General features: G+C 73.7%; 58 protein-coding genes and 4 tRNA genes (1 of these 62 cut by a window edge). 39 read left to right on the forward strand and 23 right to left on the reverse strand.

Annotated features, from left to right (window positions below; all coding sequences use genetic code 11):
• Positions 1–30: 30 nt before the first annotated feature.
• Positions 31–486, forward strand: coding sequence for a 6,7-dimethyl-8-ribityllumazine synthase (gene ribH / locus ASF82_RS15875; RefSeq protein WP_255354155.1), 456 nt, complete (start codon positions 31–33; stop codon positions 484–486).
• Between the two features lie 73 nt (positions 487–559).
• On the opposite strand, the gene ASF82_RS02370 is transcribed toward ribH, so the two are convergent.
• The 9 genes from ASF82_RS02370 to upp form a co-directional block, all read right to left on the reverse strand.
• Positions 560–1,360, reverse strand: coding sequence for a dienelactone hydrolase family protein (locus ASF82_RS02370; RefSeq protein WP_056052906.1), 801 nt, complete (start codon positions 1,358–1,360; stop codon positions 560–562).
• 19 nt (positions 1,361–1,379) lie between these two features.
• On the reverse strand, positions 1,380–1,937 hold the full coding sequence (locus ASF82_RS02375; RefSeq protein WP_056052909.1) for a TetR family transcriptional regulator: 558 nt from the start codon (positions 1,935–1,937) through the stop codon (positions 1,380–1,382).
• 138 nt (positions 1,938–2,075) lie between these two features.
• Positions 2,076–2,519 carry a GNAT family N-acetyltransferase gene (locus ASF82_RS02380; RefSeq protein WP_056055634.1) on the reverse strand — a complete coding sequence of 148 codons (444 nt, stop codon included), beginning with the start codon at positions 2,517–2,519 and terminating at the stop codon, positions 2,076–2,078.
• A gap of 70 nt (positions 2,520–2,589) precedes the next feature.
• Complete coding sequence (locus ASF82_RS02385) at positions 2,590–3,375, reverse strand: NAD(P)-dependent oxidoreductase (protein WP_056052912.1); 786 nt, start codon at positions 3,373–3,375, stop codon at positions 2,590–2,592.
• A 4-nt stretch (positions 3,376–3,379) separates the two neighbouring features.
• Positions 3,380–4,795 (reverse strand): serine hydrolase, encoded by a 1,416-nt coding sequence (locus tag ASF82_RS02390; RefSeq protein WP_056052915.1) that lies wholly within the window; start codon positions 4,793–4,795, stop codon positions 3,380–3,382.
• 52 nt (positions 4,796–4,847) lie between these two features.
• Entirely contained in the window at positions 4,848–6,227 is a 1,380-nt protein-coding gene (locus tag ASF82_RS02395; RefSeq protein ID WP_056052917.1) for a deoxyribodipyrimidine photo-lyase, read from the reverse strand.
• Positions 6,224–6,724, reverse strand: coding sequence for a MarR family winged helix-turn-helix transcriptional regulator (locus ASF82_RS02400; RefSeq protein WP_082514248.1), 501 nt, complete (start codon positions 6,722–6,724; stop codon positions 6,224–6,226). Before ASF82_RS02400 ends, ASF82_RS02395 begins: the two co-directional genes overlap by 4 nt.
• 324 nt (positions 6,725–7,048) lie before the next feature.
• Positions 7,049–7,846, reverse strand: coding sequence for a winged helix-turn-helix domain-containing protein (locus ASF82_RS02405; RefSeq protein ID WP_082514249.1), 798 nt, complete (start codon positions 7,844–7,846; stop codon positions 7,049–7,051).
• A 521-nt stretch (positions 7,847–8,367) separates the two neighbouring features.
• The gene (gene upp, locus ASF82_RS02410; RefSeq protein ID WP_056052921.1) at positions 8,368–9,000 is read right to left on the reverse strand and encodes a uracil phosphoribosyltransferase; all 633 of its coding nucleotides are present in this window, start codon (positions 8,998–9,000) and stop codon (positions 8,368–8,370) included.
• Between the two features lie 89 nt (positions 9,001–9,089).
• Here upp and ASF82_RS02415 point away from each other — a divergent pair, with 89 nt between their 5' ends.
• Positions 9,090–9,578 (forward strand): nucleoside deaminase, encoded by a 489-nt coding sequence (locus tag ASF82_RS02415; RefSeq protein ID WP_056055640.1) that lies wholly within the window; start codon positions 9,090–9,092, stop codon positions 9,576–9,578.
• Here the strand turns inward: ASF82_RS02415 and ASF82_RS02420 are convergent.
• Entirely contained in the window at positions 9,575–10,537 is a 963-nt protein-coding gene (locus tag ASF82_RS02420; RefSeq protein ID WP_056052924.1) for a cation diffusion facilitator family transporter, read from the reverse strand. The two genes, ASF82_RS02415 and ASF82_RS02420, sit on opposite strands and share 4 nt — an antisense overlap.
• A 47-nt stretch (positions 10,538–10,584) precedes the next feature.
• On the opposite strand from ASF82_RS02420, the gene proC reads away from it, so the two are divergent.
• Positions 10,585–11,436, forward strand: a complete 852-nt coding sequence (gene proC, locus ASF82_RS02425; RefSeq protein WP_056052926.1) for a pyrroline-5-carboxylate reductase — start codon at positions 10,585–10,587, stop codon at positions 11,434–11,436.
• 78 nt (positions 11,437–11,514) lie between these two features.
• On the opposite strand, the gene ASF82_RS02430 is transcribed toward proC, so the two are convergent.
• Both ASF82_RS02430 and ASF82_RS02435 read right to left on the reverse strand, forming a co-directional pair.
• Positions 11,515–12,186, reverse strand: coding sequence for a TrkA family potassium uptake protein (locus ASF82_RS02430; RefSeq protein WP_056052929.1), 672 nt, complete (start codon positions 12,184–12,186; stop codon positions 11,515–11,517).
• Positions 12,179–13,627 carry a TrkH family potassium uptake protein gene (locus tag ASF82_RS02435; protein WP_369814244.1) on the reverse strand — a complete coding sequence of 483 codons (1,449 nt, stop codon included), beginning with the start codon at positions 13,625–13,627 and terminating at the stop codon, positions 12,179–12,181. Before ASF82_RS02435 ends, ASF82_RS02430 begins: the two co-directional genes overlap by 8 nt.
• Before the next feature lie 43 nt (positions 13,628–13,670).
• Here ASF82_RS02435 and ASF82_RS02440 point away from each other — a divergent pair, with 43 nt between their 5' ends.
• The 4 genes from ASF82_RS02440 (at position 13,671) to ASF82_RS02450 (ending at position 15,312) form a co-directional block, all read left to right on the forward strand.
• Positions 13,671–14,192 carry a helix-turn-helix transcriptional regulator gene (locus ASF82_RS02440; RefSeq protein WP_056052936.1) on the forward strand — a complete coding sequence of 174 codons (522 nt, stop codon included), beginning with the start codon at positions 13,671–13,673 and terminating at the stop codon, positions 14,190–14,192.
• 92 nt (positions 14,193–14,284) lie between these two features.
• On the forward strand, positions 14,285–14,479 hold the full coding sequence (locus tag ASF82_RS02445; protein ID WP_082514421.1) for a helix-turn-helix domain-containing protein: 195 nt from the start codon (positions 14,285–14,287) through the stop codon (positions 14,477–14,479).
• Between the two features lie 108 nt (positions 14,480–14,587).
• Positions 14,588–14,686 carry a 30S ribosomal protein bS22 gene (locus tag ASF82_RS15095; protein WP_003792170.1) on the forward strand — a complete coding sequence of 33 codons (99 nt, stop codon included), beginning with the start codon at positions 14,588–14,590 and terminating at the stop codon, positions 14,684–14,686.
• 359 nt (positions 14,687–15,045) lie between these two features.
• Positions 15,046–15,312: a glutaredoxin family protein gene (locus ASF82_RS02450; RefSeq protein WP_056052939.1), complete on the forward strand. Its 267-nt coding sequence runs from the start codon at positions 15,046–15,048 to the stop codon at positions 15,310–15,312.
• A gap of 146 nt (positions 15,313–15,458) precedes the next feature.
• On the opposite strand, the gene aspS is transcribed toward ASF82_RS02450, so the two are convergent.
• Positions 15,459–16,793 (reverse strand): aspartate--tRNA(Asn) ligase, encoded by a 1,335-nt coding sequence (gene aspS, locus ASF82_RS02455; protein ID WP_056055646.1) that lies wholly within the window; start codon positions 16,791–16,793, stop codon positions 15,459–15,461.
• A gap of 108 nt (positions 16,794–16,901) precedes the next feature.
• Here aspS and ASF82_RS02460 point away from each other — a divergent pair, with 108 nt between their 5' ends.
• The 5 genes from ASF82_RS02460 to ccsB are packed head-to-tail and all read left to right on the forward strand — an operon-like array spanning position 16,902 to position 21,826.
• On the forward strand, positions 16,902–17,549 hold the full coding sequence (locus ASF82_RS02460) for a histidine phosphatase family protein (RefSeq protein ID WP_056052943.1): 648 nt from the start codon (positions 16,902–16,904) through the stop codon (positions 17,547–17,549).
• Positions 17,546–18,208 carry a TlpA disulfide reductase family protein gene (locus tag ASF82_RS02465; RefSeq protein ID WP_056052946.1) on the forward strand — a complete coding sequence of 221 codons (663 nt, stop codon included), beginning with the start codon at positions 17,546–17,548 and terminating at the stop codon, positions 18,206–18,208. Before ASF82_RS02460 ends, ASF82_RS02465 begins: the two co-directional genes overlap by 4 nt.
• Positions 18,209–18,973, forward strand: coding sequence for a cytochrome c biogenesis CcdA family protein (locus ASF82_RS02470; RefSeq protein ID WP_056052949.1), 765 nt, complete (start codon positions 18,209–18,211; stop codon positions 18,971–18,973).
• The gene (locus ASF82_RS02475; protein ID WP_082514250.1) at positions 18,957–20,810 is read left to right on the forward strand and encodes a cytochrome c biogenesis protein ResB; all 1,854 of its coding nucleotides are present in this window, start codon (positions 18,957–18,959) and stop codon (positions 20,808–20,810) included. Before ASF82_RS02470 ends, ASF82_RS02475 begins: the two co-directional genes overlap by 17 nt.
• Positions 20,807–21,826: a c-type cytochrome biogenesis protein CcsB gene (gene ccsB, locus ASF82_RS02480; RefSeq protein ID WP_369814245.1), complete on the forward strand. Its 1,020-nt coding sequence runs from the start codon at positions 20,807–20,809 to the stop codon at positions 21,824–21,826. The genes ASF82_RS02475 and ccsB overlap by 4 nt, the downstream gene beginning before the upstream one ends.
• A gap of 38 nt (positions 21,827–21,864) precedes the next feature.
• Here the strand turns inward: ccsB and ASF82_RS02485 are convergent, their stop codons facing one another.
• Complete coding sequence (locus ASF82_RS02485) at positions 21,865–22,878, reverse strand: o-succinylbenzoate synthase (RefSeq protein ID WP_056052951.1); 1,014 nt, start codon at positions 22,876–22,878, stop codon at positions 21,865–21,867.
• 42 nt (positions 22,879–22,920) lie between these two features.
• On the opposite strand from ASF82_RS02485, the gene ASF82_RS02490 reads away from it, so the two are divergent.
• From ASF82_RS02490 to ASF82_RS02505, 4 genes are all read left to right on the forward strand, one after another.
• Positions 22,921–23,331, forward strand: a complete 411-nt coding sequence (locus ASF82_RS02490) for a hypothetical protein (RefSeq protein ID WP_056052955.1) — start codon at positions 22,921–22,923, stop codon at positions 23,329–23,331.
• 115 nt (positions 23,332–23,446) lie between these two features.
• The gene (locus ASF82_RS02495; RefSeq protein ID WP_056052957.1) at positions 23,447–24,355 is read left to right on the forward strand and encodes a 1,4-dihydroxy-2-naphthoyl-CoA synthase; all 909 of its coding nucleotides are present in this window, start codon (positions 23,447–23,449) and stop codon (positions 24,353–24,355) included.
• 28 nt (positions 24,356–24,383) lie between these two features.
• Positions 24,384–25,523 (forward strand): AMP-binding protein, encoded by a 1,140-nt coding sequence (locus ASF82_RS02500; RefSeq protein ID WP_056052960.1) that lies wholly within the window; start codon positions 24,384–24,386, stop codon positions 25,521–25,523.
• Between the two features lie 31 nt (positions 25,524–25,554).
• Entirely contained in the window at positions 25,555–26,499 is a 945-nt protein-coding gene (locus ASF82_RS02505; protein WP_056052963.1) for a 1,4-dihydroxy-2-naphthoate polyprenyltransferase, read from the forward strand.
• Here the strand turns inward: ASF82_RS02505 and ASF82_RS02510 are convergent.
• Entirely contained in the window at positions 26,496–26,855 is a 360-nt protein-coding gene (locus ASF82_RS02510) for a DUF4229 domain-containing protein (RefSeq protein WP_056052965.1), read from the reverse strand. The two genes, ASF82_RS02505 and ASF82_RS02510, sit on opposite strands and share 4 nt — an antisense overlap.
• A 107-nt stretch (positions 26,856–26,962) precedes the next feature.
• On the opposite strand from ASF82_RS02510, the gene ASF82_RS02515 reads away from it, so the two are divergent.
• The 3 genes from ASF82_RS02515 (at position 26,963) to ASF82_RS02525 (ending at position 30,111) form a co-directional block, all read left to right on the forward strand.
• Positions 26,963–27,322, forward strand: a complete 360-nt coding sequence (locus ASF82_RS02515; protein WP_056055651.1) for a PLD nuclease N-terminal domain-containing protein — start codon at positions 26,963–26,965, stop codon at positions 27,320–27,322.
• Positions 27,323–27,494: 172 nt separating this feature from the next.
• Positions 27,495–29,168, forward strand: a complete 1,674-nt coding sequence (menD, locus tag ASF82_RS02520) for a 2-succinyl-5-enolpyruvyl-6-hydroxy-3-cyclohexene-1-carboxylic-acid synthase (protein ID WP_056055654.1) — start codon at positions 27,495–27,497, stop codon at positions 29,166–29,168.
• A gap of 91 nt (positions 29,169–29,259) precedes the next feature.
• The gene (locus ASF82_RS02525; RefSeq protein WP_056052968.1) at positions 29,260–30,111 is read left to right on the forward strand and encodes a PPK2 family polyphosphate kinase; all 852 of its coding nucleotides are present in this window, start codon (positions 29,260–29,262) and stop codon (positions 30,109–30,111) included.
• A gap of 33 nt (positions 30,112–30,144) precedes the next feature.
• Here ASF82_RS02525 and ASF82_RS02530 read toward each other — a convergent pair whose 3' ends face one another.
• Positions 30,145–31,527, reverse strand: a complete 1,383-nt coding sequence (locus ASF82_RS02530; RefSeq protein WP_056052972.1) for an MFS transporter — start codon at positions 31,525–31,527, stop codon at positions 30,145–30,147.
• Positions 31,528–31,607: 80 nt separating this feature from the next.
• A complete protein-coding gene (locus tag ASF82_RS02535; RefSeq protein WP_056052975.1) occupies positions 31,608–32,840 on the reverse strand; it encodes an isochorismate synthase MenF in 1,233 nt (410 codons plus the stop codon).
• 52 nt (positions 32,841–32,892) lie between these two features.
• Between ASF82_RS02535 and ubiE the strand changes: the two genes are divergently transcribed.
• The 5 genes from ubiE (at position 32,893) to cls (ending at position 38,374) form a co-directional block, all read left to right on the forward strand.
• Positions 32,893–33,627 carry a bifunctional demethylmenaquinone methyltransferase/2-methoxy-6-polyprenyl-1,4-benzoquinol methylase UbiE gene (gene ubiE, locus ASF82_RS02540; protein ID WP_056052980.1) on the forward strand — a complete coding sequence of 245 codons (735 nt, stop codon included), beginning with the start codon at positions 32,893–32,895 and terminating at the stop codon, positions 33,625–33,627.
• 43 nt (positions 33,628–33,670) lie between these two features.
• Positions 33,671–34,756, forward strand: coding sequence for a polyprenyl synthetase family protein (locus ASF82_RS02545; protein ID WP_056052981.1), 1,086 nt, complete (start codon positions 33,671–33,673; stop codon positions 34,754–34,756).
• 119 nt (positions 34,757–34,875) lie between these two features.
• Positions 34,876–36,252 (forward strand): FAD-dependent oxidoreductase, encoded by a 1,377-nt coding sequence (locus tag ASF82_RS02550; protein WP_056052984.1) that lies wholly within the window; start codon positions 34,876–34,878, stop codon positions 36,250–36,252.
• A 160-nt stretch (positions 36,253–36,412) separates the two neighbouring features.
• On the forward strand, positions 36,413–36,901 hold the full coding sequence (locus ASF82_RS02555; RefSeq protein ID WP_056052987.1) for a YajQ family cyclic di-GMP-binding protein: 489 nt from the start codon (positions 36,413–36,415) through the stop codon (positions 36,899–36,901).
• A gap of 6 nt (positions 36,902–36,907) precedes the next feature.
• Complete coding sequence (cls, locus tag ASF82_RS02560) at positions 36,908–38,374, forward strand: cardiolipin synthase (protein WP_235491142.1); 1,467 nt, start codon at positions 36,908–36,910, stop codon at positions 38,372–38,374.
• Between the two features lie 288 nt (positions 38,375–38,662).
• Here the strand turns inward: cls and ASF82_RS15450 are convergent, their stop codons facing one another.
• Complete coding sequence (locus tag ASF82_RS15450) at positions 38,663–39,556, reverse strand: type IV toxin-antitoxin system AbiEi family antitoxin domain-containing protein (RefSeq protein WP_156369895.1); 894 nt, start codon at positions 39,554–39,556, stop codon at positions 38,663–38,665.
• Between the two features lie 322 nt (positions 39,557–39,878).
• Between ASF82_RS15450 and ASF82_RS02575 the strand changes: the two genes are divergently transcribed.
• The 3 genes from ASF82_RS02575 to ASF82_RS02585 all read left to right on the forward strand — a co-directional run bounded on the left by ASF82_RS02575 (position 39,879) and on the right by ASF82_RS02585 (position 42,353).
• Positions 39,879–39,960, forward strand: a tRNA-Tyr gene (locus ASF82_RS02575).
• A gap of 116 nt (positions 39,961–40,076) precedes the next feature.
• Positions 40,077–40,928 carry an inositol monophosphatase family protein gene (locus ASF82_RS02580; RefSeq protein WP_056052993.1) on the forward strand — a complete coding sequence of 284 codons (852 nt, stop codon included), beginning with the start codon at positions 40,077–40,079 and terminating at the stop codon, positions 40,926–40,928.
• Positions 40,929–41,150: 222 nt separating this feature from the next.
• Complete coding sequence (locus ASF82_RS02585; RefSeq protein WP_056052996.1) at positions 41,151–42,353, forward strand: M23 family metallopeptidase; 1,203 nt, start codon at positions 41,151–41,153, stop codon at positions 42,351–42,353.
• A gap of 64 nt (positions 42,354–42,417) precedes the next feature.
• On the opposite strand, the gene ASF82_RS02590 is transcribed toward ASF82_RS02585, so the two are convergent.
• Positions 42,418–44,175: a glycoside hydrolase family 13 protein gene (locus ASF82_RS02590; protein WP_082514251.1), complete on the reverse strand. Its 1,758-nt coding sequence runs from the start codon at positions 44,173–44,175 to the stop codon at positions 42,418–42,420.
• A gap of 110 nt (positions 44,176–44,285) precedes the next feature.
• On the opposite strand from ASF82_RS02590, the gene ASF82_RS02595 reads away from it, so the two are divergent.
• Complete coding sequence (locus ASF82_RS02595) at positions 44,286–45,218, forward strand: aldo/keto reductase (RefSeq protein ID WP_056052999.1); 933 nt, start codon at positions 44,286–44,288, stop codon at positions 45,216–45,218.
• Here the strand turns inward: ASF82_RS02595 and ASF82_RS02600 are convergent.
• The gene (locus ASF82_RS02600; protein WP_056053002.1) at positions 45,215–45,814 is read right to left on the reverse strand and encodes a 2'-5' RNA ligase family protein; all 600 of its coding nucleotides are present in this window, start codon (positions 45,812–45,814) and stop codon (positions 45,215–45,217) included. The genes ASF82_RS02595 and ASF82_RS02600 overlap by 4 nt on opposite strands.
• Positions 45,815–45,939: 125 nt before the next feature.
• Between ASF82_RS02600 and ASF82_RS02605 the strand changes: the two genes are divergently transcribed.
• The 5 genes from ASF82_RS02605 to ASF82_RS02625 all read left to right on the forward strand — a co-directional run bounded on the left by ASF82_RS02605 (position 45,940) and on the right by ASF82_RS02625 (position 49,454).
• A tRNA-Thr gene (locus tag ASF82_RS02605) sits at positions 45,940–46,014 on the forward strand.
• A gap of 31 nt (positions 46,015–46,045) precedes the next feature.
• Positions 46,046–46,119 (forward strand) — tRNA-Met (locus ASF82_RS02610).
• A 166-nt stretch (positions 46,120–46,285) separates the two neighbouring features.
• A complete protein-coding gene (locus tag ASF82_RS15455; RefSeq protein ID WP_056053004.1) occupies positions 46,286–47,539 on the forward strand; it encodes a type III polyketide synthase in 1,254 nt (417 codons plus the stop codon).
• Positions 47,536–48,297 (forward strand): methyltransferase domain-containing protein, encoded by a 762-nt coding sequence (locus ASF82_RS15460; protein WP_235491143.1) that lies wholly within the window; start codon positions 47,536–47,538, stop codon positions 48,295–48,297. The genes ASF82_RS15455 and ASF82_RS15460 overlap by 4 nt, the downstream gene beginning before the upstream one ends.
• Positions 48,294–49,454 carry an NAD(P)/FAD-dependent oxidoreductase gene (locus ASF82_RS02625; RefSeq protein WP_056053006.1) on the forward strand — a complete coding sequence of 387 codons (1,161 nt, stop codon included), beginning with the start codon at positions 48,294–48,296 and terminating at the stop codon, positions 49,452–49,454. Before ASF82_RS15460 ends, ASF82_RS02625 begins: the two co-directional genes overlap by 4 nt.
• A 102-nt stretch (positions 49,455–49,556) precedes the next feature.
• Here the strand turns inward: ASF82_RS02625 and ASF82_RS02630 are convergent, their stop codons facing one another.
• Positions 49,557–50,402, reverse strand: coding sequence for a UbiA family prenyltransferase (locus tag ASF82_RS02630; RefSeq protein ID WP_056053008.1), 846 nt, complete (start codon positions 50,400–50,402; stop codon positions 49,557–49,559).
• 113 nt (positions 50,403–50,515) lie between these two features.
• Positions 50,516–50,725, reverse strand: a complete 210-nt coding sequence (locus ASF82_RS16000; protein WP_056055668.1) for a DUF3072 domain-containing protein — start codon at positions 50,723–50,725, stop codon at positions 50,516–50,518.
• A 255-nt stretch (positions 50,726–50,980) separates the two neighbouring features.
• Between ASF82_RS16000 and ASF82_RS02640 the strand changes: the two genes are divergently transcribed.
• From ASF82_RS02640 to ASF82_RS02650, 3 genes are read left to right on the forward strand one after another with little or no spacing between them, the layout of a single operon-like run.
• On the forward strand, positions 50,981–51,430 hold the full coding sequence (locus tag ASF82_RS02640) for a MaoC family dehydratase N-terminal domain-containing protein (RefSeq protein ID WP_056053010.1): 450 nt from the start codon (positions 50,981–50,983) through the stop codon (positions 51,428–51,430).
• Positions 51,427–51,858, forward strand: a complete 432-nt coding sequence (locus ASF82_RS02645) for a MaoC/PaaZ C-terminal domain-containing protein (protein WP_056053015.1) — start codon at positions 51,427–51,429, stop codon at positions 51,856–51,858. The genes ASF82_RS02640 and ASF82_RS02645 overlap by 4 nt, the downstream gene beginning before the upstream one ends.
• Positions 51,855–52,946: a UDP-N-acetylmuramate dehydrogenase gene (locus tag ASF82_RS02650; RefSeq protein ID WP_255354136.1), complete on the forward strand. Its 1,092-nt coding sequence runs from the start codon at positions 51,855–51,857 to the stop codon at positions 52,944–52,946. The genes ASF82_RS02645 and ASF82_RS02650 overlap by 4 nt, the downstream gene beginning before the upstream one ends.
• A gap of 61 nt (positions 52,947–53,007) precedes the next feature.
• Here the strand turns inward: ASF82_RS02650 and ASF82_RS02655 are convergent, their stop codons facing one another.
• Positions 53,008–54,210, reverse strand: coding sequence for a pyridoxal phosphate-dependent aminotransferase (locus ASF82_RS02655; protein ID WP_056053018.1), 1,203 nt, complete (start codon positions 54,208–54,210; stop codon positions 53,008–53,010).
• A gap of 156 nt (positions 54,211–54,366) precedes the next feature.
• Between ASF82_RS02655 and ASF82_RS02660 the strand changes: the two genes are divergently transcribed.
• The 3 genes from ASF82_RS02660 to nusG form a co-directional block, all read left to right on the forward strand.
• A tRNA-Trp gene (locus tag ASF82_RS02660) sits at positions 54,367–54,439 on the forward strand.
• 136 nt (positions 54,440–54,575) lie between these two features.
• A complete protein-coding gene (gene secE, locus ASF82_RS02665) occupies positions 54,576–54,857 on the forward strand; it encodes a preprotein translocase subunit SecE (RefSeq protein WP_056053021.1) in 282 nt (93 codons plus the stop codon).
• Between the two features lie 86 nt (positions 54,858–54,943).
• A protein-coding gene (gene nusG, locus ASF82_RS02670) for a transcription termination/antitermination protein NusG (protein ID WP_056053024.1) crosses the window boundary here: on the forward strand, positions 54,944–55,024 show its start. It continues 1,008 nt past the right edge of the window; 81 of the gene's 1,089 nt are visible here — the first part of the coding sequence; the start codon lies at positions 54,944–54,946; its stop codon lies off the right edge, out of view.

A 55,024-nucleotide genomic window follows, 5' to 3' on the forward strand; every position in this document is an offset into this window, starting at 1 on the left:
ACCGAGCAGGAGCCCGTCGACGGCCGCGGCCTGCGCGTCACCGTCGTCGCCGGCACCTGGCACACCGCGATCAGCGACGGCCTGCTCGCCGGCGCGCTCGCCACGATCGCCGAGCTCGGCGCCGAGGCGACCGTCGTCCGCGTGCCCGGCAGCTTCGAGCTGCCCGTCGTGGCGAAGGCCGCCCTCGAGGCCGGTGCCGACGCCGTGGTGGCGCTCGGCGTGATCATCCGCGGCGGCACCCCGCACTTCGAGTACGTCTCCGACGCCGCGACGTCGGGCCTGCTCCGCGTGACGCTCGACACCGGCAAGCCGGTCGGCTTCGGCGTGCTCACCCTCGACGACGAGCAGCAGGGCCTCGACCGGGCCGGGCTGCCCGGCTCGAAGGAGGACAAGGGGCGGGAGGCCGCCCACGCGGCCGTCTCGACCGCCGTCCAGCTGCGCGACCTCGCGCGCCGCGCCTCCTCGGGGCGTGTCGTCGGGTTCTGACCCCTCCGGCGTCCTGACTACCGAGACGACGACGGCCGGCCCCCGAGGGGGCCGGCCGTCGTCACGGAGGGGGCTAGTGCTCGCCGAGGACCTCGTCGAGGAAGCCGCGCATCTGCAGCCACGAGCGGCGGTTCGCCGTCTCCTGGAACTGCGCACCGTGCTCGGGGCTGTCCGTGCCCGGCACCGCGAAGGCGTGCATCGCCCCGCTGTAGCTGACGACCTGCCAGTCGCGGACCTCGGCGTCTCGCAGCTCGTCCTCGAAGCCGACGACCGCGTCGTCCGGCACGACCGGGTCGGCCGCGCCCGTCAGCACGAGCAGGGGAGCCTTGACGGCTCCCTTCTCGGCGGGCGCCCCGGTGCCGAGGCCGCCGTGGAACGACACGACCCCCGCCACGTCGGCGCCCGAGCGGGCGAGCTCGAGGGCCCCGGAGCCGCCGAAGCAGTAGCCCATCACGGCGATGCGCTCGGGGTCTACGCCGGGCTCGGAGCGGAGGCGCTCCAGATTGGCGGTGAGGCGGGCGCGGAACGCTGCGACGTCGCCGTACCAGGCGCCGGCCTCGGCCGCCGCCTCGCCGGGGCCGGGGCGGACGCCCTGGCCGTAGACGTCGCCGGCCAGCGCCACGTAGCCGAGGCGCGCCAGCATCTGGGCGCGCACCTTGACGTGGTCGACGACGCCGAACCAGTCGTGCAGCACGAGCACCGCGGGTCGGAGGGCGCCGTCGGCGTCGCCGGGCGTGGCGAGGAAGCCCTCGAGGGGCGTGCCGTCGTGGTCGTAGACCACGTCGCCCGCCTCGACGGTGCCGGTGTCGGGCACGCTGTCGAGCAGGTCGCGGAGGTCGGGGGAGAGGTCGGGGGCAGGGGTCGTCGTGGTCACCCCGTGACGGTACTCCCGCTCAGCCGACGAGTCGCCGGACCGCCTGCTCGACGACGTCGCACCGCCGCTGGTGCGGGCCCTGGTGCAGGTTCGTCGCGGTCGGCGTGACGAACCAGGCCAGCACGCTGCCGAACACCATCGTCAGCAGCTCGTCGGCGTCCCAGTCGGAGGGGATGTCGCCCGAGGCCTGCGCCGCCCGGACCGCCTCGCGGCGCCGGTCGAGCTGCTCGTGGTCGACGACCCCGGGGCTCGGCAGCGTGACGCCCTCGATCTGGCCCCAGAGCAGCAGGCGTGCGTCGTCGGCGTGCGTCGCCAGGTGGTCGTAGAGCCTGCTCGCCCACTGCGGCAGGTCGTGCGCGTCGAACGGGACGGCCTCCAGCCAGCGGTCGATGCTCTCGCCCAGGGCGGCGTCGAACAGGTCGCGCTTCGTCGAGAAGTGGGCGTAGAGCCGCTCCTTGCTCGCCTCGGCCTCGCGGGCGATGGAGTCGACGCGGGCACCGGCGAGGCCGCGGGCGGCGAACTCGGCGTGCGCCGCCTCGAGGATGCGGTCCCGCGGGGGGGTGGCTCGACGTGGCATGGCCCGAGCTTAGGGCGCGGGCGGACCGGACGGAACGGTCCGGGCGGCCCCCGTCCAGGTCCGGCCAGGACGGGGGACAGGGGCCGGGCGTGGGCGGGGCGTGGGCGGCGGGCGGGGCGGCCCAGCGGGAGGCGCTGGTCAGGCGGCCGGGACGACCCGCGACATCGGCACGTGCGGGATGCCGTCCTCCAGGAAGGGCTCGCCGTCCACGACGAAGCCGAAGCGCGCGTACCAGCCCTCGAGGTGCGCCTGGGCGTCGAGCCGCACGAGGCGGCCGGCGCAGTCGGCGAGGGCCCGCTCCATCAGCTGGGCGGCGAGCCCGCGGCCGCGGGCCGACGCGGCGGTCGCGACGCGGCCGATCCGCCGGTCGTCGCCGTCGCAGAGCAGCCGCACCGTGGCCAGCACCTCGCCGTCCTCCTCGATCCACAGCATGCGCGCGTCGGGCTCGACGTCGCGCCCGTCGAGCTCGGGGTACGGGCACTCCTGTTCGACCACGAAGACGTCGACCCGCAGCTTCAGCAGCCCGTAGAGCGCGAGGGGGTCGATGTCGCGGACGGCGGAGTCGCGGTGCAGGAGGGTCACGGAGCCACGGTAGCGTCCGGTCGCCCCGAGCACGTCACCCGCGCCCGCCCCGGCGCCGCGTCGGCGCCGCTCACATGGGCTCCCCGAGCGGGTGGTCGACGAAGCTGCCGCCGATCGGCGTCGAGCCCCCCACCGGCGGCTCGTCGACCTCGTCGGCGTACGCCTCGGCGTCGTCGACCGGGTGGTAGCCGACGGCCTCGCCGGCCGCGAGGGAGACCGGTCGACGCGTGTTGCGCGAGACGCCCCAGACGACGTGGTGGCCGGTGGCCGTGGTGGTCAGGGCGGCCTCGACGAGGCGGGCCGCGTCGCCGGCCGACAGCCAGGTGCCGAGGCTCCGGGCGTCGAAGGGCCGCTCGACCGCCGTCATGATCCGGGCCGAGACGACGAGCTGGCCCGCGCGGTCGGCGTAGAGGCTGCCCATGGCCTCGAGCACGACCTTGCTCAGGCCGTAGAACGTGTCGGGCCGCGCGGCCGGCACCGCGTGCTCGGCCGCGGAGTCCCAGGGCAGGTAGCCCGCGGCGTGCACCGAGCTCGCGGCGAGGACGCGCCGCACGCCGGCCCGCACGGCGGCCTCGTGCACCGCGTGTGCCCCCTCGACGTTGACGTCGCGGATGTCCTCCCACGACCGCTCGTCGGCGTGCGCGGCGAGGTGCACGACGAGGTCGGCGCCGCGGAGCGCCTCCGTCAGGGCCTCGAGGTCGGTCACCCCGACGACCGCGGCGGACTCGGTCGGCGCGAGCGGGCCGGCCGGGGCGACCAGGTCGAGCAGGCGCACCTCGTGTCCCGCGGCGGCGAGGTGCGGCCGGATCATGGCCGCGACCTTGCCGGCGCCCCCGGTGACGGCGATGACCGACACGGCGTCAGCGCCCGGTGTCGGCGCGCACCGACAGGGTCTGCACGCGGGGAGGGTCCTCCGGGGTCAGCCGGACCTCGAGCCGCAGGGCCCCGCGTCGCCCGGGCAGCCACCACACGCGGTGCGACGGGGTCGCCGACTCGGCGGCGGGCACCTCGCCCGCGCCCTCGTCGTCGTGGTCGAGCAGTCCGCCGACCGCCTCGAGCTCGCGGGCCCACAGGGCTCGGCGGCGCACGAGCGGCACGTCGAGCTCGACGTTCTCGCTGAGGAGGCCCGCCGGCACCTCGCGCCCGCGCACGACGGCCTCGACCAGGGGCATCGCGGCGAGGGTCTCGGGCCACGGAGCGACGACGACCCGCGCCTCCGCCGTGTCGGCCATCATGCCGTCGAGGGCCCGGCTGACGGGCACGGCGACCTGGGCGTAGGTGGCGTTCTCGAGGCCCACGGCGCCGAGGCCGGTCGCGGTCTGCCAGCGCATGTGGGCGGAGAAGCCGGGGTAGCCGCCGGAGTGCGACACGACGGTGCCGACGTCGGGGTACTCCTCGACGAAGAGGCCTAAGCCGTAGCCCGAGGGGTGCGCACCCCGGCCGGGCACGAGCCGGTGGAGCTGCTGCATCTCGCGGCGGGAGGCGCGGCTCACCACCCCGTCGACGTCGCCGCGGCCCTCGGGGTCGAACGCCGACGACAGCCACCGGGCCCAGCGGGCGAGGTCGGTCGTGGTGCTGAACAGCCCCCCGATGGGCGAGAACGCGCCGGGGCCCGAGAAGGGCAGGGGCTCCCACCCGTCGTCGACCGGCCGGTGCCCGACGGCGACGCCGCCGGTGGCGGGCACGTCGGCCTCGAAGCCGGTCGACGGCAGCCCGAGGGGGCCGAGGAGCGTCTGCTCGACGACCTCGCGGTAGGGCCGGCCGGCCGCGCTCGCGACGACGCGCCCGAGCAGGGCCCAGCCCAGGTTCGAGTACGCGAAGGTCGTGCCGGGCACGGTGTCGAAGCGCAGACCGCGCCGCAGCAGGGCGTCGAGCTCGTCGTCGGTGATCGACTCCTGGCGGTCGCCCCAGGGGTCGTCGGTCGGCAGGCCGCCCGACATCGTCATCAGCATCCGCACCGTCGGCACGGGCGAGTCGCTGGTGGGCAGCGCGACGTCGGCGAAGGCGGGCACGAAGTCGGTGACGGGCGCGTCGAGCACGAGCTGCCCCGCGTCGCGGAGCGCCAGCAGCGCCGCAGCGGTGAAGCTCTTCGTGCAGGAGGCGATCCGGTAGGCGGTGTGCGGCCCCGGCAGGGCGCCCGCGACCTCGCCGCGGGCGCCGTGGTGCGTGACGCCGTCGTGGTCGAAGGTGGCGAACACGACGCTGGGCGCTCGACGTTCGGCCTGGCGCGCGTCGAAGACGGCGTCGATGCCGGAGGGGCGGGCGGAGTCGGTCATGGTGCCTCTCGGTGCTCGGTGCTCGGTGCTCGGTGCTCGGGCGGTGCGGCGGTCAGGGCGACGCGGGGGAGGCGCGGCGCATCGTCTCGTAGGCGTCGAGGGCGCGGCGCCGCGACTCCTTCAGGTCGACCATCGGCTCGGGGTAGTCGTCGGTGTCGATCTCGGGCACCCATGCCCGGACGTAGTTGCGCTCCTTGTCGAACTTCTCGCCCTGCAGCACGGGGTTGAAGACCCGGAAGTAGGGGGCGGCATCGGCGCCGGAGCCCGCCGTCCACTGCCAGTTGGCGGGGTTGTTCGCCTCGTCGGCGTCGACGAGGGTGTCCCAGAACCACTGCTCGCCGACCCGCCAGTCGACCAGGAGGTTCTTGATCAGGAAGCTCGCCGTCACCATCCGCACCCGGTTGTGCATCCACCCGGTGGTCCAGAGCTGGCGCATGCCGGCGTCGACGAGCGGCACGCCCGTGCGGCCCTGACGCCAGGCGTCGATCTCGGACTCGGGGACGTCGGCCCACGGGAAGGCCTCGAACTCGGGGCGGTAGCTGACCGTCGCCAGGTCGGGCGACGAGAAGAGGATGGTGTGGTTGAACTCGCGCCAGACCACCTCGCGGAGGAACGACTGCGCCCGCTCCCGCGAGGCGGGCGGGAGGTCGCCCCGCATGCGGTGCCAGATCTGGAACGGGCTGACCTCGCCGAAGCGCAGCCGGGGCGACATGCGGCTCGTCGCCTCCTGGGCGGGGAAGTCGCGCTCGCCGTAGTCGGCCAGGTGGCCGGTGGCGAACTCCTCGAGGGCGTCCAGCGCGGCGGCCTCGCCCGGGGTCCAGGTCTCGCGCAGCCCGGCGGCCCAGTCGGGCTGCGTCGGCAGCAGCTGCCACGAGTCGAGGTCGTCGCTGGCCGGGGCGGTCTCGGGAGGGCGCAGGGAGTCGGGAGCCTCGAGCGGGTGCCGGGGCTCGGGCCGGTCGAGGCAGGCCCGCCAGAACGGCGTGAAGACCTTGAACGGCTGGCCCTGGCCGGTCTGCACCGTCCACGGCTCGAAGAGGAGGTTCGCGGCGAAGCTCTCGGCCACGAGGCCCTCGTCGCGGAGCGCGGTCTTCAGGGCCGCGTCGGTGTCGCGGGGCACCTTGCCGTAGCGGCGGTTCCAGTAGACGGCGCCGGCGCCGACCTCGGCCACGACGGCCGGGAGCACCTCGGCGGCGGGGCCGCGGCGGAGCGTCAGGCCGGCCCCGAGCTCGCGGAGCGCGCCGTCGAGCGCCACCAGGCTGTGGTGGAGCCACCAGCGCGCGGCCCCGCCGAGAGGGCGGATGCCCGGGGTCTCGTCGTCGAGCACGACGAGCACGACCACGGGCTCGCCGCGGTCGACCGCGGCGACGAGGGCGGGGTTGTCGGCGACGCGGAGGTCGTCGCGCAGCCAGACGACGGAGGGGGACGAGGTCACGAGGCGGCACCGACCTCGGCGTCGGCCCTGGTCGTCGCGCCCGGGTCGCCGGGGCTGCCCGTCGTCTGGCCCAGGCGGAGGCGCGTGCAGAGGTCGGTCAGCGCGACGAGCTCGTCGTGGTCGAGGCTGCCGCCCACGCGGCGCCTGATGGCGGCCGCGTGGTCGACGGCGGTGCGTCGGTAGAGGTCGTAGCCGTGGTCGGTGAGGGCGACGATGATGCCGCGCCCGTCGCCGGGGTCGGTCTGCTTCTCGACGATGCCCTTGCTCGCCAGGCGGTCGACGAGGCGGCTGATGCTCGGCTGGGTGAGCAGCAGGTGCCGGGTGAGGTCGCGGATGCGGGCCCGCCGCGCAGGCTGGCTCGACAGGTTGAACAGCACGTCGTACTCGTTGAACGAGATGTCGTCGGTGGGGAAGGCGGCGTTCAGCTCGCGCATGATGCTCACCTGTGCTCGGAACAGGGCCTCCCAGGCCCCGACGGCCACGGCTGTCTCGCTCATGTCGCCACCTCGTCTCGTGTCGACGTCGAGTCTACGAAGAACGGCCGACAGGGGGACGCCGTGCGGCGGTCACGAGACAGGCGAGCCGGCCCACGCGCCGGCGAGCGAGCGTCGGGGGCGAGTCGGGCCCGGACGTGACAGAGGGCCGGTCGCGAGGCGACCGGCCCTCTTCCCTTGCACCAAGAGTGTCCTGCAATCACATTCCGTGTCGGCTGCCACAGCAAACAACCTCAACGCGGTCAATCTATAACGGTGCGGTAACGGAGGTCTAGTTACCGAACCGTTATCTTGCTGGGAACTTCCCCTGAGGGGGACCCCCGGCCCTCAGAAGACGTCGGGCGACGGGGTCGACGCGTGGCGGATCGACACGTCAGCGTGGCGGTCGAAGCGGTATCCGACCCCGCGCACGGTGCGCACGATGTCCTCGAAGGCCCCGAGCTTCGACCGCAGCCGACGCACGTGCACGTCGATCGTGCGCTCGTTGGGGGCCTCGCCGTCGTCGTCCGACCAGAGGCCGGAGATCAGCTCGGCGCGCTCGATCGTGCGGCCCTCGCGCAGCACGAGGTACTGCAGCAGCTCGAACTCCTTGTAGGTCAGGGGGGCGGTCTCGCCGTCGAGCAGGAGGCGCTTCCGCGAGATGTCGACGACGACGCCCCCGCGGGCGCCGGGCTCCTCGTCCTCCACGGTCGGCCGGCGGGCCGCCAGGGCGGAGGGGTCGTGCAGGGCGAGCCGGACGACGTCGACGTCGCGGCCGCCGGCGCCGGTCGGGGCGAGCGCCACGGCGGCGTGGGTCTCGGCGCCGGGGGCGATCCGTGCGACGAGGGCCTTGATCTGCGCGACGATCTCGCCGAGGTCGGTGTCGGCCTCCGCGGCCTTGAGCTCGTCGATGCCGACGTAGAGGGCGAAGCCGCGGGCCTCGGTGCCCTCGGGCACCGTGCGGGGCCGGGGGGCGGCGGGCCGGGCGGGGGCGCTCGCCTCGGGAGCCGGAGCGATGACCGGGGCGGCGCTCAGGGGGCGGCCGCTCGGCGCGACGCCGACGGGGGCGGCGCCGACGGGGCTGGTGACGACGGGGCTGGTGGCGACGGCGGGGGCGGTGACGGGGCGGTCGAGGATGAGGGACATGGGTACGCGGGGTCCTTGCGTGAGGTGAGTCGCGCCCCCGGGCGTCGTCGGCCGGGGGAGTGCTCGGTGTGTGTCGGTGCCCGGGGCCTCGATGACGAGGCCTCTGCCGGGGGGCAGCGGTGCCGGGGCGGACGGCCCGTCGAGCGGGAGCTCAGGGCCGAGGGGATGCGCGTCGGAGGTGGTGACGCGTGTGCATCCGGGAGTCGCGGTTCAGCAGCAGGGTCGTGCGGCGAACTCGGCAGCGCGCTCGGCGCGGCACGGCGACTCGGCGAGGTGCGACCTGATCAGGCACACATTCGACACAGGACGACGGCGCTCGGCATCATCATGCCGGTGCTCCCGGAGGCCTCGGGGGAGGTCGGGATGAACACGCTGTCAGTCATGGGGTCGATCTTCTGTCACTCGTGCACGGCCTGTCAAGGCAGCACGACGAAGCGCCCGATCCGTGCGCCACGTCGGGTGACGTGGCCGGATCGGGCGCTGCGGGGAGGGAGCGGGGGAGGCGCCGGTGCGGCGCGGGGTCAGGCCAGGCCGTAGAGGCGGTCGCCCGCGTCGCCCAGCCCGGGCACGATGTAGCCGTTCTCGTCGAGCTTCTCGTCGACGGCGCCGAGCACGATGCTGACGTCGCGGCCCTGCATCGCGGCCTCGACGGCGGCGAGGCCCTCGGGGGCCGCGATCAGGCAGACCGCCGTCACGTCGACGGCGCCGCGCTCGAGCAGGTAGTCGATGGCGGCGATCAGCGAGCCGCCGGTCGCCAGCATCGGGTCGAGCACGAAGCACTGGCGGTTCGACAGGTCGTCGGGCAGGCGCTCGGCGTACGTCGTCGGCTGCAGGGTCTCCTCGTCGCGGACCATGCCGAGGAACCCGACCTCGGCGGTCGGCACCAGCGTCGTCATGCCCTCGAGCATGCCGAGGCCGGCGCGGAGGATGGGGACGACGAGCGGCCGCGGCTGGCTGATGGCCAGCCCGGTGGTCGGGCCGACGGGGGTCTGGATCTCGATCGGGGTGGTGCGGACCCCGCGGGTGGCCTCGTAGGCCAGCAGCGTCACGAGCTCTTCGGTGAGGGCCCGGAAGGTCGGTGACGGCGTGCTCGCGTCGCGGAGCACGGTCAGCTTGTGGGTGATCAGGGGATGGTCCGCTACGTGCACTCGCATAGGCTCCACGGTAGCGGAGTCGTCCGCCCCCGACGCCCGTCGACCCGAGGAGCCCCGTGACCGCCGTGCCCCCCGAGCTCGCCCGGTGGATGGGGGCCGCGCTCGCCGAGGCGGAGGGCTGCGCCGTCTCCGGCGACGTGCCCGTCGGGGCCGTGGTGCTCGACGCCGACGGCGTCGTGATCGCGACCGGGCGCAACGAGCGCGAGCTCTCGCAGGACCCGACGGCCCACGCCGAGGTCCTGGCGCTCCGGGCCGCCGCCCGCCACACGGGTGACTGGCACCTCACGGGCACGACCCTCGTCGTCACCCTCGAGCCGTGCCCCATGTGCGCGGGCGCCATCCTCGCGGCGCGGGTGCCGCGGGTGGTCTTCGGGGCCTGGGACGAGAAGGCGGGAGGCGCGGGCAGCGTCTACGACATCCTCCGCGACCGCCGGCTGCCGCACCGCGCCGAGGTCGTGGCGGGCGTCCGCGAGCCCGAGTGCCGGGCCCAGCTGGACGACTTCTTCGCCGCCCGCCGTGCCGACGACGGCACCGGCACCGGCACGACGGCCGCAGCCGGGGCCGGGGTCGACGGCTAGTCGGCCGCGCGGATCACGATCGCGTCGGTCGCCGGCGCCACGTGGCCCGGCTCCACCCACACGTCGGGCTCGACGTAGATCACGCGGGCGATCGGCACGGCCTCCCGCACGCGCGACTCGACCGTGTTGATCGCGGCGGCGACGTCGCTGAGCAGCGTGCGGCCGGGCATGGCCACCTTCGCGGCGACGAGCAGCTCCTCCGGGCCGAGGTACAGGGTCTTCATGTGGATGATCGACTCGACCTCCGGGCCGTCGGTCACGGCGGCGCGGATGGCGGCGACGTCGGCGGCCGAGGCGCCCTCGCCGACCAGCAGGCTCTTCGTCTCGATGCCGAGCACGACCGCCACCGCGACGAGCAGCACGCCGATGAGGAGCGTCCCGATCGCGTCGAAGACCCCGTCGCCCGTGATCCAGGTCAGCACGACGCCGACCATGGCGAAGGTGAGGCCCAGGAGGGCCGCGGCGTCCTCCAGCAGCACGACCGGCAGCTCGGGGGCCTTGGCGCGGCGGATGAACGAGACCCAGCTCTGGCTGCCCTTCGACGGCCGTGCCTCGCGGATCGCGGTGCGGAGCGAGAAGCCCTCGAGGCCCAGCGAGATCGCGAGCACGAGCACGGGCAGCCAGGGCACCTCGAGCGGGTGCGGCTCGCGGAGCTTCTCGACGCCCTCGTAGAGCGAGAAGACCCCGCCCACGCTGAACAGGATGATCGAGACGACGAAGGCGAAGACGAAGCGCTCGCGCCCGTAGCCGAAGGGGTGCTCCTCGTCGGCGGCCTTCTTCGCGCGTCGCCCGCCGAGCAGCAGGAGCAGCTGGTTGCCGGAGTCGGCCAGCGAGTGCACGCCCTCGGCGAGCATCGACGACGACCCGGAGAAGGCCCAGGCGATGAACTTGGTCACCGCGATGCCGAGGTTCGCGGCCAGTGCCGCGAAGATCGCCTTGTTGCCGCCGGAAGTGCTCATGGTGTCCGATCCCCTCGTGGTGCTCAGCTCGATCTTAGGATGGCCTGATGGTCACCACTCTCCCCACCACGGCGATCCTCGGCGCCGGCTCGATGGGCGGCGCGATCCTCGCGGGTCTGCTCTCGCCCGACGTCGTCGTCGAGGGCGGCGTCCGCGTCACGAACCGCACCGAGGCCAAGGCCGTCGCGCTCCGCCGCGGCCCGGTCACCTCGCTCGCCACCGAGACCGACCCGACCGCCAACGCCTCGGCGGTCGTCGGGGCGTCGGTCGTGCTGATCGGCGTCAAGCCCGGGATGGTCGTCGACCTCCTCCGCGAGATCGGCCCGGCCCTCGAGCCCGGCACGGTCGTCGTCAGCCTCGCCGCGGGCGTCACGACGGCCACGATGGAGGCGGCGCTGCCCGAGCACGTGCCCGTGCTCCGGTCGATGCCGAACACGCCCGCCGTGGTCGGCCTCGCCGTCACGGGCCTGGCCGCCGGCTCCCGCTCCTCCGAGTCCGACCTCGCGCTGGCGCGGCGCGTCTTCGAGGTGGTCGGCGACGTCGTCGTCGTGCCCGAGGAGCAGATCGACGCCCTCAGCACGATCTCCGGCTCCGGCCCGGCCTACGTCTTCTACCTGATCGAGCAGCTGCAGGAGGCGGCGGTCGCGCTGGGCTTCACGCCCGCGCAGGCGGCCACGCTCGTCCAGGGCACGTTCCGCGGGGCGAGCGAGCTGCTCGCCGCGAGCGACCTGCTGCCGGCCGACGAGGCCCCGGCGGAGCTGCGTCGTCGCGTGACGAGCCCGGGTGGCACGACCGAGCGGGCCGTCGCCGAGCTCGCCGAGGGCGGCCTCCGCGAGCTGTTCGAGCGTGCGACGCAGGCCGCGCTGGCCCGCAACCGGGAGATCGCGGCCGGCAGCTGAGTCCGGCCGTCACCTAGGCCCGGCCAGCCCCTCGGCGGGGGCGGCGTCGAGCCGCCCCGATCGCCCTCCGCGACCGCCTCAGCTGTCGAGGGCCGCGAACCGCTCGATCGCCCGGCTGTCGCCGGAGACGATGATGAGGTCGTGGTCGCTGATGACCGTCTCGGGCGTCGCCTCCTCGAACGCGCCTCCCGGGCTCTTCACGCCGACGATGGTGATGCCGTACTTCTTGCGGATGTTCGAGCTCGCGAGCGAGGCTCCCCGCACCGGCTTCGGCGGGTACATCTTGACGATCGCGAAGGCGTCGTCGAACTCGATGTAGTCGAGCATGCGGCCCGAGACGAGGTGCGCGACGCGCTCGCCGGCCTCGCGCTCCGGGTAGATGACGTGGTTGGCGCCGATGCGGGCCAGGATCTTGCCGTGCGACTGGCTGATCGCCTTCGCCCAGATCTGCGGCACCTTCAGGTCGACGAGGTTCGCGGTGATCAGCACGCTCGCCTCGATCGACGAGCCGACGGCGACGACCGCGATCGAGAAGTCCTGGGCGCCGATCTGCTTGAGCGCGTCGATGCTGCGGGCGTCGGCCTGCACCGCGTGGGTGACCCGGTCGGCCCACTTCTGCACGAGGCCCGCGTCGGTGTCGACGGCGAGCACGTCCCTGTCTTGTCGCTCGAGCTGGCCGGCGGTGGCGGCGCCGAACCGGCCGAGGCCGATGACGAGCACCGGGGCGTCGTGCTTGATCTTGTCAACCAACGATCGGTCGCTCCTCGGCTCGCGTGAACAGCTGGCGTCGCTGGCTGGCGGCCAGGGCGACGGAGAGTGTCACTGTACCAACGCGGCCCATCCACATCGTGACCGCGAGGATGTACTTGCCGGAGTCGGGGAGGCGGTCGGTCAGCCCCGTCGACAGGCCCGAGGTGGCGAAGGCCGAGATCGACTCGAACAGCACGTGGTCGAGGGGCTCCTTGGTGATGTGCATGATCAGGATGCTCGACACGGCGACGATCGTCGCGCCCCAGAGCACCACGCTGACCGACAGGCGGAGGACGTCGCTCGGGATCCGGCGGCCGAACGCCTCCATCGAGCGGTTGCCCCGGGCCTCGGCGAACGCGGCGAGGAAGAGGACGGCCAGGGTCGTCACCTTGATGCCGCCGGCCGTCGACGCCGACCCGCCGCCGATGAACATGAGCATGTCGGTGACCAGCAGCGACGACCCGTTGAGCTCGGAGATGTCGATGGTCGCGAACCCGCCCGACCTCGTCATCGTGCTGAGGAAGAGCGACTGGAAGATCGTCGGGCCCGCCGCGATGTCGCCGAAGGTCTCGGGGTTGTCGAACTCGAGCACGATGTAGAGGACGGTGCCCGCCAGGAGCAGGACTCCGCTGGTGACCAGCGTGAGCTTGACGTGGACCGACCAGCGTCGCGGGTTGCGGGGGTTGCGGGCCAGCGCGTAGATGACGGGGAACCCGATGCTGCCGAGGAAGACGCCGACCATGATCAGCGACAAGAACCAGTAGTCGTCGGCGAACGGGGCGAGCCCGTCGGCGTTCGGCGTGAAGCCCGTGTTCGTGAAGGCCATCGCCGAGTAGTAGAAGCTGTCGAGCACCGCGTCGCCGAGGGGGATGCCGTCGAGCAGCACGCGCGGGATGAGCAGCAGCGCGATGACGGTCTGGATCACGGCCGAGCTGAGCGCCACGGTGGCGAGCAGCCCGCCCACCTCGCCGAGCCGCACGGCCTGGCCCTCGGGCACCGGGCCCGCGTGCACGCGGAGCGGGTTGCTGTCGGAGGCGGCCATCAGCCGGGCGCGGAGGCCCAGCTTCCGCGAGACCACCAGCCCCATGATCGACGCGAGCGTCAGCACGCCGATGGCGCCGATCTGCACCCCGACGAAGATGACGACGTGCCCGAACAGCGACCAGTGCGTGGCCATGTCGACGGTCGCGAGCCCGGTGACGCAGATGACCGAGACGGCGGTGAAGAGGGAGTCGGCCAACGGCGTCCTGCTGCCCTCGGCCGACGAGACCGGCAGCGAGAAGACGAGCGTGAAGACCACGATGAGGCCGGTGAAGATCATGATGGCGAACCGCGCCGGCGAGTGCCGCCCGATGTCGTCGATCCACTCGGAGAGCCGCGCGAAGGGGCTGCGGGGGTCTCGACGGGGCAGGCGCCGATCGGCGACGGAGGGGCGCGACACGGTCGTCATGGTACTCGGGGGCCGTGGTCGTTACTGTGGCTGCATGCCCGACATCTTCAGCGTGATCGCCGACGGGACGCGCCGCGACCTCCTGAAGGTGCTGCTCGACGCGCACGTCTCGGCCGACTCGGCCACCGGCGACGTCAGCGTCGGCGAGATGGTCACGGCCCTCGGCCTCAGCCAGCCGACGGTGTCGAAGCACCTCCGCGTGCTCCGCGACGCCGGGCTCGTGCACGTCCGCGAGGTCGGCCAGCACCGCTACTACGGCATCGAGACCGTCCCGCTCGAGACCGTCGAGGACTGGCTCATCCCCTTCCTCGGTGCGGGCGCCGCAGACGAGCTCGACGGCGTCGCCTCCGGCGCGTTCGCCGCGTGGGCGGGGGTGGCCATGCCGGCGCCCATCCGCCGGGCGGCCGAGAACCTCCCCGACGCGGGCGACGTCGGGAGCACGCTGGGCCGTGCCGTCGCGGACGCGCAGCACCGCGCCTCCTCGGCCCTGCACGACGCCCAGAGCGCCCTCGACGAGCGGGTCATCGAGCCGGTGCGCAAGCGCCTCGGCCGCTGACGACCGATCCGTTGCACGGGGTCGGCCACGCCCCTAGAGTGGCCACGACCCGGGAGCTGCCGCTGCCGGTGCCCGACGACGAAGGTGGACCCGTGGCGCACGACCTGTCAGACGTGAGGTTCCTCACGGTGGCCGAGGTGGCCGACATGATGCGCGTGTCGCGGATGACCGTGTACCGCATGGTGCACTCCGGCGAGCTGCCCGCGATCCGCTTCGGCCGCTCGTTCCGGGTGCCCGAGTCGGCCGTCGCGGCCGTCCTGCAGATCGGCGTCGCCGACGTCGGCTGACGCCACTTCGACATTCGGGTCCGGCCCTTGTAGACTGCCCCGAGGTATTTTTCCGCGGTTCTGTTTCGGACCCGGTTGTTCCGATCCAGTCCAATCAGCGAGGTCCACATGGGTTCTGTCATCAAGAAGCGTCGCAAGCGCATGGCGAAGAAGAAGCACCGCAAGCTGCTCCGCAAGACGCGCCACCAGCGTCGCAACAAGAAGTAGCCGCAACTGTTCGCGTGCCCCTGGCCCTTCGGGCCAGGGGCCGCTTTCTTTTCACGACCTACTTCCGTGCCCATGGCGCCCTGCCGGGCGCGGCGCCCTGCCGGGCGCGGCCCTGCGGGCCAGTCGCCGACGCCGTAGCTTCCTGCTTCCCTGCTGCTGCTGCGGCTTCGTCGTTGGTGACAGCAAATGCCGACCGATCTGCAGCTTGGACTCGTCCAGGGCGTGGATTTTCCCGTATCAGGAGGCCGTGAGTCGGCAATTGCGACAGAGGGGAGAGGAAGCGGGGAGCAGGGGAGCTGGGGATCGGTGGCACATCACGCCGCAGGATGCGCGGAGGCGGGGGCCGGTAGGGTCGGGGCGTGAGTGCTCCCCGCCTGTCCCTGCTGACGAAGCCCGGCTGCCACCTGTGCGACGACGCCCGGACAGCCCTCGACGCCGTGCTCGCTGAGCCGGAGTTCGCGGCCCACGACCTCGGCTACGTCGAGACGAACATCCTCGACGACGCCGCCCTCCGCGACGAGTACGCGGAGGAGATCCCCGTCGTCCTCATCGACGACCGGGTGCACACCATCTGGCGCGTCGAGCCCGACCGACTCCGCACCGCGCTGCGCAAGGCCGTCCTCTGAGGGGCTGATGCCCCGGCGCTCCGCCGCTGCTGTCCCGGCCGCACCGCACCGCACCGCTCGGCGACCCCCTACCACGACGGGCCCGACGAGATCGCTCTCGTCGGGCCCGTCGCGGCGTCGCGCTCCGCCCCGCGGGGCGGTGTCGACTACGGCGTGAGGCGCGTCGGCCCGCGGAACAGGTACGTCACCTCGCGGAGGTTCGGCTGGTGCAGCATCAGCATCAGCACGCGGGCCAGGCCCATGCCGAAGCCGCCGTGCGACGGGGCGCCGTAGCGGAAGAAGTCGAGGTAGCCGCCGAGCTCCTCCGGCTTCATGCCCTTCTCGCGGATCTGCGCCTCGAGCACCTCGACGCGGTGCTCGCGCTGGGCGCCGGTGGTGATCTCCGTGCCGTTGTAGATGAGGTCGTAGCTCTTCGTGAGCTGCGGGTCGTCGTCGTGGCGCATGTGGTAGAACGGCCGGATCGACGCGTCGTAGTCCGTGAGGAAGACGAAGTCGTGGTCGAACGTCTCCTTCACGTAGGCGGCGATCTGGCGCTCGCCCTCCGGGTCCATGTCGGCGTCGGCGCGGGGCACGACGTAGCCGCGGTCGGCGACGATCTGCTTCGCCTCGGCCAGGGGGATGCGCGGGAAGGGCGTCGTGGGCACGGTCACCTCGACGTCGAAGAGCTCCGTGATCTCGGCGCCGTGCTTCTCGACGACGGCCGTGAACGCGGCGACCAGGAGCTCCTCCTGCATCTGCATGACGTCCTCGTGGGAGTCGACGTAGCTGATCTCGGCGTCGACGCTGGTGTACTCGGTCGCGTGCCGCGAGGTGAACGACGGGTCGGCACGGAAGACCGGGGCGATCTCGAAGATCTTGCCGAAGCCCGCCGACTGCGCCATCTGCTTGAAGAACTGGGGGCTCTGCGCGAGGAACGCGCTGCCCTCGAAGTAGTCGACCTTGAAGAGCTCGGCGTTCGACTCGCTGGCCGACGCCATGATCTTGGGGGTGTGGATCTCGATGTAGCCGCGCTCGACCCAGTAGGTGCGCATGGCGTGCTCGAAGGTCGTCTGCACGCGGAAGATGAGGGCGTTCCGCGGCACGCGCAGGTCGAGGAAGCGCCAGTCCATGCGCTTGTCGATGCCGCTGTCGGCGGCGATCGGGGTCTCGGGGTCGGCGAGGCTGTCGACGACGAGGGTGTCGATCTTCACCTCGATGCCGCCGAGCTTGACCCGCTCGTCGTGCTTGAGCTGGCCCGTCACGGTGACGAAGCTGCCCTGCGAGAGGCCGGAGATCGCGTCGGCGACCTCGTCGGTCTCGCCCGCCTCGGCGAGGACGTCGGCCGCGGTGCGCGGGCGGACGAGCTGGACGGCGCCGGACTCGTCGCGGAGGACGACGAACTGCACCTTCTTCTGGTCACGGACCGTGTCGACCCAGCCCGCCACCGTGACGGTGCCGTCGGGGAGGGGAGCGAGGTCGTTGATGAGGGTGCGTTCGATCACGAGGCCCGAGTTTACCGTGCGCGGGCGTCCCTGCGGGCCCCGCACCGCGCCTCCTGTGGGTCTCCCCGGTGGGAGGTGTGCGCCGGGCCCCGACCTAGACTGGGGCGCATGCCCGCCCAGCAGATCCACCTCGTGCGCCACGGTGAGGTGCAGAACCCCGACCACGTCCTCTACGGCCGACTCGAGGGCTTCGGGCTCAGCGAGCTCGGCCACCGCATGGCGGCCTCGTCGGCCGCGATGCTGCAGGCGCAGGGCGCCCCGGTCGCCGCGATCGTCGCCAGCCCGCTGCAGCGCACGCGCGAGAGCGCGGCTCCGTGGGCCGAGGCCTTCGAGCTGCCGGTGCAGGTCGACGAGCGCCTCATCGAGCCGACCAACAAGTACGAGGGGCGCCGCAGCGACTTCACGGTCGCGAAGCAGCTGGCCGTGCCCGCCGAGTGGCCGTGGATCGTCAACCCGCTCAAGCCGAGCTGGGGCGAGGCCTACGTCAGCATCGCCGCCCGCATGCTCGCCGCGGTCGACGAGGCCTGGTCGAGCGTCGACGGCGGCGACGTCGTCCTCGTCAGCCACCAGCTGCCCATCTGGATGGTGCACCGCAGCGTCACCGGCGCGCGCCTCTTCCACGACCCGCGTCGCCGCCGCTGCTCGCTGTCGAGCGTGACGACCCTCGAGCGCCGCGGCGACCGCTTCGTCGAGGTGGGCTATCAGGATCCCGCGGCAGACTTGCTTGCGAACGCCGTCGACCTGGGAGCAGTGTGACCACCCGAGCACCGTCCGACGGGGCCTCCGCGGCCCCGTCCACCACCCGTCCGACCCTGCGTCGGCGCACCGTCCGCGGCCTCGCCGCCGCGGCCGTGCTCGCCCTCGCCCTCGCCGGCTGCACGTCGGCGAACGACGGCCTCGCGCAGCAGTACGCCGACGGCGGCACCGAGAACTACATCTCCGGCGAGGGCACCGTGACGGAGGTCCCCGTCGACGAGCGACGCGACCCGGTCGAGTTCACGGCGACGACCGACGCGGGCGACGAGGTCTCGCGCTCCGACCTCGACGGCCAGGTCGTCGTTCTCAACTTCTGGTACGCCAGCTGCCCGCCCTGTCGGCAGGAGGCGCCCGACCTGCAGCAGCTCAGCGAGGCCCACGAGGGCGACGGCGTGCAGTTCCTCGGCGTGAACGTGCGCGACCAGGCGAAGACGTCCCTCGCCTTCGCCGAGAAGTTCGGCGTCACCTACCCCTCGGTCGTCGACACCAACGACGGCACCGTGCAGCTCGCGCTGGCGGGCACCATCGCCCCGAACTCCGTGCCGACGACGATCGTGCTCGACAAGCAGGGCCGCATCGCCGCGCGCATCCTGGGCGGGCTGCAGGGCCCCAGCATCCTCGACCAGCTGATCAAAGACGCCGTCGCCGAGCAGGCCTAGGTGTACCAGGGCAACCCCTTCTTCGACGCGGTCGCCGGCGGGCAGCTGGCCGTCGCGCTGCCCGTGGCGGTGCTGGCGGGCCTGATCTCGTTCCTGTCGCCCTGCGTCCTCCCGCTCGTGCCCGGCTACCTCGGCTACGTCGGCGGCCTGACCGGCGGCGCCCGTGACGACGCCGGCCGCGCCCGCGACCGTCGCCGGGTGGTCATCGGCGTGCTCCTCTTCATCGCCGGCTTCTCGGTCGTGTTCGTCGGGGCGAACCTCGCCTTCGGCGCCGTCGGCTTCTGGCTGATCCAGTGGCGCGAGCTGATCGTGCGCGTGATGGGGCTCGTCGTGATCGCGCTCGGCCTCGTCTTCATCGGCCAGTTCACGGTGCTGCAGCGCACCCTCAAGCCGGGCTTCACCCCGGCGACCGGCCTCGCCGGCGCCCCGCTGCTCGGCATCGTCTTCGGCCTCGGCTGGACCCCGTGCGTCGGGCCGACGCTCGCCGCGATCACGGCGATGTCGCTGAACACCGGGTCGGTCGGCCAGAGCGTGCTGCTCGGCGTGGCCTACTGCGTCGGCCTCGGCGTGCCCTTCCTGCTCGTCGCCCTCGGCCTCGGCTGGGCGTCGCGCTCCATCTCGTTCGTCAAGCGGCACATCCGCGTCGTCAACATCGTCGGAGGTTCCGTCCTGGTGGTCATCGGTCTTCTCATGGTCACCGGGCTCTGGTCCGCGCTGATGTCCGAGGTCGGGGCGGTGATCGCGGGCTATGGCACGATCGTCTGACCGAGCGCCCGGCGCGACCGGCACCCCCGACGCCGTCGACAGCACCGAGGTCACCGACGGCTCCGACGCCGTCGGCGACCCGCTGAGGCCGAGCGACCACTACGACTCGGTCGCCCCCGCCGAGCCCGCCGCCGGCGACGCGGCCGCGTCCGCCGGTGGCGACCGCGACGGCGGGGTCACGAACCCGCGCCTCGGCCTGGTCGGCTACCTGCGCTTCTTCTGGCGCCAGCTGACGAGCATGAAGACGGCGCTCTTCCTCCTCATGCTGCTCGCGGTGGCGGCGATCCCCGGCTCGCTCGTGCCGCAGCGCACCTCCGACCCGAACGGCGTGGTCCAGTACCGGGCCGACCACCCCGACCTCTTCCCCGTGCTCGACAAGCTGGGCGTCTTCGACACCTACTCGTCGCCGTGGTTCTCCGCCGTCTACCTGCTGCTCTTCATCTCGCTGATCGGCTGCATCATCCCGCGCACGAAGCACCACTTCGAGGCGCTCCGGGCCCGCCCGCCGAGGACGCCCGCGCGGCTCTCCCGCCTGGCCGGCTACCGCTCGGTCACGCTGGAGGCCGGTGAGGGAGGCGCGTCGGGCGTCGACCTCGACCCCGCCGCCGCCGTCACGGCGGCCCGCGCCCAGCTGAAGCGCGCCGGCTACCGCACCGAGGTCTTCGGCGACTCGGTCAGCGCCGAGCGCGGCTACCTCCGCGAGACCGGCAACCTCGTCTTCCACTCGGCGCTCGTCGGGGTGCTGCTCACCGTCGGCGTCGGCGGGGGGTTCGGCTACACCGGCCAGCGCGTGATCGTCGAGGGCCAGACCTTCACGAACGCGCTCGTGTCGTACGACTCGTTCAACCCCGGCCGGTGGTTCAGCGACTCGCAGCTGTCGCCGTACAACATCACGCTCGACAAGTTCCGCACGACGTACGAGGAGACCAACACCGACGCGCTGGGGCAGCCGACCGACTACACGGCCGACGTCACGACCCGGACGCAGGGCGGCGACCCGCGGTCGACGCAGATCAAGGTCAACAGCCCGCTCGCCATCGGCGGCTCGACCGTGTACCTGCTCGGCAACGGCTACGCGGTCGACGTGACCGTCACCGCGCCCGACGGCAGCGAGCCGTTCACCGACACGATCCCCTTCCTCCCGCAGGACGCGAACCTCACGTCGCAGGGGGTCGTCAAGGTGCCCGACGGGCTCTCCGAGCAGGTCGGCATGATCGGCTTCTTCTACCCGTCGGCGGTCGAGACCGGGGACGGCTCGGGGATCCTCGCCTCCAGCTACCCCGACCTCCTCAACCCGGTGCTGAGCCTCAACGTCTACGACGGCGACCTCGCGCTCGACGACGGCGTGCCGCAGTCGGTCTACTCGCTGAAGACCGACGACATGACCGAGATCGCCGGCGCGGGGGCGGAGAACGGCCAGAAGGCCCTCCAGCTCAGCCCGGGCGAGACGGTCGACCTGCCGAACGGCCTCGGCACGATCACGTTCAACGACGTGAAGCGCTTCGCGTCGCTCGACGTGCACCACGACCCCTCGCAGGTGTGGGTGCTGCTCTTCGCCGTGCTCACCTTCGGCGGCCTGCTCACGGCCCTCTTCGTGCCCCGTCGCCGCGTCTGGGTCAAGGCCACGGCCACCGGCACCGGCCTCCGGCTCGAGTACGCCGGCCTCGCGCGCGGGGAGGACCCGACGCTCGACCGGGCCGTCGGCGAGGTCGCCCGCACGCACCTCACGACCCTCGGCGTGCCCGCCGAGGCGGCGAAGGCGGCGTCGCGCCCCGGCTCGACGTCGAACGACACGGGGCCCTCCGCGTCGCGCGGCGGACGTAGGATCACTCCGTGACCGCCGACCTCGCCTACTACTCGCTCGTCGCCGTCTACTCGGCGATGGCGATCTACACGATCTCCTTCGTGACCTTCGCCCTCGACCTGGCGAAGCGCTCCGGCGACGCCCAGCAGGCCGCCTCGGCCGTCGCCGTCCCGGCCGCCCCGGTGGGGTCGTCGGGCGGCACGCTCCGCAAGGGCGCCGGCGGGGGCAGCACCATCGTGCTCGACCGTGCCGACACCGTCACCGGCGGGGGCGACGTGCCCGGCGCCTCCGGCGGTCGTCGCGCCTCGAAGTTCGAGCGCGTCGCCACGTCGCTGCTCGTGCTCGGCCTGCTCGTGCACGTCGCCTCGGTCGTCATGCGCGGGATCGCCGCGGGCCGTGTGCCGTGGGCCAACATGTTCGAGTTCTCGCTGACCGGCACGGCGATCATCGTCGGCGTCTACCTCGTGGTGAAGCTCTTCGTCGACATCTCGTACCTCGGCGCCTACGTCACCGGGCTCAACCTCATCCTGCTGGCGATCGGCACGGTCAACTACTACGTCGCCGTCTCGCCGCTGCAGCCTGCGCTGCAGTCGGCCTGGCTGGTCATCCACGTGCTCGTGGCCATCCTCGGCACCGGGTTCTTCGCGATCGCGGCCGGCCTCTCCGTCGCGCAGCTGATCCAGACCAAGCGCGAGCAGGCGAAGCTGGCGAACCTCCGCTTCATGGACACCCTGCCCGCGGCCGACCGCCTGGAGGACCTGGCGTACCGCGTGGCCCTCGTCGGCTTCGTGCTCTGGACCTTCACCCTCATCGCCGGCGCCGTCTGGGCTGAGCGCGCCTGGGGCCGCTACTGGGGCTGGGACACCAAGGAGGTCTGGACCTTCATCATCTGGGTGCTCTACGCCGGCTACATCCACGCCCGCGCGACGCGCGGCTGGCGCGGCGCCCGCTCGTCGTGGCTGTCGATCATCGGCTTCGCGGCCGTCATGTTCAACTTCTCGATCGTCAACGTGTTCTTCAAGGGCCTGCACGCCTACTCGGGCCTCTGATCCGACCGCCGGCCCGTGCGGGCCGGTGCCCGGGACCCTCAGGAGTCGCGGGTCGCGGAGAGCACGTCGTGGCAGGCCCGCAGCCGGTCACGCCACCAGCGCACCCTCTCGTCGGGGGCGGCGTGCTCGCGCAGCAGGTCGTGGTCCACCTCGACCCGGCGCACGTCGATCGCCCCGTCGACCGGGAGCAGCGGCTGCCGGGTGACGTCCGCCGCCAGCAGCGCGGCCGTGCCGAGCCCGCAGTCGTGCTCGAGGCCGGGCAGCGCCGCCGCGAGGTGGGCGCCCGTGCTGAGGCCGACGGAGGTGTCGAGGGCGCTCGAGACGACGACGGGCAGGCCCGCCGCCTCGACGACCTCGAGCGCTGCACGGATCCCGCCGAGCGGCTGGGCCTTGATCACGAGCAGGTCGGCGGCGCCCGCCCGGGCGACCGCCAGGGGGTCGTCGGCTCGACGCACGCTCTCGTCGGCCGCCACCAGGACCCCGAGGCCGGCCGTGCGGCGTCGCAGCTCGGCGAGCTCGGGCACCGTGGCGCACGGCTGCTCCGCGTACTCCAGGGCGTACGGGGCCAGCGCGAGCAGCGCCTCCTCGGCCTCGTCGACCGACCAGCCGCCGTTGGCGTCGACCCGGACGCGGCCCTCGGGGCCGACGTGTCGGCGGGCGGCGGCGACGCGGGCGACGTCGTCGGCGAGCGTCTGGGTGCGGTCGGCGACCTTGACCTTCACGGTGCGGCAGCCGGGGAAACGTGCGAGGACGCCGGGGACCTCGGCAGGGCCGACGGCGGGCAGGGTCGCGTTCACGCGCACGGTGTCGGCCCGGACGACGTGCGGGGCGCCCCAGCCGAAGTCGACGGAGGCGGCGAGCCAGGTGGCGGCCTCGGCCGGGAGGTACTCGACGAACGGGCTGAACTCGGTCCAGCCCCGCGGCCCCTCGACCAGCAGGGCCTCGCGCACGACGATGCCGCGGAACCGCGTGCGCAGCGGGAGGGCCACGACGTGGGCGCCGTCGAGCAGCTCGCCGACGGGCGGGAGGACGGCAGGTACGACGCTCGGCACGTCTCCAGTCTGTCACCGGGTCGGCCGCTAGGGTCGGTCACCATGGCCGTTCCCGAGACCGACCCGACCGAGCCCCGTGACGCCCGGCAGCGCTCCGGGCAGCCCGGCTCCGCCGCCGACGACGGCCTCACCGTCTTCGACGAGGCCACCCACGACGAGGCCGCCCAGCCGGCCCGCAGCCGGCGGCTCGGCGTCGTGACCCTCGGCCTCGGCCTCCTCCTCCTCGCGCTCGACGGCCTGGCCGTCGGCCTCCTCGCCGCCGACCTCGTCGCTGCGGCCGCCTCGATCGCGCTCGTCACGATGCTCGCCTCGGTCGTCGTCGGGGTCGTCGCGCTGGTCGCCGTGGCCCTCCGCCGCGGCCGCTGGCAGGGCGTCGCCGCCGTGCTGGTCTGCGTGCTGGCGAACCCGTTCGTCTTCGTCTACCTGCTGGGCCGCGCGCTGCCGCAGTTCTAGGCCCGTCGAGCCGGGGACGCGGCCGTCGCGGAGGGCCCGCTCCCGGCCGGGCCCTGCTCCGAGCGCAGGCCCCGCGCGAGGCCCCGTCCCCGCCGCCGGTCGTAGGCTGGCGGGCATGCGCGACACCGTCTCCGACCTTTTCGACCCGACCGAGTGGCGCGAGGTGCCCGGCTTCGCCGACCTCACCGACGTCACGTACCACCTCGACGTCGAGGGCCGCGTGGCGCGCGTCGCCATCGACCGCCCCGAGGTCCGCAACGCCTTCCGGCCGCGCACGGTCGACGAGCTCTACCGCACGCTCGACCACGCCCGGCAGCAGAGCCGGGTCGGCGTCGTGCTGCTGACCGGCAACGGCCCCAGCGCGAAGGACGGCGGCTGGGCCTTCTGCAGCGGCGGCGACCAGCGCATCCGCGGCCGCGACGGCTACAAGGCCGAGGGCGACGAGGCGAACGTGGCCGACCCCGCCTCGGCCGGCCGCCTCCACATCCTCGAGGTGCAGCGGCTGATCCGCTTCATGCCCAAGGTCGTCGTCGCCGTGGTGCCCGGGTGGGCCGCGGGCGGCGGCCACTCGCTGCACGTCGTGTGCGACCTCACGATCGCCAGCCGCGAGCACGGCAGGTTCAAGCAGACCGACGCCGACGTCGGCTCGTTCGACGCCGGGTACGGCAGCGCCTACTTCGCGAAGCAGATCGGCCAGAAGCTCGCCCGCGAGGTCTTCTTCCTCGCCGAGGAGTACAGCGCTGACCGTGCCCACGAGATGGGCGCGGTCAACCGCGTCGTGCCCCACGCCGACCTGGAGAAGGAGGCGCTGGCGATGGCGCGCGTCGTGCTCACGAAGTCGCCCACCGCGATCCGCATGCTCAAGTTCGCGTTCAACGCGACCGACGACGGCATCGTGGGCCAGCAGGTCTTCGCGGGCGAAGCGACGCGCCTGGCGTACGGCACCGACGAGGCCGTCGAGGGCCGGGACTCCTTCCTCGAGAAGCGCGAGCCCGACTGGTCGCCGTTCCCGTGGCAGTACTGAGGGCGGCGGGGCCGGGGAGGCGCGGGGCATGACCCGGCCCCTGGTCGCGGTCGACGCCCGCTCGCCCGAGCGCGTGCTGCTCGCGCTCCGGGCAGCGCTCGCGGGCGGCCCCGCCGTCGCCCCGCGGACGGACGACGTCGTGCCGGCCGACCTGCCGACGACCGTGCCGCTGCCGGTCGCCCTCGTGATCGAGACGAGCGGCTCGAGCGGCCGGCCCAAGCGGGTCGCGCTCGGCACCGACGCGCTCCTGGCCGGCGCGGCCGCCGCCGACGGGGCGCTGGGCGGGCCGGGGCAGTGGCTCCTCGCCCTGCCCGCGCACTACGTGGCCGGCACGAACGTGCTCGTGCGCTCGATCGCCGCCGGCACCGAGCCGGAGCTGCTCGCGCCCGGCCACTTCGACGCCGCGGCGTTCGCGCGGGCGGCCGCCCGCCTCACGCACCCGGTGCGGTACACCTCGCTCGTCCCGGCGCAGCTGGTGACCGCCCTCGACGCCGCCGAGCACGACGAGGGCGTCGCCGCGGCGCTCCGCGGCTTCACGGCCGTGCTGGTGGGCGGGCAGGCGACGCCGGCCTCCGTCGTCGACCGGGCCCGCGCCTCCGGCGTCCCCCTGGTGCGCACCTACGGGTCGAGCGAGACGGGCGGCGGCTGCGTGTACGACGGCCGTCCGGTCGGGCAGGCCCGGGTGGCCGTGGTGGGCGGCCAGGTCGAGCTCTCCGGCCCGTCGCTCGCCGAGGGCTACCTCGACGACGAGGCCCGGACGGCCGCCGCGTTCGTCGAGCGGGACGGGCGGCGTTGGTACCGCACGGGCGACGCGGGCACGGTGAGCGACGAGGGCCTCCTCACGGTGACCGGGCGCCTCGACGACGTCGTGGTCTCGGGCGGCGAGAAGGTGTCGCTCGGCGCCGTCGAGCGGGTCGTCCGCGAGCTGCCGGGCTGGGCCGGGGCCGTCGTCGTCCGGTCGACGCACGAGCGCTGGGGTGAGGTCCCCGTCGTCGTGCGCGCGGGGGAGGGCCCGGACGGCGGGACGCTGGCCGAGCTCCGCGCCGCCGTGGTGGCCGAGGCGGGCCGTGCCGCCGCGCCCGACCGGGTGGTGGTCGTCGAGCGGCTGCCCCTGCTGCCGAGCGGCAAGCCCGACCGGCTCGCGCTGGAGCGCCTCGTCGCGCCCTGACCGCGATCGGGGCGGGAACTACACTCGTCGGGTGGCCAAGACGACGACATCCAGGACGAAGCGCAGCGGACGACCGGGCGGCCGCCCGGGGAAGCAGCCCGCACGTCGGGTCACGGCCCGCGACTGGATCGGCGGGGCCCGGCTCCGCACCCTGCCGCTCGCCGTCGCGCCCGTCGCCCTCGGCACCGGGGTCGCCCGGGCGAACGGCGACTGGGACCTGCTGCTCGCCCTGCTCTGCCTCGCCGTCGCGGTGTTCCTGCAGGTCGGCGTCAACTACTCGAACGACTACTCCGACGGCATCCGGGGCACCGACGAGTTCCGGGTCGGGCCGGCCCGCCTGACGGGCTCGGGCGCCGTCCGGCCCCGGACGGTGCTGCGCGTCGCCCTCGTCTCGTTCGCCGTGGCCGCCGTCGCCGGCGTCGCGGTCGTCGTGCTCACGCAGCAGTGGTGGATGCTGGCGGTCGGCGCCGCCGCCGTGGTCGCGGCCTGGTTCTACACCGGGGGCAAGCGGCCCTACGGCTACAACGCGCTCGGCGAGGTCTTCGTCTTCGTCTTCTTCGGCCTCGTGGCGACGGTCGGCACGACCTTCGTGCAGCTCGGGCGCTTCCCCGCCGACGCCTGGGTCGCGGGCGTCTCGGCCGGGCTGTTCGCCTGCGCGGTGCTGATGGTCAACAACATCCGCGACATCCCCCAGGACCGCGCGGCCGGCAAGCGCACCCTGGCGGTCGTCGTCGGCGACCCGGTGGCCCGCGCGCTCTACGCGTCGTTCCTGCTGCTGCCGTTCCTCATCCTCGTGTACTTCGGCTTCCTGTACTTCCACGCGCCGTACGTGTACTTCACGCTGCTGACGGCCGTGCCCGCGGCCGTCATCGGCGTCACGGGCAAGACCCCGAAGGAGCTGATCCTCGCCCTGCAGCTGGCGTCGCTCACGGCGCTCCTGTACGGGCTCGCCCTCGCCGCCGTGCTGTTCGCCTAGGCGCCGCGGGCGGGGCCCTCGGGACGGTCGTCGGCGGGGCGCGACCCGGCGTCGTCCGGGGCAGCGGGGGCGGCGGGGGCGGCGTCGGCCTCGGCCAGACGAGCGTCCTGCTCGGCGAGGTCGTCGTCCTCCGCCAGCGTGTCGCGGTCGAGCGGCTCGGGCCGCGAGCGACGGTCGGCCAGCTCGAGCGCGACCTCGCGCCGCAGGCCGGCGAAGAAGATGTACGAGACGCAGAACGCCACCACCGCGGCGAGCAGGGTCGCGAGGTAGGGGTTCGGCAGCAGCAGCACGAACAGGACCAGCGCCACGAGGAAGATGCCGAGGCGCAGGACCGTGTACTTGACCCAGGGTTTCACGCGCTGATCCTAGCCGCGGCCGCCGGTGTGCCCGCCGTGGGCCGCTCTCCGGCACCGGGCGTCGCGTGCCCAGCCGACCCCCGGGAGCGACGCCTATGATCGTCGCCATGGTCAAGTTCTGGGTGGTGGCGGTCGTCGCGGCGTCGGCGTTCGTGATCTACGCCCTCGTCGACTGCCTCTTCGCGGAGTCGAGCCGGTTCCGGGCGCTGAACAAGCCCCTCTGGGCCGCGATCATCGTCCTGCTGCCCGTCGTCGGCGCCGTGCTGTGGTTCCTGCTCGGCCGCGCCCGCAAGGCGGGCCGCGGTCCGCAGCGCCGCTTCATCGCCCCCGACGACGACCCCGACTTCTCCGGCCGCTCGGCTGCGACGGTGACCGACCTCGACCGCGAGACCACCGACGAGCGGATCCGGCGCCTCGAGCAGGAGCTCTCCGAGCTCGACAACGACGACAAGACCGGCACGGCCTGAGGCCGTGAGCACCGACTCCTCGGGCTCCGCGCTGCCCGACGACCACGACGCCGTCCAGGGTGAGGCCGAGGCCGACACCGACGGGGTCGCCGCTGGTCCCGTCGACACCGGCACCGCTCACGGCCTCCCGGCGGAGCGCTCCGGCAGCGTCGCCACCGACTACGCCGTCGCGCTGCTCGCCGCGCTCGTCGACGCGGGCGTGCACGAGCTCGTCCTCAGCCCCGGATCGCGGTCGCAGGCCCTGGCGCTCGCCGCCGCCGAGTTCGAGCGGGCGGGCCGGCTCCGGCTCCGCGTGCGCATCGACGAGCGGAGCGCCGGCTTCACGGCCCTGGGCCTCGCCGTCGAGACCGGCCGGCCGACCGCGGTCGTGACGACCTCCGGCACGGCCGTGGCGAACCTCCACCCGGCCGTCCTGGAGGCCCACCACTCCGGCGTGCCGCTCGTCCTCCTCACGGCCGACCGGCCTGTCGAGCTGCGGGGCGTCGGCAGCAACCAGACGACCGTGCAGCCCGGTCTCTTCGGCCCGGCCGTGCCGTGGGTGCGCGACGTCGAGGCCCCCTCCGAGGGCGACGTCGACGTCGAGGCCGTCCGTCGGCTCGCCCGGGCAGCGGTCGCGGCCTCGCTCGGCGCCGGCGGCGACGACGGCCGTGACACTCCCGGCCCGGTCCAGCTCAACGTCGCCCTGCGCGAGCCGCTCTCGGCGGCCGTGACGACGCTGCCCGCGGCCCGCCCGGGCGAGGTGACCCGCCCCTCCGCGGGGCCCGCCCACCTGCTCTCCGTCGACGACGACCCGGCCACGCTGGTCGTGGCGGGCCACGACGCCGGTCCCGACGCCGAGCGCCTCTCCCGCGAGCTCGGCGCCCCCCTCGTGGCCGAGGTCTCGAGCGGCGCGCACTTCGGGCCGAACCTCGCCCTCGGCTGGCGCACGCTGCTCGCCGACGCGGAGTTCGGCGGGCTCGTCCGCCGCGTGGTGGTCGTCGGCCACCCGACCCTGACCCGCCAGGTGCCCGCCCTGCTGGCGCGCCCCGACGTCGAGGTCGTCGTCGTCCGCGGGCGCACCGCCGACGCCTACGACCCGAGCCGCCGCGCGACCGTGGTCGCCGCCGTCCAGGTCGCCCCCGGTGGGGGAGGCGCCCCCGACGACCGCGCCCACCGGTCCTGGGTGGGCCGCTGGGTCCACGCCGGCCGCGCGCTCGTCGGCGACCCTGAGCAGGCGCCCGACCTCGACGCCGCGACGAGCGACGACGCCTCGGTGCGGGCGGAGTTCCTCCGCGGCGAGGTGCAGCTGCTGCGCCGCGGGGTCACGCGGCGCGCCCTGGCCGAGACGCTCTGGCGCGTCACCTGGCCGCACGACCGGCTCGTGCTCGGCGCCTCGCGGCTGATCCGCGAGGTCGACGAGGTGGTGCCCGGCAAGAAGGTGCCCGTGCACGCGAACCGCGGCCTCGCCGGCATCGACGGCACGGTCGCGACCGCGACCGGCATCGCCCTCGCCAGCCAGCTCGACGAGGCGCGCCCGGGCGTGACGCGCGTGCTGCTCGGCGACCTCACCCTGCTGCACGACGTCGGCTCGCTGCTCCTCGGCGACGGCGAGGTGCGGCCCCGGCTGCAGGTCGTCGTCGGCAACGACGGCGGCGGCACGATCTTCGACGGCCTCGAGGTGGCCGCGACGGCCCCCGCCGACGCGATGACCCGGGTCCAGTTCACCCCGCAGAGCGTCGAGCTCGCCCCCCTGGCCGCCGCCTACGGCTGGCACCACGTGCGGGCCGCGACGCGGGCCGAGCTCGACCAGGCCCTCGCCCGCCGCTGGGACGGCCCGGTGCTGATCGAGGTCCCGCTCGCGCGCTGACGCCCCGCGGCCGACGGGCGTGCCCGGACTCGGCGGCCGCACCGCGACTCCGCCCGGCCCCTGCCCGTCCGCCGCACGTAGGCTCGGCCGCATGGCCACCACCTGGACGTCCGAGCCCGCCGAGATCCTCCGTGCGGGCACCGACTTCGCCCTCGCCGACGTCGACCCCCGGTCGACGCCGGGCTTCGCCGGCGACAAGGGCTACGCGCGGCAGGTGCTCGAGTCCGGCCGGGAGGCGCTGAGCGACCTCCAGGAGCGGCTCTTCGCCAGCAGCCGGACGGGCGGCGACCAGGGCTCCGTCCTCCTCGTGCTGCAGGGCACCGACACCTCGGGCAAGGGCGGCGTCGTCCGTCACGTCGTGGGGTCCGTCGACCCGCAGGGCGTCGCCCACCACGCGTTCAAGCAGCCCACCGAGGAGGAGCTCGCGCACGACTTCCTCTGGCGCGTGCGCCGCGAGCTGCCCGGCCCCGGCATGATCGGCGTCTTCGACCGCTCGCACTACGAGGACGTGCTGATCGGCAAGGTGCGCCGCCTCGCGTCGCCCGAGGAGGTCGAGCAGCGCTACGACGACATCGTCGCCTTCGAGCGCGAGCTGGCGGAGTCGGGCACGACCATCGTCAAGGTCATGCTGCACGTCTCGCGCGACGAGCAGGGCGAGCGTCTGCGCGCCCGTCTCGACGACCCGGAGAAGCACTGGAAGTACGTGCCCGGCGACCTCGACGACCGCCTGCTCTGGTCGGACTACCAGGAGGCGTACGAGACGGCGGTCCGCCGCACGAGCACGGAGGCGGCGCCGTGGTTCGTCGTGCCCGCCGACCGCAAGTGGTACGCCCGCGTCGCCGTGCAGCGCCTTCTGACGGCCGCGCTGAGGGCGCGGGACCCGCAGTGGCCGGCCGCGCCGTACGACGTCGAGCTGGAGAAGGTCCGGCTCGCCTCCACCTGATCCGTCGGCGGAGCGCCCTCGGGGGGCACTCCGTCAGGAGGCGCGGCTCCGGAGGGCGTCGCCGGTGCCCCGCGGCAGACGGAGGCCCTCCGGCAGGCTGAGCAGGGCGAGCGCCGCGAGCACGACGAGCGCCAACTGGTAGCCGGTCGCCGGGTCGGAGCCGCCGTCGGCGGAGGCCGCCAGGTCGGCGAGGCGGACGGCGAGGGCCGTCACGGCGACCCCGAGGCCCACGGCGAGCTGGCTCGTGATCGACGCGATGGCGTTCGCCGGGCCGATCATCGGCGCGGGCACGTCGGCGAACTGCAGGGTGTTGTAGGCCGTGAAGCCCACCGAGCGGAACACGCCGCTCAGCAGCAGCACCGCCGCGACCAGCACCGGTGAGTCGTCGGGCCGCACGAGCGCCGTCGCGACGAAGGTCGCGGCGAGCCCGACGGTCGCGACGACGATGATCGGCACGACCCGGAAGCGGTGCAGCAGGGGCGTCGTGAGCGGCTTGACCGCCAGGTTGCCGACGAAGACCCACATCAGCATCACGCCGGCCTCGACCGGCGACCAGCCGAAGCCGTCCTGCAGCAGCAGGGGGACGACGAACGGCACGCCGTTGACGACCGCGCGGTAGAGCGAGCCGCTGAGGTTCGTCACGCGGAACGAGCCGATGCGGAACGCCGCGAGGTCGAGCAGCGGGTGACGCGCACGTCGGAACCACCGCACGGCCGCGACGCCGGAGACCAGCGCGACGGCCACGAGGGCCACGCCGACGGCGACCGTCGACGGGGCGCCGAGCAGGTCGAAGGCGACCACCAGCGAGACGATCGACGTCACGACGAGCAGCAGGCCGACGACGTCGAGAGGCTGGGGGTCGCCCGGCTCCGGGCTCGGCACGACCCGCCACGCGACGACGAGGAGGGCGACGCCGACCGGCACGTTGACGAGGAAGACCCACTGCCAGCCGAGGTGCTCCGTCAGCAGCCCGCCGATCAGCGGTGCGACGACCGGGGCGACGAGCGCCGGCCAGGTCAGGTAGGCGATGGCGCGGATGAGCTCGGACTTCTCCGTGCTGCGGAGCACGATCAGCCGCCCGATCGGCACCATCATGCTGCCGGCGAGGCCCTGCACCACCCGCGACGCCGTCAGCGAGACGAGGTCGCCGCTCAGCGCGCAGGCCACCGACGCGAGCGTGAAGAGCACCACGGCGGCGAGGAACACGCGTCGGGCGCCCCACCGCTCCGCGAGCCACGCGCCGAGCGGGATGAACGCGGCGACGGCGACGAGGTAGCCGGTGACGGCGATGCCGAGCTGTGCGGGCTGCACCCGGAAGTCGGCCGCGACGGAGGCGGTGGCCGTCGACAGGATCGTGGCGTCGAGGTTCTCCATGAAGAAGGCCGCGGCGACCACGAGCGCGACCGGTCGCGACACGCCCTGGCCGGCCCTCGCCTCCCCGGCTCCGGCCCCCTGCGGAGCGTCCTGCCCCGCGCCCCCTCGTGCCCCCGGCGACGTCACTGCGAGAACGCCTGCACGACGGGCTGGAACTTCATGGTGGTCTCGGCGACCTCGCGCTCGGGGACGGACTCGGCCACGACGCCGGCGCCGGCGAACGCGCGCACCTCGCCCTCGGGCGAGACCTGGGCGCAGCGCAGGGCGATCGCCCACTCGCCGTCGCCGTCGGCGCCGACCCAGCCGACCGGCCCGGCGTAGCGTCCGCGGTCGAACGGCTCGAGCTCGCGGATCAGCGCGAGCGCCTCGCGGGTCGGCGTGCCGGCCACGGCGGCCGTGGGGTGCAGCGAGTCGATCAGGTCGAGCGAGCTCGACCCGTCGGTCAGGCGCCCGCGCACGTCGCTCGCCAGGTGCCAGAGGTTGGGCAGCTTGAGGGTGAAGGGCTGCTCGCCCGTCACGACGTCGGTGGCGTGCGGGCCGAGCGAGAGCAGCAGGCTGCGGAGCGCGAAGGCGTGCTCGTCGAGGTCCTTCGGCGAGGTGGCCAGGGCGTGGGCGGCGCGCTCGTCGCTCACGGCGTCGACGCCCCGGGCGGCGCTGCCCGCGAGCACGCGCGCGGAGACCTCGCCGCGCTCGGAGCGCACGAGGGTCTCGGGGCTCGCGCCGATCAGCCCGTCGACCGCGAACGCGTAGCAGTCCGGGTAGGCGGTGAGCAGCGTCGCCGCGACGAGGCGCAGGTCGGCCTCGGGCGGCAGCTGGCCGACGAGGTCGCGGGCGAGCACCACCTTGCTGACCTCGCCGACGCCGATGGCGTCGACGGCCCGGGCGACGGCGTCGGCGTAGCCCGCGGCCGACAGCTCGCCCTCCCGGAGGCGGAGGCGCACCGAGGCCCCCACGGGCGTGCCCGCGGGCAGCTCGGCCCCGTCGACGCGGGTGATCCACGCCACGCCGTCGCGGCGGCCGATGACGATGCTCGGCACGATCAGCACGCTCGTGTCGGCGGACTCGTCGTCGAAGGCGAACGAGCCGAAGGCGATCAGGCCCGTGCCCGGCACGCGGACCTCGTCGTCGACGGTCGCCCGGCCGGCCAGCTCGCGCCAGGCGGCCGCCGCGTCGCGCATGCGCGAGGGGCCGGAGAACTCGAGCCGGACGGCCTCGCCGATGCCGGCCATGCCGGCGCCGCCGCGCACGAAGACGAGCGGGGAACTGCGGTCGACGACGTCGAGCAGGGGGCTGATGTGGTCGATCCGGGTGGTGCGGACGGAGAGGGAAGGGACGCGCGGCGACGGGAGATCCACCGCGTCAGCCTACTCGGGCAGCGCCCAGTGCATGCCGGTAGGATCGACCATCGTGACCAAGGCCGATATGAACAAGCAGCCCAGCGAGGTCGCGTCCATGTTCGACGGCGTCGCCCAGCACTACGACCGCACGAACGACGTGCTCTCCGCGGGCAACGCCGTCCTGTGGCGCGTCGCGACCGTGAAGGCCATCGGCGCGGGCCCGGCCGACAAGGTCCTCGACATCGCCGCCGGCACCGGCACGAGCTCCGTCGCCATCGCGCGCCGCGGGGCCGAGGTGATCGCGCTCGACTTCTCGCACGGCATGGTCGAGGTCGGCCGCCAGCGCCACCCCGAGATCGAGTTCGTCGAGGGCGACGCCGAGTCGCTGCCCTTCGACGACGACACCTTCGACGCCGTCACCATCTCGTTCGGCCTCCGCAACGTCAACCGTCCGAAGGTCGCGCTCGCCGAGATGCACCGCGTGCTCAAGCCCGGCGGCCGCCTCGTCGTGTGCGAGTTCTCCACGCCGCCGTTCGGCCTGCTCCGCGCGGCGTACCACGCGTACCTCCGCGTCGGGCTGCCCCTGATCTCCAAGGTCACCAGCAGCAACAGCCCCGCCTACTCCTACCTCGCCGAGTCGATCGAGAAGTGGCCCGAGCAACAGGTGCTCAGCCAGTGGCTGCGCGGCGCCGGCTTCACCCGGGTGGCGCACCGGAACCTGAGCGCGGGCATCGTGGCCCTGCACCGGGGTCGCAAGCCCTCCTCGACGCCCTCGCGCGCCTCCTCGTCCTCGACGGCGAAGTAACCGACCCACGCCGGTCCTCCCGACCAGACGACAAGGTGACCCCATGAACCCGAGCGTGCCGCTGACCCGCAACTCCCTGAGCGCGAGCCTGGGCCTCGGCGAGAAGCTCTTCGCCTCGCCCGCCGAGCGCCGCTTCGTCGCGGCCGTCGACGACGGCCTCGAGCTGGTCGAGGCCGGCCTGCTGCGCGAGATCGCCTTCGCCGACGAGATCGCCGACGCGACGACCCGGTACCTGCTCGCCGCCGGCGGCAAGCGCGTGCGGCCGACGCTGACGCTGCTCATCGCCCAGCTCGGCGAGGGGGCGACCCCCGGCATCGTCGCCTCGGCGCAGGCGACCGAGATCACCCACCTGGCATCGCTGTACCACGACGACGTCATGGACGAGGCGCAGATGCGCCGGGGCGTGCCGAGCGCGCAGACGGTCTGGGGCAACAACGTCGCCATCCTCAGCGGCGACCTGCTCTTCGCCCGCGCCAGCACGATCGTCTCGGGCCTCGGCCAGGAGGCGATCCTGCTGCAGGCCGAGACGTTCGAGCGCCTCTGCCTCGGCCAGCTGCACGAGACGATCGGGCCCAAGGCCGACGACGACCCGATCGCGCACTACATCGACGTCCTGGCCGACAAGACCGGCTCGCTCATCTCGACGGCCGCCCGCGCCGGCGTGATGTTCTCCGGCGCTCCCCGCGAGTACCTCGAGCCCGTCGCGACGTTCGGCGAGAAGATCGGCATCGCGTTCCAGCTGATCGACGACGTCATCGACCTCTCCGACCCCGCCGACCACACCGGCAAGGCCGCCGGCACCGACCTCCGGGCCGGCGTCGTCACCCTGCCGCTCCTGTACCTCCGCAAGGAGGCGCAGACCGACATGGAGGCCGCGGCCCTGCTCGGCCTCATCGAGCGCGTCGTCGAGGTCACCCAGGCCGACGACGACGAGGCGCCCCGCGTCGACGAGGAGGCGTTCGCCGACATCGTGCGCCAGCTCCGCGAGCACGAGGTCACCGAGCGCACCCGGCTCGAGGCGCACCGCTGGGCCAACGAGGCCCTCGAGGCGCTGGCGCCCCTGCCGTCCGGGCCGGTCAAGAAGGCACTGACCCGGTTCGCCGACCGGGTGGTCGAGCGCTCCGCCTGACCGGCACCGCGCCTCCCGGGGCCTCGGCTCCGAACCACGACAGCACCACCACGACCTGCGGTGCCTCGCACCGACCACCGGCCGGCACCCCCGCGCCACCCACCAGAGGGAGAACCCCCGTGACCACCTTGCGTCTGGCCATCGTCGGCGCCGGCCCCGCCGGCATCTACGCCGCCGACATCCTGCTCAAGGCCGAGAAGGCCTTCGACGTGTCGATCGACCTCTTCGAGCAGCTGCCCGCGCCCTACGGCCTCGTCCGCTACGGAGTCGCCCCCGACCACCCGCGCATCAAGGGCATCGTCAACGCGCTGCGCGACGTGCTCGACAGCGGCGACATCCGCGTCTTCGGCAACGTCCGCTACGGCGTCGACATCACCCTCGACGACCTGAAGGCGCACTACAACGCCGTGATCTTCTCGACCGGCGCCATCAAGGACGCCGACCTCGACGTGCCCGGCATCGACCTCGAGGGCAGCTACGGCGCCGCCGACTTCGTGAGCTGGTTCGACGGCCACCCCGACTTCCCGCGCACGTGGCCGCTCGACGCGCAGTCGGTCGCCGTGGTGGGCGTCGGCAACGTCGCGCTCGACGTGTCGCGCATCCTCGCGAAGCACGCCGACGACCTGCTGCCGACCGAGATCCCCGACAACGTCTACGAGGGGCTCAAGCAGTCGTCGATCACCGACGTGCACGTCTTCGGGCGCCGCGGGCCCGCGCAGGTGAAGTTCACCCCGCTCGAGCTCCGTGAGCTCGGCGAGGTGCGCGACGTCGACATGATCGTCCACGACGAGGACTTCGACCACGACGAGGCGTCGAAGACCGCCATCGCGACGAACAAGCAGGTCTTCGTCATCGACAAGGTGCTCAACCAGTGGCGCCAGCGCGAGGTCGGCACGGCGTCGCGCCGCCTGCACCTGCACTTCTACGCCAAGCCCGTCGAGGTCGTCGGCGACGAGCAGGGCCGTGTGGCCGCCTTCCGGTACGAGCGCACCCGGCCCGACGGCCAGGGCGGTGTCGAGGGCACCGGCGAGATCCGCGACGTGCCCGTGCAGGCGATCTACCGCGCCGTCGGCTACTTCGGCTCGCCGCTCGACGGCATCCCGTTCGACGAGCGTCGCGGCGTGATCCCGAACCACGAGGGCCAGGTGATGGACGACGAGAACCAGATCGTGCCCGGCGTCTACGCCACCGGCTGGATCAAGCGCGGGCCGGTCGGCCTCATCGGGCACACGAAGTCCGACGCGATGGAGACCGTCGCGCACGTCATCAACGACCAGGCGAGCTGGTGGCAGCCCGCCGACCCGTCGGAGGACGCGATGCCGGCCCTGCTCGCGCAGCGCGGCGTGGCCTACACCGACCTCGAGGGCTGGCACCGCCTCGACGAGCACGAGCAGGCGCTCGGGTCGGCGCACGAGCACGAGCGGGCGCGCGTCAAGGTCGTCGAGCGCGACGAGATGGTCCGCGTCTCGCGGGCCGTGGAGTCCGCCGACGCGTAGGCGACCCGCCCTGTCGACCTCGACCGCGCCTCCGGCGTCCTCCCCTCGCGGGGCGGGCCGGGGGCGCGTCGTCGTGGTGGGGGAGGCGCGTGGCGGCCGCCGCGGTCGACGTCCCGACCGCGGCGGGCCGTGACCGCCCGTCGCCGCTAAGCTGGCCGGCATGGCAGACAGCTCCTTCGACGTGGTCAGCAAGGTCGACAAGATGGAGGCGGACAACGCCCTCCACCAGGCACAGAAGGAGATCGAGCAGCGCTACGACTTCAAGAACGTCGGCGCCTCGGTCGACTGGAGCGGTGAGAAGCTCCTGCTCAAGGCCTCGACGGAGGAGCGCGTCAAGGCCGTGCTCGACGTCCTCGAGTCGAAGTTCATCAAGCGCAGCATCAGCCTCAAGCACCTCGACGTGGGCGAGCCCTTCGCGAGCGGCAAGGAGTACCGCATCGAGGCCGCCCTCAAGGAGGGCATCGAGCAGGAGCACGCGAAGAAGATCGGCAAGATCATCCGCGACGAGGCCCCCAAGAGCGTCAAGAGCCAGATCCAGGGCGACGAGCTGCGCGTCACGTCGAAGAGCCGTGACGACCTCCAGGCCACGATGGCGTTGCTGAAGAAGGCCGACCTCGACGTCGACCTGCAGTTCGTCAACTTCCGCTAGCCCTCCGTGACCGAGCCCGCGTGGCTGCCCGCCACCATCGCGGTGCTCGGTGTCGTCTTCGACATCGCCATCCGCGTCTTCGCGATCGTCTACGTGCCGATCAACCGTCGGCCCACGACCGCGACGGCCTGGCTGCTCGCGATCTTCCTCATCCCGTACGTGGGGTTCCTGCTCTTCCTGCTCTTCGGCAGCACGAAGCTGCCGCGCCGCCGGCGCGAGAAGCAGCAGGAGATCAACACCTACATCGTCGAGACGACCGAGGGCATGGAGCGCGTCACCCGCGACCACCCCTGGCCCCTGTGGCTCGACTCGGTGATCGCGCTGAACCGCACGCTCGGCGCCATGCCCCTCGTGGGCGGCAACACGGCCGAGCTGCACTCCGACTACGCGAGGTCGATGGAGGCGATGGTCGAGGCCGTCGACGGAGCCCACCGCTGGGTGCACGCCGAGTTCTACATCACCAGCCTCGACGCGACGACGGAGCCGTTCTTCGTCGCCCTCGAGAACGCCCGGCGCCGTGGCGTCACGGTGCGGGTGCTGATGGACCACATCGCGAGCCGGGGCTACCCCGGCTACCGGCGGACGCGTCGCCGCCTCACGCGCATGGGCGTCGAGTGGCAGCTCATGCTGCCGGTCCAGCCGCTGCGGGGGCGCTACCAGCGGCCCGACCTGCGCAACCACCGCAAGCTGCTGGTGATCGACGGGCAGGTCGCCTTCACCGGCTCGCAGAACATGATCGAGCGGGGCTACCAGCGGCGCGGCAACCACCGGCGCGGGCTGCAGTGGAAGGACTTCATGGTCCGCTTCGAGGGGCCGATCGTCGCGGGCGTCAACGCGCTCTTCGTCACGGACTGGTACTCGGAGACCGACGAGCTGCTGCTCCGCGAGGCCGACCCCGTGGTCGTCGCCGACGACGCGCCGACGGTCGACTGCCAGGTCGTGCCCAGCGGGCCGGGCTTCGACGGCGAGAACAACCTGCGGCTCTTCAACACGCTCCTCTACAACGCGCAGGAGCGCATCATCATCACGAGCCCGTACTTCGTGCCCGACGAGTCGATGCTCTACGCGGTCACGACCGCGGCGCAGCGGGGCATCGAGGTGCAGCTCTTCGTCAGCGAGATCGGTGACCAGGCCGTCGTCTACCACGCGCAACGCTCGTACTACGAGGCGCTGCTGCGGGCCGGCGTGCGCATCTTCCTGTACCGGTCGCCCACGGTGCTGCACGCGAAGCACCTCACCGTCGACGACGAGGTCGCCGTCATCGGCTCGAGCAACATGGACATGCGGTCGTTCAGCCTCAACCTCGAGATCTCGGTCATGATCCGCGGCCGGAGCTTCGTGCGGCAGCTGCGCGAGGTCGAGCAGTCGTACCGCGACGCCAGCCGCGAGCTGCTGCTCGACGAGTGGCTCGTCCGCCCCTTCCGCTCGAAGGTGCTCGACAACGTCGCCCGGCTCACCTCCGCGGTGCAGTAGCCGGGCGCCGGCGGCTGCCCGCCTCCGCCCGCCCCGCGCCTCCGCCCGCCCCGCGCCTCCGCCGGCCCCGCGCCTCCGCCGGCCCCGCGCCTCCGGCCGCCTGCCTGCACCGCGCCTCCGCCCGCCCGCCCGCCCCGAGCCTCCGCCCGCCCTCGAGGGCAGCAAATGCCGACCTTTGGCCAGATCGAGGTCGCGCAATACCTGGATATCCGGTGACCAGGGAGGCGTCGGTCGGGTTCTGCAGGCCTGGCGACGCCGGCGGATGGCATCCCCGGGTGCCCACGGTCCTCACCGGGGCATCCGCCGGGGACGAGCAGTGGCGAGGAGGTGTCGAACGGCAGCGAGGACCGTCTCCCACTCCTCGAACACCTGCCGGTAGGTCACCTCGAGGACCACGTAGCCCGCGGTCGTGAGGGCGACCGTTCGCCGTCTGTCGTCGGCGTACTGCTGGGGCGAAGCGTGGAACTCCCAGCTCGTGCACTCGATGACGAGCCAGCCGTCGACCAGGAGGTCCACCCGGTACCTGCCGGAGACCCACACCTGGACGTCAGCGCGGACCCCCGCCTCCCGGAGCCGGACACGGACGACGGATTCGGTGCCCGACTCCGCTCGAGCGTCGACCAGACGGAGGAGTTCGCGGGCCCGGCCCGGTCGGAGGAGGCGGGCGACGTCAGTGAGTCGCGGACGGTCCTCGGGGCGAAGCCGTAGCGCGGAGTCGACGACGGCGATCGAGAGCGCGAGATCCCCGGGCGGGTGCAGGAGGGACTGGGCCGCCGCCGTGGACGGGGTCACCATCACGCGGTCGCACCCGCCCAGACGGCTCCGGTCACGGAGCACCTGGACGTCGGGGTGGTCATCGCCCAGGCGTCGGCCGGCGTCGTCCGGGTCACGGAGGTCCCGGGCGTTGTGGTCGACCGACACGACGAGGGGCTGTCGTGGTGCTCGCCACGCGCCTCGGGCCACCAGTGCCGACGACCCCGCCAGCACGCCCCCGACCCTCGCTGCTCGCACGACGGGCTCAGGGAGATCTGGTCGGCCGTAGAGGCCGTGCCGGATGCGCTGGAGCGTTCCGCTCCGCCAGGCGTCGTCGACGTCGTGCCTCGAGCAGCCCGCTGCGAGCAGCTCCCGACGATGGACGACGCCGCCGAGACGATCCGTGGTCACGTGCAGCAGCTCGTTCATGGCATGACTCTGGCGCGGACGAGAGCGCTGCAGCCGCTCGCCGTCGCCCTGCCGGTGGACGGATGACTGTTCGTTCAACAGTGGAGGGGATGAGGGGCGCCCTAGCTGTGGACAGCACGCCTGCTCTTGCCCTTCTAGGGCAAATGCCGACTCGTCTCCTCCGAGGCGCGGACTGATAGAGGGAAATCCCGGTATTGCATCGGATCCGGTCGGCATTTGCCACGAAGGGGGGCGGGGGAGGCGGGGTGGTCGTGAGGGGGCTCCGGAGGCTGTATATTTGTCTGGCGCCTCCGGTCGGTGAACACATGGGCCGGGCGTGCATGGCAAGTTACCCAAGTGGCCAAAGGGATCTGACTGTAAATCAGCCGGCGTAGCCTTCGGGGGTTCGAATCCCTCACTTGCCACCCCCGCTCGACGTGATCACCCACGTCGGCACCACGGAACGGACTCGAGACCTCGGGTCCGTTCCGTCGTTCCGGGCACGTCCCGGGCCGGGTCCGGCACCGACCGACGGAGCACCATGACCGACCAGCCCGCGACCCCGCCCGCCGACGCCACCGCCGTCGCCGCGACCACGCCCGCCGCCCTCCTCGACGTGGCCCGCACGGTCGCCGTCGAGGCGGCGGCGCTCGCCGCCCGCCGCCGCTCCGAGGGCGTCGCCGTCGCCGCGACGAAGAGCAGCCTCGTCGACGTCGTCACCCACACCGACCGCGAGGTCGAGGAGCACCTCCGTGCCCGCCTGGCCGAGCTGCGCCCCGGCGACGGCTTCCTCGGCGAGGAGGGGGCCGAGCACGGCTCGACGACGGGCCTCACCTGGGTCGTCGACCCCATCGACGGCACCGTCAACTTCCTCTACGGCATCCCGCAGTGGGCCGTCAGCGTCGCCGTCGTCGAGGGCGACCCGGTGCCGGGCGCCTGGCGGGCGCTCGCCGGCTGCGTCGTGAACCCGCTGTCGGGCGAGACCTGGACGGCGTCCCGAGGGGGAGGCGCGTGGCTGGGCGACCAGCGCCTCCGTCCGTCCTCCCCGGCCACGCTGGCGGAGTCGCTCGTGGCGACGGGCTTCTCGTACGAGGCCGAGCGCCGCGTCGAGCAGGTCGCCGCCGTGGGACGGCTGATCGGGAGGGTCCGGGACATCCGGCGCCAGGGGGCCGCCTCGCTCGACCTCTGCGCGGTCGCGACCGGACGGCTCGACGCGTACGTCGAGCGCGGGCTCAAGCCGTGGGACCACGCCGCAGGAGCCCTCGTCGCGGAGGAGGCGGGCGCCGTCGTCCGCGCGTCGGACGATTCCGCCGAGGGCGGACGACTGACCTCCGCCGCCGCTCCGAGCATCGCCGACGAGCTCTGGCGGGCGGTGGCCGAGGCCCGGATCTGAGCCGATCGGGCGGGGTCGACGACCCTGGTCGCCGTCGTCGGGACACGGGATCTGACATGCCACGGTGGCCGTGACCACCTGACTCGGGTAGCCATCCGTGGCCTGAGCGGCTACCCTTGACTGGTTCGTTACTTTTCCGTGACCTGAGTCACCGGTGTAGCGGCCGAGAAGAAGAGGGTGCATCCGCCTCTCCGTCCCGACGACCCCGAGGACCATCACGACGTGTCGAACCCCCAGACCTTCGCCGAGCACGACCGCGACGAGACTCCGTCGCCCCGAGCCGACGATGCTCTGACGACACCCACCGCCGAGGCCGCCTCGCCCGTCTTCCTCACCCGCCGCGAAGCCCGCGAGGCCGAGCGCCGCGCCGCAGCAGCAGCAGCTCCCCGTGCCGTCGCCGCCCCCGTGGCAGCCGCCCCCGAGGCAGCAGCCACCCTGGCCGCGGAGCCCGTGGTCGTCGAGACCGGGGTCCCGACCATCGCGGCCCCCGAGGTCGCCACGGCGCAGGCACTGCCGACCCGCGCCTCCCTGCGTGCCGCCGAGGCCGCCTCCCGTCGCGGCCGCACCGCTCCCCAGCGTCCCGCGACCTCGCCCCGCACGGCGTCCGCCGCGCGCCCCGCCGCGGCCGCGCGTCCCGCCGCCGGCCCTCGCCGCACCCGGTCCGCGAGCCCCGTCGTCGCGACCACCGCCTCCGCCCGGTCGACCCCGGCGGCCCGCACGGCTCCCTCCGCGTTCCAGCGCACCTCGAAGCGCGTGACCGTCGTCGGCGCCATGATGTTCGCCGGCGCGATGCTCGTGGCGACCTCGGTGCCCGCCAACGCCTTCTTCGTCGACACCCCCGAGGCCACCGTCGCCAAGAAGAGCGCCGCGGCCGCGCAGAGCTTCGTCGCCGGCGGAGCGACCGACGACGACGTGAGCCGAGACGGCTACTCGGTCACCGAGATGAAGGTCGCCTCCGAGTACGCCTCCACCAGCTCGAGCACGTTCTCGAACGACATGGCCGGCACCGTCCAGTGGCCCTTCCAGACCGGCGTGCCGATCAGCAGCGGCTTCGGTGCCCGTCAGGTCTCGAACTGCAGCTTCTGCTCCACCTTCCACGAGGGCCTCGACTTCGTGCCCGGCGCGGGCTCGCCCATCCAGGCCATCGCCGACGGCACCGTCAGCGTCGTCACCGGCCCGTCGGGCGCCTTCGGCAACCACGTCGAGATCGAGCACGTCATCGACGGCCAGAAGGTCACGTCGACCTACTCGCACATGCAGACCGGCTCGGTCGAGGTGAAGGTGGGCGACACGGTCACCGTCGGGCAGCTCGTCGGCAAGGTCGGCAGCACCGGCAACAGCACCGGCGCGCACCTGCACTTCGAGATCCACCTCGCCGGCGTCCCCGTCGACCCGTACCCGTGGCTCCAGGCCAACACGAACTGACGCACCTCGTGCACGACGAAGCCCCCCGACACCGGCCGGGGGGCTTCGTCGTCGGCGGGCGGCGTCAGTCGGTGACGCCCTCCGCCCGCAGCCAGACGGCGGCGTTGGCGGGCAGCGCCGGGCCGTCGAGCGCCATCGTCGAGAGCAGCACGTCGGCGACGGGCAGCTCGACCGGCACCTCGCCGGTGTTCGCGAGCACCACGACGTCGCCGCTGCGGAAGGCCACCACGTCGTCCGACCAGCCGCTCAGCCACTCGAGACGCCCCGAGCCGAGCTCGTGCTCCGAGCGGAGGGCCAGGGCCGAGCGGTAGAGCTCGAGGGTCGACCCGGGCACCCCGCGCTGCTCGTCGCGCGCGTAGGTGCTCCAGTCGTCGGGCTGCGGCAGCCAGGAGGCGCCGGTCTCGCTGAACCCGAAGGCGGGCGACCCCGACTCCCAGGGCAGCGGAACACGGCAGCCGTCGCGGCCGTAGCGCTCGCCGTCCGTGCGGAACCACGTCGGGTCCTGACGCGCCTCGTCGGGCAGGTCCACCGCCTCCGGCAGCCCCAGCTCCTCGCCCTGGTAGAGGTAGGCGCTCCCGGGGAGGGCGAGCATGACGGCCGTCGCGGCACGGGCCCGTGCCAGGCCGAGCTCGGGGATCGGCAGGCCGGGGCTGCGCGGGCCGATGCCGTGACCCTGCGGGTTCTCGGCGGTGAGGGCGAGCCGGCTCGCGTGGCGCACGACGTCGTGGTTGCTCAGCACCCAGGTGCTCGGGGCTCCGACGCTCGCGAAGACCTCGATCGACGCGTCCACCACGCGGCGGATCTCGGCGGCCGACCAGCCCGTCTCGAGGTACGCGAAGTTGAAGGCCTGGTGCATCTCGTCGGGGCGCACCCAGTTCGCCAGCTTCGAGAGCGGCTCGACCCAGGCCTCGGCGACGAGCACGCGGTCGCCCTCGTACTCGTCGAGCACGCGACGCCACTCGCGCCAGATCTCGTGCACGCCGTCCTGGCCCCAGTAGGGCGGGGTGCGGTCCTCGCCGAGGCCGCCGCCCATGCTGCCCGCGTCGGCGGGCGGGGTGTAGTCGGGCAGGCCCTCGGCCTTGACCAGGCCGTGGGCGACGTCGACCCGGAACCCGTCGACGCCGCGGTCGAGCCAGAAGCGGAGCACGTCGAGGAAGGCGGAGCGCACCCACGGGTTCGTCCAGTCGAGGTCGGGCTGCGACGAGTCGAAGAGGTGCAGGTACCACTGGCCGGGGCTGCCGTCGGCCTCGGTGACCCGGCTCCACGCCGGGCCGCCGAAGATCGACTCCCAGTTGTTCGGCGGCAGCTCGCCCGCGGCCCCGCGGCCCTCGCGGAACATGTAGCGGGCACGCTCGGGCGACCCGGGCGACGCCGCCAGGGCCTCGCGGAACCACACGTGGGCCGACGACGAGTGGTTGGGCACGAGGTCGACGATGAGGCGCAGGCCGAGCTCGGTCGCGCGGGCACGGAGGGCGTCGAAGTCGGCCAGCGTGCCGAAGAGCGGGTCGACGTCGGTGTAGTCGGCGACGTCGTAGCCGGCGTCGGCCTGGGGCGACGTGTAGAAGGGCGACAGCCAGACGGCGTCGACGCCGAGCTCGACGAGCGCGTCGAGCCGGGCCGTGATGCCGGGCAGGTCGCCGACGCCGTCGCCGTCGCCGTCGGCGAAGGAGCGCGGGTAGACCTGGTAGATGACGGCGGTGCGCCACCACTCGAGGTCGTCGGCGGACGTGGCGAGGCCTTCCGTCTCGGGATCGGCGGGTGCCTGGACGTCGGTCTCGGAGGGGGAGTCGAGCGTGTCGCCCGTGGTCTCGGTAGAGGACATGCGCCCACGATACGGCAGGCTCGGAGGCCCCCATCCAGTACCGTTGACCACACCTCACGACCCCGAACGGAGCGCTCCTGGACGCCTCGACCACCCCCGTCGCCGACGCCGTGTTCCCCGACGGCGACGGCTTCCCCCTCGCCCTCGGCACCAACGTGTTCGGCTGGACGGTCGGGGCCCCCACCGCGCTCGAGGTGCTCGACGTCTTCGCGGGCGACGGCGGGCGCGTGATCGACACGGCCGACGTCTACTCGGCCTGGCTGCCCGGCAACTCCGGCGGCGAGTCGGAGGCCATCATCGGCCGCTGGCTGGCGCGCCCCGGCAACCGCGAGAAGGTCGTCATCAGCACCAAGTGCGGCCAGCACCCCGACGCTCCCGGGCTCGGCCGGGCGAGCATCCGCCGGGCCGTCGAGGCGTCGCTCCTCCGGCTGCGCACGGACCACATCGACCTCTACGCGACGCACTTCGACGACGACGAGACCCCCCTGGAGGAGACCGTCGGGGCGCTCAGCGAGCTCGTCGACGAGGGCAAGATCCGCTGGCCCGCCGCCTCGAACTACACCGGCGCCCGGCTGCGCCAGGCGCTCGCCATCGCCGACCGCGACGGGCTCCACCCGTTCGTCGCCGTCCAGGCCGCCTACAACCTCGTCCGCCGCGGCGACTACGAGTCTGATGTTGCCCCGATCGTCGACCACTTCGGCCTGGCCGTCCTGCCGCACTCGTCGCTCGCGAGCGGGTTCCTCACCGGCAAGTACCGCGGCGACGCGGGCCGCGGCGACTCGCCCCGGGGCGGCCGGGCGATGAGCTACGTCACCCCGCAGAACCAGGGCACCGTCGAGGTGCTCGTCGAGATCGCCGAGCGCCAGGGCGTCCAGCCCGGAGCCGTGGCCATCGCGTGGCTCGCCAGCCGCCAGAACGTCATCGGCGCGCTCGCCAGCGCCCGCACGGTGATCCAGCTGGAGGGCCTGCTCGAGTCCGCCGACGTCGAGCTCACGGCCGACGACCTCGCGAGCCTCGAGCTCGTCTCCACCCCGCTCGACTAGCGGGCGGGGCCCAGCGCGACCACGGCCCTGCGGTCGCTGTCCCAGCGGCGCATCGCGGCCAGCCAGGTCGTCGAGGAGTCGCGGGCGGGGTCGCCGCCGACCCGCGCCTCCTCGACGGTGGCCGTCTCGCGTGCCGACGCAGCGTCGGCCAGCGCCTCCAGCGCGGTCGCCACCCCGGCCGGGGTGAGGCGTCGGGCCAGGGCGACGTGCGGCGTCCACGCGTCGGGCCGCGTGTGCTCGACGGTCTCGTCGCTGCCCCGGCCGCGCCCCACCAGGTCGTGGACGGCGCGGTGCAGCCCGAGGAGGCGGTCGGTCGGCACGACGGACCGCACCAGGACGAGCCCCCGCCGCCCGGTGCCGAAGACCAGGGGAGCGCCCAGCTCGACGGGCAGCGGGAGGGTCGCGGCCGCCAGCTCGCGGAGCGCGGCGTCGGCCTCGTCGTCGAGGGCGGGCCGGGCGAGCAGCGTCACGTGCGGGGCGTTGGTCTCGCCCGTGTGCTCGCCGAGCGACGGCAGTCCCGCCGCGGAGAGCAGGGCCCACTCGGCGCGCACGGCGTCGTCGGCGGCGGGATCGAGCAGGACCTCGAGGCTGTGCATGACCCGATCCTGGCCTCGACCTCCGACACCCGGACGGTGTCGTCACGGTGTGCGCGAGAGCTCCCGTGTTCTGCTAAAGTCGTCAGGTGCCGATCGGCAGCAGCTCGTCTGCGGCCCGGTCTCACGCCCCGATAGCTCAGTGGTAGAGCACTTCCATGGTAAGGAAGGGGTCGTCAGTTCAAACCTGACTCGGGGCTCCAGCTGGTCACGCCCACCGTGGCGACAGCTTGCGGCGGGGTAGCTCAGTTGGTTAGAGCACACGGCTCATAATCGTGGTGTCGCGGGTTCGAGTCCCGCCCTCGCTACCGCAGTTCTTCTCGAGAGGTCATCCTCCGCCGCCCCACCTCGGCGGCGTCTCCTCGTGTCGGCAAGTGCCGCGAGCTCCGTCGGCCCTCTGCACAGTCGCGCCTCCGACGGCAAGCCCTGCGCCCGCCCGGGCCGACGCTCGGGGCCCCGGGCATACCATGACGCATGCCCGTGAGCATCCGAAGCATCGGAACAGCCCTGCCCCCGACCGTCATCGACCAGCCCCACATCCGCGACGTCTTCCGGTCGCAGCCCGACCTCGGCAGGCTCGCTCCGCGGCTCATCGGGGCCGTCTTCGACGGTGCCGCCATCGACACCCGGCACACCGTCATCGCCGAGCTCGGCGCCGAGCCCACCGGCGTGGGCGGGGCGCCCGACGCCGCCCCGCTCTCGGCCGACGGCGGTCCCGACGACGACGCCGCGACTCCCACGTTCTACGACCGGGCCGAGGGCCGCATCCTCCGCCCGACGACGGGAACGCGCAACGACGTGTACGTGGCCGAGAGCCCCGACCTCTTCGCCCGGGCCGCCGAGGAGGCGCTGGCCGGCGCCGCGGGGATCACCGCGGCCGACGTCACCCACGTCGTGACCGTCTCGTGCACCGGCTTCTTCGCGCCCGGGCCCGACTACCTGCTGGTGCGCCGCCTCGGCCTGCCGGCGACGACGCGGCGGCTGCACATCGGCTTCATGGGCTGCTACGGAGCGTTCCCGGCCCTGCGGTCGGCCCGCGACACGTGCCTCGCCGACCCGGACGCCGTCGTCCTCGTCGTCTGCGCCGAGCTCTGCACCCTCCACCTCCGCAGCAGCGACGACCCCGACGCGATCATCGCCTCCTCCGTCTTCGCCGACGGCGCCGCGGCCGCGGTGGTCACGGCGCGCCCGGCTCCGGCCGGCGAGACGGTCCTCGACCTCGACGTGCTCGAGACGGTGCTGACGCCGGTGGGGGAGGACGACATGGCCTGGAGCATCGGCGACCAGGGCTTCGACATGGTGCTCAGCAGCTACGTGCCGCACATCGTCGAGGAGAACATCGACGACGCGCTCGTGCCGTTGCTCGCCGCGGAGGGCGTCGGCGTCGGCGACGTGACGCGCTGGGCGGTGCACCCGGGCGGGCGGAGCATCCTCGACCGCGTGCAGCAGCGGCTCGGCCTCAGCGACCCGCAGATGGCGCCGTCGCGCGAGGTGCTGCGCACGCGGGGCAACATGTCGAGCGCGACGGTGCTGTTCATCCTGCGCGAGCACCTGGTGCCCGACGCCGTGCCCGTCGCCGCTGCCGTCGACGTGGGCCTCGCCGGGGGCGCTGCCGCTCCGACCGGCGCTGCGGACGTCGCGCCTGCCCGGGAGCGTGTCTGCGCCATGGCCTTCGGCCCCGGCCTCACCGTCGAGACGAGCCTGCTCACGCGTCGGGTCGCGGCGTGACGTCGCTCCTGCCCGACCTGCGCGGGCGGGCGGAGCACCTCGCCGAGCTGATGGACGACCCCGACTGCGACCCCGCGGCCCTGCGGCGCACCTACGCGGTCTTCCCTCTCGTCAACGGGCTCGTGGCCGGCTGGCGGCGGGCCTGGACGGAGCGCCTCCGGCCCCTCGTGGCCTCGTCCGACGCCCCGACCACCCTCCTCGACCTCGGCTCGGGCGGCGGCGACCTCGCGAGGGCGCTGGCGCGGTGGGCCGAGCGTGACGGGCTCGCGCTGCACGTCACGGCGGTCGACCCCGACGAGCGGGCCCACGACTTCGCGTCGGCCCGGCCCCGACGCGGGGTCGACTACCGACGGGCCTCGAGCGCCGACCTGGTGGCGGCGGACGAGACCTTCGACGTCGTCGTGTCGAACCACGTCCTGCACCACCTCGACGACGCCGCCCGCACGGCCGTCCTCTCCGACAGCGAGCGGCTGGCCCGGCGGCTCGCCCTGCACAGCGACATCCGACGCTCTCGGGCGGCCTACGCCGCCTACGCGGTCGGGACCCTGCCGCTGGCGGGGTCGTCGTTCGTCCGGGTCGACGGCCTCCGCTCGATCCGCCGCAGCTGGCGCGTCGACGAGCTCCGCGCCGTGGCGCCGCCGCGGTGGCGCGTGCTGGCCCGGCCGCCGATGCGGGTCTGGCTGACCTGGGAGCCGCTCCGCGCCTCCTCGGAGCCGGGGGGAGTCGCGGGTCGGGCGGCCGCGGAGGTCGCCTCGTGATCACGCACGACGTCGTGGTCGTCGGCGGCGGGCCCGTCGGGGTGCACGCCGCGGCCCTCTTCGCGCACCTCGGCCTCGACGTCGCCGTCTGGGAGCGCCGCACCGACGAGCCGCAGCGCTCGCGCGCTATCGGCGTGCACCCGCCGTCGCTCGACGCCCTGGCCGCCGTCGGCGCCGCCGAGGAGCTCGTGGAGTCGGCCGTGCGCATCCGCCGTGGCGTCGCCCGGAGCGCCGGCCGCACGCTCGGCACCGTCGACTTCGACCGCAGGCCGGGAGCGCGCTGGCCCTTCGTCGCCGCCGTGCCCCAGCACCGCACCGAGGCCGTGCTGCGCGCCCGTCTCGAGGCGCTGGCCCCCGCGGCGCTGCGCCGGGGCGTGAGCCTCACCGGCCTCGTCGAGGAGGGCGAACGGGTCGTGCTGACCGGCGAGGGCCCGTCGGGGCCGGTCGAGCTCGCCGCGCGCTTCGTCGTCGCCGCCGACGGCTCGCGGAGCGGCGTCCGTGACCTGCTGCACGTCGACGCGCCCGTCCGCCGCTACCGCGACCGCTTCGTGATGGGCGACTTCGCCGACGAGACCGGCGACGGTGCCGACGCCGTCGTGAACGTCGAGGGCGACGGAGTGGTCGAGTCGTTCCCGCTGCCGGGGGGCGTGCGCCGCTTCGTGGTGTCGCTGCCCGAGGGCGGGCCCGCCGGCCCCGACGTCGACGAGGTCGCCGACCTCGTCCGGCGCCGCACGGGCCTCCGCGTCGACGCCGCCTCGTCGACCATGCTCAGCGCGTTCTCGGTGCAGCGGCGGCTGGCCGCGCGCACCGCGGTCGGGCGCGTCCTGCTGATCGGCGACGCCGCCCACGAGATCAGCCCCATCGGCGGGCAGGGCATGAACCTCGGCTGGCTCGACGCCGTGGCCTGGGCCCCCGTGCTCTCGCGGGCGCTCCGGACCGCGGGCGGTCGTCGACACGACCCGGGCGCGTTCGGCGCCGTCGAGGCGTCCCGGCGACGCGCCGCCCTCCGGGCCGCCCGCCAGGCCGAGCTCAACATGGCGCTCGGCCGACCGGCGGGCCCCGCCGCCCTGGCCGTGCGTCGCGCGGGCCTGACGGTCGCCCTCCGGTCGCCGGCCTCGCGCCTCCTCGCCGACACCTACGCCATGCGCTTCGCCTGATCGGTCACGGGCGCCCGTCCGGCGCCGGAGGCCGGGCCGGGGGCCGTGGCCGTGGCCGTGACCGTGCCGGTTCCGGGTCGGGGGCCGGACCTGCGGCGCGGCTCAGGCGACGATCGCCGCGCCGCTCAGGGCGAGCTGCCCGACGAGCACGAGGGCGGCCACGATGATCAGCCGGAAGAGCAGGCGCGTGTCGCCGCCCCGCACGACGACGACCGTGCCCGCGGCGGCGATGCCGAGCACGACGACGAAGCCCAGCACGGCCACGACGGGGCCGGCGGCCGTGGCCCCGCTGTCGAGCTGGCCCGCGAGGGTGAGGCAGGCCGCGACCGCGAGGGCGGCGAAGGCGACCACCCCGGCGGGCAGGCGGCCGAGGTGGTGCGGCAGGCCGGCCACCCCGGTGGCTGCGTCGTCGCCGAGGTCGGGCAGCACGTTGGTGAAGTGGATGGCGACGCCGAAGACGGCCCCGACCCCGAGGGCCCAGGCCGCCGGAGGCGCGGGAGGCGTGAGCGCGAGGGTCACCACCGCGGGCAGCAGCCCGAAGCTCACCACGAACGGGACGACGGAGGCGGCGGTGCGCTTCAGCCCGAGGTTGTAGGCCCAGCCGGAGGCGACGAGCACGAGGTGGGCGAGGCCCGCGGGCACCGAGAGGAGGAACGGGGCGGCGACGCCGACGACGAGTGACGCGACCGCGGCCGCGCCGACCACGCCGGGGGAGACCTGGCCCAGGGCGACGGGCTTGTCGGCCCGGCCGACGCTGCGGTCACGGTCGAGGTCGACGAGGTCGTTCGAGAGCCCGATCGAGACCTGGCCCGCGAGCACGGCGACGGTGACCACGACGAGGGGAGCCGCCTCGAGCGAGACGGCCAAGCCGAGCACGAGGCTGAGGAGCGCGACGGTCGCCGTGGGGCCGGGGTGGGTGCTGCGCACCAGCGCGGAGACTGTCGACATCGGACCCAGCCTGGCAGAGGTCGGGCCGGTCGGCCCGACGGGCGGGGCCGGGGGCCCCGATGGCGGAACGAGGTGACCCCTGGCCCCACGGGCCCGGGGTCACCCGGTGGGGATCAGGCCCCGCGACCGGTCTTCTGCTGCAGGCGATCGATGTTCTCGCTGGCCTCGGCCTTGGTCATGTCGGCAGGGAGCTCCTCGCCGGCCTCGCGGGCCAGCGTGTCGAGGTAGCTCGCCTGCGGGCCGGTGATCGGCTCGTCGCCGGTCACCCACTGCTCAGGGTCCTTCGAGGCGGTGTTGGAGGAGTCGGGGCGCTCGCCGCCCAGGGTGGCGCCGGCGGGCGGGGTGCCCTGCGACTGGTCGGAGCCCTCGGCGGGGCCGGGGGCAGCGTTCTCGTCGGCCTCGGGGGCCGCGGGATCGACGGGCGTGATGTCGGGATCGATGTTGGCGTCGCTCATGGGGAGAACGTACGCCGCCCCTCCGACAAAAGACCTGCGCCCTCCTGGGACGAAAGGCCTCCGCCCTCCCTGGACGAAGGGCCTCCGCCCGTCCCCGACGTCGCCCCTGGCTAGACTCGACGGGTGCCAGTGAACCCCGAGCTCCGAGGGCGGGTCTTCCCGTCCGCTCCGCCGTACCTCGTCGGCCGCGAGAAGGTGCGCGAGTTCGCGCGTGCCACCGCGTCCACGAGCCCGCTCTCGCTCGACGTCGAGGCGGCCCGCGCCGCCGGGCACGCCGACCTCGTGGCCCCGCCGACCTTCCCCGTCGTCGTGCAGGAGGCCACGCTCGCGCAGCTGCTGGCCGAGCCGGGCGCCGGCATCGACTTCTCCCGCGTGGTGCACGGCGAGCAGCGCTTCAGCTACTCGCGTCCGGTCGTCGCCGGCGACGAGCTCACGGCCACCCTCACGGTGACCGGCGTGAAGACCCTCGGCGGCAACGCGATGGTCACGGCCTCCTCCGAGATGGTCGACCAGACGGGCGCGCACGTCGTGACCGCCGTCTCCACCCTCGTCGTGCGCGGGGACGACGCGTGAGCGCCCTCGAGGTCGGCCTCGTCGTCGCCGAGAAGTCCTACGCGGTCTCGCGCGACTCCCTCGTCCGCTACGCCGGCGCCTCCGGCGACTTCAACCCCATCCACTACCGCGACGACGTCGCGGAGTCGGTCGGGCTGCCGGGCGTGCTCGCCCACGGCATGCTGACGATGGGCACCGCCGTCCAGCCCGTCGTCGAGTGGCTCGACGGCGCGGGCGACGACGCCGGCGTGCTGGGCTGGGTCAGCGACTACCAGGTGCGCTTCACGCGACCCGTCGTCGTCGACCCCGCCGACGGGGCGGAGATCACCGTCACGGCCACGGTCGGCGCGCTGGACGCCGAGGCCGGCACCGCGCGCATCGACCTCCGGGTGTCGTCCGCGGGCCAGACCGTGCTCGGCAAGGCCCAGGTCGTGGTGACGCTGGCGTGACCGCCCTCGCCGACCTGACCACGATGCGCGTCGGCGGCGAGCCGACCCGGCTCGTCGAGGCCGCCACGACCGACGAGCTGGTCGAGCTCGCCCGGGAGGTCACGGCCGACGGCGACGACTGGTTCGTGCTCGGCGGCGGCTCGAACACCCTGGCCGCCGACGGGGGCTTCGACGGCACCGTGCTCCGGGTCGCCACCCGAGGAGTCGAGCGCCTCGACGACGTCGACGGCCGCGTGCGCCTCCGCGTCGCGGCGGGCGAGCCGTGGGAGGACCTCGTCGCCCACACCGTCGACCAGGGCTGGTCGGGCTTCGAGGCCCTCAGCGGCATCCCGGGCTCGACGGGCGCCTCGCCGATCCAGAACATCGGGGCCTACGGCCAGGAGGTCGCCCAGACGCTCGTCTCGGTCGACTTCCTCGACGCCGAGACGGGCGAGTTCGTCCGCGTCCCGGCCGCGAACCTGGGGCTCGGCTACCGCACGAGCGTGTTCAAGCGCGGCCGACGCGGCGTCGTGACCGCGGTCGAGTTCGCCCTCGTCGACGACGGCGGCACCAGCGCCCAGGTCTCGTACCCGCAGCTGGCGACCGCGCTCGGCGTGGGGCTGGGCGACCGGGTGCCGGTCGCCGACGTGCGGGCGAGCGTGCTGGCCCTCCGCGCCTCCAAGGGTATGGTGCTCGACCCCGCCGACGCCGACGCGACCTCGTGCGGGTCGTTCTTCACGAACCCGATCGTTCCGCGTCAGGTCGCCGCGGCGCTGCCGTCGGCGGCGCCGCGCTGGCCCGTCGACCCGGAGCCGGAGGCGCGGGTCGTCCCCCTGGGCGACGCGCCCGCACCGCCGCCCCCTCCGTCGTCGGGCCTGGTGAAGCTCAGCGCCGCCTGGCTGATCGAGCAGGCCGGGATCGGCCGGGGGTTCCGGCTGCCGGGCTCCGGCGCGGCGATCTCGTCGAAGCACACGCTCGCCCTGACGAACCGGGGGAGCGCCAGCGCGGCGGACGTCGCCGAGCTGGCGCGCTTCGTGCAGCAGCGCGTCTCGGCCGAGTTCGGGGTCGTGCTGCACCCCGAGCCCGTGCTGCTCGGCCTCTCGCTCTAGGTCGGCCCGGCCGAGACCTGCCCGGAGCAGGCCGACCCGGTGGGCCCCGGCCCCGGCCGACCTAGGAGAACAGGCGCTGGAGGCGCTGGACGCCCTCGAGGAGCTGGTCGTCGCCGAGGGCGTACGACAGGCGGAGGTAGCCGCTCGGGCCGAAGGCCTCGCCGGGCACCGTGGCCACGTCGGCGTGCTCGAGGATGAGGTCGGCGAGCTCGAGCGACGTCGTCGGGGTGCTGCCGGCCCACTCGCGGCCGAGGAGGCCCCGCACGTCGGGGTAGACGTAGAAGGCGCCCTGCGGCGTCGGGGTGACGATGCCGTCGACGACGTTCAGCTCGCGGACGATCACGGCCCGGCGGGCGTCGAAGGCGAGGCGCATGGCCTCGACGTCGTCCTGCGGGCCCGTCAGGGCCGCGAGGGCAGCGCGCTGGGAGACGTTGGAGACGTTGGAGGTCAGGTGCGACTGGAGGTTCGACGCTCCGGCGACCACGTCGGCGGGCCCGACCATCCAGCCCACCCGCCAGCCGGTCATGGCGTAGGTCTTCGCGACGCCGTTGACGAGGATCGTCTGGTCGGCGACCTCGGGCACGGCGGCGGTGATCGAGACGGCCTCGACGCCGTCGTAGGTGAGGTCCTGGTAGATCTCGTCGCTGATGACCCAGACGCCGGCCTCGACGGCCCAGCGGCCGATGGCGGCCACCTCGTCGGGCGTGTACACCGACCCGGTGGGGTTGGAGGGGGAGCAGAACAGCAGGACCTTCGTCCGGCTCGTCCGCGCGGCCTCGAGCTGGTCGACCGTGACCTTGTACTGCTGGTCGGCGCCCGCGAAGACCTCGACGGTGACGCCGCCCGCGAGCTTCACGGCCTCGGGGTACGTCGTCCAGTACGGCGAGGGGAGGAGGACCTCGTCGCCCTCGTCGAGGAGCGCGGCGAAGGCCTGGTAGACGGCCTGCTTGCCGCCGTTGGTGACGACGACCTGGCTCGCCGTGACCGCCGTGCCGCTGTCGCGGAGGGTCTTCTCGACGATCGCCTCACGAAGCTCGGGGAGGCCGGCCCCGGCGGTGTAGCGGTGGTTGCGCGGGTCACGGGCGGCCGCGACCGCCGCCTCGACGATGTGGTCGGGGGTCGGGAAGTTGGGCTCGCCCGGGCCGTAGCTGATGATCGGCCGGCCCTCGGCCAGCAGGGCCTTGGCCTTGGCGTCGACCGCGAGCGTCGCGGACGGGGCGATGGAGGCGATGCGGGACGAGAGGCGGCGCGCTGGCGTGGTCACGGGGGCCAGCCTAGCTGCGGCGGCCCCGGAGGCGGCAGGGCCTCCGCCCGTCGGCTTTGCACCGCGGTCGGGGTTCGCCTACACTTGCCGAGGCGCCGACGAGCGCGGAGTTCCTGCGCGCCTCACGGTGTCGCCGGGCCCTGATCGTCAGCCCGAAGGGCGGTGGCTCAATTGGTAGAGCAGCGGTCTCCAAAACCGCAGGTTGCAGGTTCGAGTCCTGTCCGCCCTGCAGCCCGGCCGGGTCGTCGCGACCGACACTAGTCAGAGCGGCGGCCCGGGACACCGGACGACCGTCCGGTCCCCGGACGACTGTCCGTCCATCGGACACCAGGCCCCGCGGGCCGAGCTCGGAAGGTACCCAGACAGTGGCGAGAAAAGACCTCGACGTCCCCAGTGAGGACGTCGTCGAGAAGGCGAAGAACGACGTCGCCGTCCGGCGCAGCCCCTTCGCGCGCATCGCGCTGTTCATCCGTCAGGTGATCGGTGAGCTGAAGAAGGTCGTCACCCCGACCCGCAGAGAACTCCTGAGCTACACGGGCGTCGTGCTCGTCTTCGTCGTCATCATGATGGCCCTGGTCACCGGCCTGGACTCCCTCTTCGGCCTCGCCGTCGGGTACGTCTTCGGCAACGGCCCGACCGGCAGCTGACACGACACCGCGCGGTCCCCTCGACCGCGCCGCGCGGCCGCCGCGGCGGTCGCCAGCCCGACACCCCACGAACGGAAGAAGAACCCTTGCCTGAGAACGAGCGCGACGACATCGACCTGGCCCCCGCCGCCGAGCAGTCCTCGGAGGTCGGCGAGACCCAGGAGGGC

Source organism: Frigoribacterium sp. Leaf164, assembly GCF_001423665.1.
In the GTDB taxonomy this organism is placed as follows: domain Bacteria; phylum Actinomycetota; class Actinomycetes; order Actinomycetales; family Microbacteriaceae; genus Frigoribacterium; species Frigoribacterium endophyticum.

What these genes read in the sequence shown, in the direction of transcription:
- ASF82_RS02500 (WP_056052960.1), top strand. Translation starts at nt 24,384, where the DNA reads ATGACCCGGCCCCTGGTCGCGGTCGACGCCCGCTCGCCCGAGCGCGTG.
- ASF82_RS02515 (WP_056055651.1), top strand. Translation starts at nt 26,963, where the DNA reads ATGGTCAAGTTCTGGGTGGTGGCGGTCGTCGCGGCGTCGGCGTTCGTG.
- ASF82_RS15455 (WP_056053004.1), top strand. Translation starts at nt 46,286, where the DNA reads ATGCCCGTGAGCATCCGAAGCATCGGAACAGCCCTGCCCCCGACCGTC.
- ASF82_RS02475 (WP_082514250.1), top strand. Translation starts at nt 18,957, where the DNA reads ATGGCACGATCGTCTGACCGAGCGCCCGGCGCGACCGGCACCCCCGAC.
- proC (WP_056052926.1), top strand. Translation starts at nt 10,585, where the DNA reads ATGGTCACCACTCTCCCCACCACGGCGATCCTCGGCGCCGGCTCGATG.
- ASF82_RS02400 (WP_082514248.1), bottom strand. Translation starts at nt 6,724, where the DNA reads ATGAGCGAGACAGCCGTGGCCGTCGGGGCCTGGGAGGCCCTGTTCCGA.
- ASF82_RS02590 (WP_082514251.1), bottom strand. Translation starts at nt 44,175, where the DNA reads ATGTCCTCTACCGAGACCACGGGCGACACGCTCGACTCCCCCTCCGAG.
- ASF82_RS02375 (WP_056052909.1), bottom strand. Translation starts at nt 1,937, where the DNA reads ATGCCACGTCGAGCCACCCCCCCGCGGGACCGCATCCTCGAGGCGGCG.
- ASF82_RS02580 (WP_056052993.1), top strand. Translation starts at nt 40,077, where the DNA reads ATGACCGACCAGCCCGCGACCCCGCCCGCCGACGCCACCGCCGTCGCC.
- ASF82_RS02405 (WP_082514249.1), bottom strand. Translation starts at nt 7,846, where the DNA reads ATGTCCCTCATCCTCGACCGCCCCGTCACCGCCCCCGCCGTCGCCACC.
- ASF82_RS02420 (WP_056052924.1), bottom strand. Translation starts at nt 10,537, where the DNA reads ATGAGCACTTCCGGCGGCAACAAGGCGATCTTCGCGGCACTGGCCGCG.
- ASF82_RS02490 (WP_056052955.1), top strand. Translation starts at nt 22,921, where the DNA reads ATGGCCGTTCCCGAGACCGACCCGACCGAGCCCCGTGACGCCCGGCAG.
- ASF82_RS02630 (WP_056053008.1), bottom strand. Translation starts at nt 50,402, where the DNA reads ATGTCGACAGTCTCCGCGCTGGTGCGCAGCACCCACCCCGGCCCCACG.
- ASF82_RS02555 (WP_056052987.1), top strand. Translation starts at nt 36,413, where the DNA reads ATGGCAGACAGCTCCTTCGACGTGGTCAGCAAGGTCGACAAGATGGAG.
- ASF82_RS02545 (WP_056052981.1), top strand. Translation starts at nt 33,671, where the DNA reads ATGAACCCGAGCGTGCCGCTGACCCGCAACTCCCTGAGCGCGAGCCTG.
- ASF82_RS02390 (WP_056052915.1), bottom strand. Translation starts at nt 4,795, where the DNA reads ATGACCGACTCCGCCCGCCCCTCCGGCATCGACGCCGTCTTCGACGCG.
- upp (WP_056052921.1), bottom strand. Translation starts at nt 9,000, where the DNA reads ATGCGAGTGCACGTAGCGGACCATCCCCTGATCACCCACAAGCTGACC.
- ASF82_RS02525 (WP_056052968.1), top strand. Translation starts at nt 29,260, where the DNA reads ATGGCCACCACCTGGACGTCCGAGCCCGCCGAGATCCTCCGTGCGGGC.
- ASF82_RS02440 (WP_056052936.1), top strand. Translation starts at nt 13,671, where the DNA reads ATGCCCGACATCTTCAGCGTGATCGCCGACGGGACGCGCCGCGACCTC.
- ASF82_RS02495 (WP_056052957.1), top strand. Translation starts at nt 23,447, where the DNA reads ATGCGCGACACCGTCTCCGACCTTTTCGACCCGACCGAGTGGCGCGAG.
- ASF82_RS15450 (WP_156369895.1), bottom strand. Translation starts at nt 39,556, where the DNA reads ATGAACGAGCTGCTGCACGTGACCACGGATCGTCTCGGCGGCGTCGTC.
- ASF82_RS02600 (WP_056053002.1), bottom strand. Translation starts at nt 45,814, where the DNA reads ATGCACAGCCTCGAGGTCCTGCTCGATCCCGCCGCCGACGACGCCGTG.
- ASF82_RS15095 (WP_003792170.1), top strand. Translation starts at nt 14,588, where the DNA reads ATGGGTTCTGTCATCAAGAAGCGTCGCAAGCGCATGGCGAAGAAGAAG.
- ASF82_RS02460 (WP_056052943.1), top strand. Translation starts at nt 16,902, where the DNA reads ATGCCCGCCCAGCAGATCCACCTCGTGCGCCACGGTGAGGTGCAGAAC.
- ASF82_RS02415 (WP_056055640.1), top strand. Translation starts at nt 9,090, where the DNA reads ATGGGGGCCGCGCTCGCCGAGGCGGAGGGCTGCGCCGTCTCCGGCGAC.